This is a genomic window from Bradyrhizobium sp. 192, from assembly GCF_023100965.1.
Taxonomy (GTDB): Bacteria; Pseudomonadota; Alphaproteobacteria; order Rhizobiales; family Xanthobacteraceae; genus Bradyrhizobium; species Bradyrhizobium symbiodeficiens.
Map to the genome: position 1 here is coordinate 230686 of NZ_CP064691.1, position 57262 is coordinate 287947.

Here is a 57262-nt window from a genome sequence, read left to right on the forward strand (position 1 = left end):
TGACGTTGACCGCTAATCAGGCCGGGCTCATCGGTGCCGGCAAGAGGACCTCACCACCGATGTTCAAAACTTTTGGCTAAGCGAGCGATAGTAGCGGTACTGACCCGAGCCGGCTGGGTGCTCGAACTCAAAGCAGCTTGCGAAACTCTCAATCGCCTGCATCACCCCTTTCAAGGAAGGGGCAGTGAAGGCGTGGGTCTGACCAGTGGACCAGTGGGACAGGTAGTTGCTCACGATGGTCGCTACAGCGGTGCCGAGACCGGTGATCTGGGCAGGCTCCAACACCAGGCGGCGAGCAGCATCGTGGAGATCGACAGCTGCCTTGATGGCGTCGATCAGGTTCTTTGCCATATGTTTGTCGTCGTTAAAAGCAATGGCAATCGGTACGGGTACGCCGACCTTTGAGATGACTTCCTCGAGTTTGAACTCCAGATACTGCCTGATCCGCGGAGCAGCATCGTCCGTATTACCGGTGTCGAGAAAGGCGTGGGTTGCATCGCGGACTTTGTGGATCGCACCCGACTGCGGCAGGACGGCCGTCCGCGCGGTGCCCTGGATGCATTGATGCCACCACTCTCCCTCATTCGCGTTAGTGTTGAACAGCTTTTCGAGAACGGTGTCATGGCTCAGCAGAACCACCTGTGGACCGCTGGGGACGCCGGGGCGGGCAAATTGTCCTTTGATCACGTTCATCAAATGAAACTGGTGCCCGGAATCGAGGCTCGATGTTACATCATCGAGAATGAGAAACTTGGCCCCCGCCCCGTAGAGCGACGCCGCCGCCAAGTAGACGCTGATCGCAAAGGCGTTGCGATAGCTCTCGGAGAGAACGGCTTGAGCTGAAATGTCTGGCAGGGTCCAGAATTGTGCGAGGGAGATAGAGAGATCCTCGCTACCGACACGCTTCTTCAGTGCTGGCACGACATCGGTGAACATGATCGCCGCGAAGATGGTCCGCGTGACCGGTTCTATGGCGATGAGCCGACGCGCGCTTGTAGCGGATTCAGAGCTGGCGAACGATGAGCTCGCGGCGTCGAGAAAGGTCTTTACCCGGGCGATACGCGCAAGCTCCGCGCCGACGGCGGAATACACCTTCATGGCGGCGCGCAAGTCCGACAGATTCGTCTGAAGACGACGTGCGGCTTCAGCCTTTTCGACAACGGCCGTGAGTTTGTCGGGCAAGCTCTTCTCCAGAGCCATCTTGCTATCCGTGAGCTCTGCGACCTTCGCGTCGGCGCGATCGGTCAGCGTCTTCAGCCATTCAGTAACGGCACGTGCACGCGTGCCGTCGAGGGTTCCCTTGACGCCGATGTCCTTTTCCTCGGCAAGGTGGGCCACCTCTTCAGGTCGGCGACCCAACCGCTCCAGGTCTTCGAGTTGATTCCAGCCCCTTTCGGTCCACTCTTGAACCAGATTAGCCGAAGCCGCCTCAACCGCCTCGAAGTCGGCGAGTTTACGACGAACATGATTGAGAACCGAATTGGTGTCCAATCGGTCGCACGCCGGGCAGACGCACTTATCCGCCCAGGAGTCATCGGCAAGGATGGTTTCGCTGAGGCCGTAGAGCTGATGGAACAGATCCCCTTGGGTGACCTGCAGCGCAGTGTCGCGGGCGTCCGCTAGCTCGATCAAACGCCCGGCATCCTCTTCGCTTGGCGCGGTTTTCGCCGCGTCAATCCAACTCGTTTGATCGCGGAGGATTTTCGCGAGCTGTTCTCTTGCCTCACCACCCTCGGCGGTCTTTGCGGCATCGACGCAAGCCGACGGGTCGATCTCCTCGAACGTGCGACCCTCGCAAATCGGCCTAAGCAGCTCGACGCCATGAAGGGCGGAATGAGCCTTCGCGAGCATCGTCCTTTCGGCTTCCGCCGGATCATACTCGTCTGCGACGAGGGCCGTGTAGGCCTCCTTGATGTTGGCCCGGGCGCGCTGTGCGGTAACGGTCGCGCCGTTTTGAGTGGCCTCCTTGGCGGCCACGCCGAAGTGGTTGTTGAATGCCTTCGTGTTCGCAAGTGACGCAAGGCCCTGTCGCAAGGCGGAGTAACGCTTCAGACCGAGCAGTCCGGCAAACGATCGACCGCGCTTCTGCGGTGAAAAGTCGATGAAGTCCTGAAAGGTCTTTCCGTCAAGGAGGACGAACTCGCGATTGATATCGGCGAGAATGGCGTCTCCATCTGCGCCGTTGCTCGCCGAGACAGTCCGGGCGCCTGCGGCATCGCGCTGGACGGTTATGGTGACCTCCGCGCCACCGGCGGCCGGCTCCAAGGTCAGAGCGACGGTCCCGACGCCACCAGTATGGAAGCGGTTAAGATAGTAGGATGGTCCCTTTTCGGCTGCCGGTAGATCCTCCAACTTCGGAATTCGACCGGTAATCGCATAAACGATGGCATCGAAGATTGATGTCTTTCCGACCCCGTTGGGCGCGGAAATCGAGTTGACGCAATCCGGTTTGAGTTTGAGTACGAGCGGTGCGCCCTCGTTGTTGATGCCGCGAAACCCTTCGATGGAGACCCTTTGAAGATACCAACCGCTCATTGTGCGGCGCCTTCGCTGGAGAAAGGTTGTTCGGGCTCGACGGGCGCGGTCGCCGCATACAATGCGTCAAGCAGTTCGCCTTGATCGAATGGGATTTCTAGGCTGATCTTGGAGAGCGACGCAGACAAAACTCTTGCGAGAGCATCATCGACTGTCTTGAGTTCGCTCGTGAATGCAGAAATATTTTCATCGACTGTTTGAGTGTCATCGATCTCAAACGCAGTTAGCCTGTCCTTAGCCATTGTAGCCCCCCGGCGTCTATCCACTTTGGATATCTACTCGATTCCGGCATTCAGCCGCGTGATATAGGTCGGTTCTGAGGCGCGCTGCCGGCGCAGCGCCGCCACTCCACCCGATTATGATTGCTCGCGGTCAGTCCACCGGGCTCAGAATGCGCAGCATCTCACGGCGAAGGATGAGCGGCTGGCGCAAATTGCTCAATCGACATATCGTGCGTGACCACCTCCGCCTACCGGATCTGTGCAGTGCAAAGCGCTCGCTATAGTTCGCAGGCGTCAACCTCCTCGTCCGAGAACTTCTCGGACTCCAGCTCCAGCCTGTTCTTCGCCCCTTCCAGCTCCCCGATTATGAGGACGTAGTCTTCGAACGTGCTCGACGGGCCGATGTGCGTCTCGATCAACTGCCGCAGCTCGCCCGCGAACTGATACTTGCTGACGGTCATTCGCTCGACCATGCTGCAATCCCCGCCGCGCTTAAGCCCATCAGAGACGCAACAATAAGCACTAGACTAAGGTAAAGCAGAAGCTGAAAGATCAAGTCACCGTCGCGGTCCAACATCATATCTCCCAGCGGCGTTGCCCCATGTTCTGGCTGTGGCACGCTGACTTTGCCAGATCTTGCGCCTTTGTTCCCCAGACATTGTACGCAACGAACAGTCTCGATCAAATGAGAGTGTTGTCTCGGCATCACATTTGCGTCGTTTCAGCATTACATTGGAGCACTTCAGACAATCGATCAATCCAATAAGTCCCGTGATCGCGCCCAAATGCTGTTGGATCTCCGGCTTCTTCGGTGGATTTCAACGCCTCTGCTGTTGGCGACCTGCGGTCAGCACTGGTCCTGCTTCGTGATCGTGCCGGAAGCCCCGCGGCGGCAGCAAGATCAAAAATCTGATGCGGACTGACATCAGGAACTGCGAGCCATCAAGCCGGCTTGCGCTACCGACATGGTCCGTCACTCCCAAGCTTCATTGGTCAATTCCCGGGAAGTCACGGACTTCATTAACGCAAGCGTGCTTTGTACCGGAGACCGTCTTTCGGCCTTCTTTCTGAGATGATGAGAATCGCTACCGAGGAGGAGCGCGAGTCCGAACTCGAAAAGCGCGCCTTCAAACCAGCGCATCGGCTGCATCGCCGATTGCAGCGTAGATTTCGTCGAGATCTGCCGCGGTGACGCAATAGGGCGGCATCACGTAGATGGTATTGCCGAGCGGGCGCAGCAGCAGATTTCGGTCGTTAAAGAAAGCCTGAAGCGTCGGACCGATGTCCGCCAAATAGCCGCCATCGCCGGTTTTCAAATCAAGCGCTGTGATGGTCCCGGAACGACGAACGTTTTCAAAGCGCGCGTCGGCGCGGAATGGCTCAATTGCCCGTTCTTGCATGGCGGCGAGCGAAGCGGCGCGCTCGCGGGAGTCCCGATGCCACCAAAGATCCAGGTTCGCTTTTGCAGCGGCACAGGCTACCGGATTCGCCGTATATGAACTCGAATGATAGAACGTACGCATACGATCTTTCGAATAATGCGCGTCGAAAATGTGCGCACTGCAGAGCGTAACCGCGAGTGGGAGCGCCCCTCCCGTGAGACCTTTCGAATAGCAAGCGATATCGGGCGTGACATTGGCCTGCTCGCAAGCAAATAGCGAACCGGTGCGGCCCCAGCCCGTCATGACCTCGTCGGCAATGAACAGGACGTCCGACGCCTCGCAGATCCGCTTCATCGCTGTTAGCACCCAGGCTGGGTACATCAGCATCCCGCCCGCCCCCAATATCAGAGGCTCCACAAGAAAGGCGGCTGGCATTTCGTTTCGACACGCGGACTCGAGCGCAGCGAGTGTCGCCTGCTCACGACCGCTCGCTGGGAACGGGATCGAGGTAACATCGAACAGCAGCGGCCCGTACGCCGCGTTGAACACACCTCTGGCACCAACGGACATCGCCCCAACCGTATCGCCGTGGTAGGAGTGTTGCATTACGACAATGCGTCTTCGCTGCTGACCGATATTATGCCAATACCCGAGTGCCATCTTCAAGGCGACTTCGACACTGGTGGAGCCGCTGTCGGAGAAGAAGACATAGTCGAGACCACGGGGTGCGACTTTCAACAGTTGCGCAGCAAGCTCCTCAGCCGGATCGTGGGTATAGCCGGCAAAGATGATCTGATTGAGCTTACCGGCTTGTTCCTGAATGGCGCTTACAATATGGGGATGGCAATGACCATGCGTTACGACCCACCAGGATGAGATTGCATCGATAATACGGCGCCCATCTGCGGTGTGGAGATAAGCACCATCAGCACGCACGACCTTTGTCATTTCGCCTTGAAGCGCGTGTTGCGTGAACGGATGCCAGATTGGCGACTTTGTCGTCGGCATCACGGCTCGAAATCATCAGCACGGAATGAGGCTTGGAAGGCGGCCTGCAGCGTGTCTGCCGTGAGGGGAGAAAGCCATGGCAATCGCCCTAGCCAGCGCACCCGCCCCATCTCGCGAATTGCAACCTGAGTCTCAGCATTTCTTTCGCCAATGAAGGCCATCCCAAGAATGCGGATCTCACGCTTTCGGAGAGCCTCTATCGACAGCAGCGAGTGATTGATGGTGCCCAGCGCTGTGCTTGCGCAAAGCACCACTGGAAGCCGCCATCGCTCGAAGACATCAATGTAGAGTGTGTCGCCGCTCAGCGGCACCATCAGCCCGCCCGCGCCCTCGATCACCAATGGCCGCTCCCCGGTATCGGGCACATCGAGCAAATCCGCCTCGATGCGAACTCCGTCAAGTTCGGCAGAATGATGGGGAGAAGCGGGGGTCCGAAGGCGGTAGCGTTCCGGCAGGATGCGATCGGCCGAGAGGCCGCCAAGACAAGAGACGACCTCGGTATCGGTTTCTCCCTCGAGGCCAGCCTGAATCGGCTTCCAATAGTCCGCTCCGAGGAGATTGGCGAGCCCCGCGGAAAACACCGTCTTTCCAATTCCGGTACCTGTGCCCGTTACGATGATTTTGGCACTCATTGAAGCTCGCCTTTCGTCTCCTCGATCAAGGCATCGAGCATTGCACGCACGTCGTCCTCCTTCACGTTAAGCGTCACTGAAATTCGCAACCGGGCGGTGCCCGCCGGGACGGTTGGCGGCCGGATTCCGCGGATATCGAACCCGCGAGCCTGCAATGCAGAGGCGAGCCGCATCGTGCGCGCATTGTCGCCTACGATGCATGGTACGATCTGCGAATCCGAAGGACTTTTCCAGCCGCGCTCTCTCATCTCCCGATGCGAGAACGCGACCAGCTTGGTGAGACGCTGCTGTCGCTCGGGTTCCTGCTGCAGGATCAGAATCGCCTCCCTCACGGCGACAGCCATCAGCGGCGACGGCGCGGTCGCGAAGATGAATGGACGGCAACGATTGACCATAAAGTCTCGCAGCACGCCGGACGCAGTGACGAGCGCGCCGGCCGCGCCCAGCGCCTTGCCGCAGGTATGAACGACCAGCAGATTTTCGCGTCCCTCATAGGGCGCGGTGAGTCCTCGTCCCTGCTCACCGTAAACGCCTGTTGCGTGGGCCTCATCTACCATCAGGAACGCATCATGCCGGTCGGCGAGCGCGATCATATCCTTGAGAGGCGCAAAGTCGCCGTCCATGCTGTAGAGACTTTCGACGACGATCCAAATGCGGCCCATTCCGCCACCGGCCCGCCAGTCACGAATCGCGCTTTCGACCGACTCCGGATCGTTATGCGCGCTTGTCCGAAAGTCGGCCCGGCCAGCTCGCGCGCCTTCATGAATACTCGCGTGCACCAGAGCATCAAGAACGAGAAAATCGCCTCGCTGCGGCAGCGTTGTCAGGACGGCGAAATTTGCGACATAACCGCCGCCAAAAAAAAGCGCTGTCTCCGCCCCAAAGAAACTTGCAGCTTCTGCTTCGAGACGTTCGTGCTCCTCGCAATTGCCGCGCAAAAGCCGCGACCCGCCGGCACCGATCGGTGTACCGGCCTCGATCGCGTCCAAGACAGCCTTTTTCATGCGCGGCGCCCTCGCCAGCGCGAGATAGTCGTTCGACGCGAAATCGATGCCCGCGCGCGGCTTGAGGCCGCGCAGCCGGTCGTCTTCTTTCAGGGCATCCAAGGCTGCGACATAATCGGCAACTTTGGTCGCATGGATTGGATTCATTCTTCACTCGGACAGTATGATTGGTGTCTCAAGGGTTCTGATGGCAGGGAAGAACTTCGGGCCCGCGGCTTCAGCTTGGCAAGATGCGATTGTCTCGGTCGACCAGCACAACGTGCGGCTTGAACGTTTTTGCGTCGGCTTCGTCAAAGGAGGCATATGCAACGATAATAACTTTGTCTCCGGGCATGGCGAGACGGGCAGCCGCACCATTCAGACCTATGATACCTGACCCTGTAGGCGCTTCGATCACATAGGTGGCAAACCGCGCTCCAGTGTCGATGTTGTAGATTTCAACGCGTTCGTTGATCAAGAATCCCGCAGCATTCAGCAGCGCACGGTCAATCGAAATCGAACCTTCATAGTGCAGGTCGGCTTCGGTGACCGAGGCGCGATGGATTTTGCCTTTCATCAACGTAATCTGCATTTCTCGCCCAAGCTGGATTTGTGCGCGGCGCGCGCTGCTCTGATTGATTCAGGCCAGGCTGGACGCGATGCCGAGCCGGTCCAGCAAGTTCGTGTCGCGATCGCGCTGCGGGTTCTTCGTGGTCAAGAGCGTGTCGCCGATGAAGATCGAATTCGCGCCGGCAAAAAAGCACAGCGCCTGCAGTTCATCGGTCATATACTGCCGTCCAGCGGACAACCGCACGACGCTCTTCGGCATCATGATCCGAGTGGTCGCCACCAGGCGGACCAGCGCAAAGGGTTCGGGACGCTCCGCGGTGTCGTTGACCGGCACGCCCTCGACCTCGTTCCACATGTTGATTGGAACGCTCTCCGGATGGCTGGGGAGATTGGCGAGCAGCACGAGCATGCCAAGACGGTCCTCGACGCGCTCGCCCATGCCGATAATGCCGCCGCTGCACACCTTGATGCCGGCCTCTCGAACATGTGCGAGTGTGTCGATGCGATCCTGCAAAGTACGGGTGCTGATGATCTTGCCGTAGAACTCCGGCGAGGTGTCGACGTTGTGATTGTAGAAGTCGAGTCCAGCCTCAAAGAGCTGTACGGCCTGGTTCGGAGTCAACATGCCGAGCGTGACGCAGGTTTCCATTCCAAGACCTTTGACCGCGCTAACCATATCGCAGACCTGATCGAGATCGCGGTGTTTTGGACTGCGCCAGGCCGCGGCCATGCAGAAGCGGCTCGCGCCGGCATCTTTGGCGCCCTGTGCGCTAGCGACCACATCGGCGCAATCCATCAGGCGGGTCGCTTTCAGACCGGTCTGGTAATGCGCGCTCTGCGAGCAGTAGCCGCAATCTTCCGGACAGCCGCCCGTCTTGATGCTGAGCAGGCTTGCGGTTTCGACGTGGTTTGGATCGAAGTTGTCGCGATGAACGCTCTGCGCCCGAAACATCAGGTCGGCAAACGGCAGGCTGTAGAGCGCTTGGGCCTCGGCGCGCTCCCAGTTACTGCGCACGTGTGCGCCGTTTCTACTGTCGTTCCGCTCTACTCTCCCAGAGGCAATCATTAAGGCTTGCGTTCCCATCCATGATTGATCATAGATAATACTCGCGATTATCTATGATCGTTGATCTTCGTCTTGATGCTAACCCACGCCGCCTGCGAACGCACCCGCTTTTTTGATAGATAATCTATGATGACCGACGGCGAGAGTACGACCGTTGCCTGGCGCATTGCCGAGTCAATCGGAGAGCGCATAATCAGCGGCGCGATCCCGCCAGATGCCCCGCTGCGGCAGGATCATGTCGCGCGGGAGTTCAACTCGAGCCACGTCCCGGTACGCGAGGCTTTTCGGCAATTGGAGGCGCAACATCTTGTCGTTGCTGTGCCCCGTCGCGGCGTTCGGGTTGCCCCGCTTGATACCACTTCAGTGAAAGAGATCGCCGAGATGCGTGCCGCGCTCGAAGTGGTCGCATTGCGCAATGCGGCGCCAAAGTTCACATCGACCCATTTGGCACGAATTGAGCTCGCTCTGATTGAAGGAGACAATGCCCAGACGATTCAGGATTTTGAGATGGCCAACCGCGCCTTTCACCAGGCGCTGGTGGCGCCGTGCGCGATGCCGCGCCTGCTCGCCAGTCTCGACGGACTACAGCTTGCAAATTCGCGATTGGTGTTCGCGATGGCGCGCAATGCTGGGGGGCGACCGCGATCCAATCAGGATCACCGCCTGATTCTGCAGGCACTGCGAGCGCGCAACGTCGATCAAGCCTGCAACCTGCTCGCACGCCACATTCAAACGATTGAGCGCCTTGCCCTTCCCGCGTCGTGACCAGAATGAGATTGGCGGGCTCCGCTTCAGACCGCAGGCCATCGCAAGAGTGTCAAACCCCTCTGTGTTTGCCGCGCGAGGCGGCATGTGGCGCTAGCGTTGCAGCGGGCTCGATTCCAAGATAGCTATGCGACCTGCTCGCGATTTTAACCTATGGCCAATCATGATCCGTCACATTGTCTTGTTTACCGCCAAAGATAAGGCCCATATCGACCAAATGATCGAAGGCCTATCGCTTCTCACCAGGATCTCGCATGCCCGGCGGCTCGAGATTGCTCGCAATCGCAAGGCCGACCAGTTCGGCAACGATATCGACGTCGTGGTCTACGGTGAGTTCGACAACGAGACGGAGCTCGCAGCCTACAAAGCGCATGAGCTCTACCAGGAATCGATCAGGCGAGCACGACCACTGCGCGAGCTGCGCCTCGCGGCCGACTATGACGTATCAACAGATGCGCGTTTCGTCTCAGCGGCAGGCGTAGTCCAACTTAGTCCGCGCATCGTATCCCCCGACGGGGCTTAGTCTGACAGTCAATCTCGAGAGCTTGCGGCGCTCCGACCAGCGTCGCTCTCATTGTGGTCGAGATCATAATCGAAGCGTGTCTAACAGCACGCCAGTCAGCGGTGACTCATAGGCGATGCACGTCCGTGAACTACAGTGGATTGAGCCTATCAAAGCGGTGCAATGTCTCGCGCATCGACCGCACCTCTCGTTTCTCGATAGCGCAGCAACGCATGAGTTGCTCGGGCGTTACTCATATGTGACCTGCGATCCATTCAGCACCTACATAGTCGCGGGTGGACGGGCGAGTTGCAACGGCGAAGATATCGATGGCGATCCATGGGAAGTTCTTCGCACTCTTCTCGCCAACTATCCGCAAGAGCATCGTCCCGATCTCCCGCCATTTCAGGCAGGCGCGGCTGGCTTCTTCGCTTACGATTTGAACAGGACGCTGGAGCGATTGCCGGCGCCGGCAATTCCCGGTCAGCGTTTACCCCATTCCATTCTGCATCTTTACGACGTGGTCGTCAGCTACGACCACCGGAACAACAGATGCTGGATCGTCTCGACCGGATGGCCGGAGCAGGATCCCGCACGTCGCGGCGAGCGCGCACGTCGTCGAGCCGATGAGTTCGCAGCCCTGCTTGCCAACCCAAAGTCGCCGCGGATCGTGCTCCCCGGCACAGCGGGTGCATGGAATTCAAACTTCAGCCGAGAAGCATACATTACGGCGGTACAGCGCGTCATCGACTTGATTCTGGCCGGAGACCTCTTCCAAGCCAACATTGCGCAGCGCTTCACGGCCAGGCTGTCGACTATATTCGATCCGCTCACCTTCTATCGTCAACTGCGGTCATTGAACCCGGCACCCTTTGGGGCCCTCCTACGGTACGGAAAGCTGACCATCGCATCGAGCTCGCCTGAGCGATTCCTGAAGCTCGACGGAACAAAGGTCGAAACACGACCGATCAAAGGCACGATCGCGCGTTCGGCTGATTCCAACGAAGACCAGCGCCGGGCTAACGTGCTCGCTGCGTCCGAAAAGGATCGTGCCGAGAACATTATGATTGTCGACCTCCTGCGCAACGATCTATCACGTGTTTGCACTCCACATTCAGTCCACGTTCCAGCCCTGTGCGATCTCGAGTCCTATGCCTCAGTGCATCACCTCGTCTCAATCGTTACGGGTACACTTGCGGGAGACGAAGATGCGGTTACGCTACTGCGAGCTTGCTTTCCTGGTGGCTCCATTACGGGGGCGCCAAAGGTGCGAGCGATGCAGATAATTACTGAAATCGAGCGTGTGGCGCGCGAGGTCTATTGCGGGGCGATCGGTTTCATCGGCTTCAACGGGCAGATGGACACGAACATCGCGATCCGCACTGTGACGATCGACGATGATATGGCGGTGTTTCATGCAGGCAGCGGTATAACGGCGATGTCGGACCCGGCGGCAGAATACGAGGAGACGCTTGCCAAGGCGCAGCGAATCTTTGATTTCGTGCTGAAACATCCGGTGCACTTTGATTGTCATCATCGACAACTACGACTCCTTCGTCTTCAACATTGCCCGCTATTTCCAGGAGCTTGGTGAAGCAACGGAAGTCTTCCGGAACGACGTGGTCAGCGTCAGCGACCTCATTGACCTCAAGCCGTGCGCAGTGGTCATCTCCCCCGGTCCGTGCACTCCAATTGAGGCCGGAGTATCTACGGCCGTCGTCCGTGAACTTTCGGGTCGCGTTCCAATTATCGGCATCTGCCTCGGACACCAGTGTATTGGGAGCGTATTCGGCGGACGGGTGGCGCGTGCACGTTGCCCTATGCACGGTCGGTCCTCGTATGTAAGGCATGACGGCCGAGGGCTATTCAGGGAGCTACCGTCGCCACTTTCCGTTGGCCGCTACCATTCTCTTGTTGTTGAGCTCGATGAGTCATGCGCACCGAATCTTACGGTGAGAGCGCGTTCCGACGAGGGCGAGATCATGGCCCTCGCACATCGTTATCACCCAACTTTTGGTGTGCAGTTCCACCCGGAATCGATCCTTACCCAAGACGGGCACGTGGTGCTTAAAAACTTCTTGCGACTCGCAGAGACTTATCGCTCGCAGCAGGATAAGACGACAACGTGAGGTCGTGGGTTGGAAGTGGGGCTGCTATCTCGCGAAACCAACTATTATCCGGCGGCGGCGGCGGCGGCGGCGGCGGCGGCGGCCAGGGCGAGGGCGCTCCGCAGCCCGGAAGGTGGGTGCCGCGCTGCGGAGAACAGCGCGCTGCTACGTTCGTTTCCACCGGCCGGCGGGGGGCGCTCAGCGACTCATGGGGCTGGGCTTCGCCCAGATATCGACGAGAGTCTGCAGAGCGGCCGCGGCGCAATACAGATTGCACTTTTCATCGGCGGTCAGGGTCTCCTTCTCATGGGCCGTGAGCGCTTCCCGAATGTAGACGAGGTACAAATCGCCAATCAGAGAAGCATTCGTGGTGAAGCGGAACTGGAGCTCTTCGGCCGCGTCGTTCTTGTCGAATGTGGAAGGATCGAACTCCGAAATGTTCGCGCGTGCTCGCTCCTCCTGCTCCCAAAGCTGCCGCATCAAGCGCATGATGCGACGCGGGTACGAATGAAGGGGCACTTCGTCGTGAAGGGTATAGGCCGTCACGAATGCATCCCATTCGAGCTTTGGTGAGAGCCGGATTCCCTCGCGGCGAAGACGCTCGATCTTGTCCTGAAAGTTGGTGATATCTCGACCCCGAAGCTCGTGGAGCCGACTGTAGGGGATCCCCCTTGCCTGCCCGAAATAGCCTTCCGTGTCGGCGTACATCGTTCTACCTCCGTGTTCTGCCCGGCGCAGTTTGGCTGGGCTCGCGGACGCGCCAATCGGGGTTCTCGCGCGAAAATCCCAAAGGTGGGTCTTCCGGTGGCATCGACAGCCGGGTACCGACACGTGGGGGCTTCAGAGCCGGCTGACCATGGCGTTCGGCAAATGGAGCTACGTTGTCGCCCCTGATTGTCCACGCTGGTTTGATATATTGTAATTATCAGGGCGTGCTATTGAGTAGGATTATATATCATGTCGTATCCGAGCGAAGAGCTTGTCCGGACCGTTCAGGCGAAACGCACGCAAGAGCGCATAAGCCAGCGTGCGTTGGCGGTCCGATCGGGTTTAACCCAGGCGCACATCTCCCAGATAGAGACCGGCCGCGTCGAACCCGGCCTGTCCAGCTTCATCCAGATGGTCCGGGCACTCGACCTCGAGGTCGTACTCGTGCCCAAGAAGCTGCTTCCCGCGGTGGAGGGCGTCCTCCGCTCAAACTTCAACGAATTCTCCCTCGAGGAAGGCCCCTCAAACCTCTTCGTCAAGGCCGAACGCATCGTTTCCGGACAAAGGAAGCGCCACGGTAGCTCCGCTGCGCTCGACCGCATCGCCGAATACTTGCGCTTTCTGAAGCAGGTCCATCTTTCGAAAACTGACCTGAACCTTGTCCAAGACGTCGTCGATACACTGCGAGGCTATCGCGCCGAACCTATCCCCAACCCCGTGCTGGAAAGTTCCGCAGGCGTATTGCAAAGTCTACGCAACCGGATCGCGCATCCGGTAGAAGCCCCCCGCCCGGCCTACGCTCTCGACGAGGATGACGATGCCTAACGTATCGGTCCTGGACGTACGCCTGCACGACAACCCGATCGCAACCATCACGCTCGTGCAGGGCGACCGGTCGCTGCTCGCCTTCAACCAGAACTACATCGACGGCGCCGCACGCCCAACATTGAGCCTGTCCTTCAAGGACACGTTCGGAAATCTGCTCACCTCGTTCAAACCGTATCAGCAGGTCGTTCCGCCCTTCTTCTCCAATCTTCTGCCGGAGGGCGCGCTGCGTCGCTACCTCGCGGAACGCGCAGGCGTGAAGGAAAAGCGCGAATTCTTTCTTCTCTGGATGCTGGGCCGGGACCTCCCGGGCGCCCTGTCAGTCCATCCGGCCGAAGGAGAAGTGTTGCCTTCCCAAGTCGAGGAGGATCTCACACCGGACGAGCGGCAGAACCTGCTGCGCTTCTCGCTCGCGGGCGTGCAGCTGAAGTTCTCGGCGCTCAAGCACGATCCCAAAAACGCCGGTCTGACCATTCCCGTCCAGGGCGTCGGCGGTTCGTGGATAGTCAAGCTTCCGTCCCATCAGTACCCGGGCGTGCCCGAAAACGAATTCTCCATGATGACCCTGGCGAAGGAGATGGGCATGGAAGTGCCCGAGCTCCAACTGATCGACGTCGAGTCGATCAAGGGGCTTCCGGAAGGACTCGGTGAGCTGAAGGGGCGTGCACTCGCCGTCAAGCGGTTCGACCGCTCCGCCGACGGACCGGTCCACATGGAGGACTTCGCGCAGGTATTCGGCGTGTTTCCGGACGAGAAGTACGACAGGGCCAACTACCGGAGCATCGCGCGCGTTCTCGGCATCGAGACCGGCGAAGCCGGCGTCGCTGAGTTTGTCCGACGCCTCGTGTTCAGCACGCTGATCGGCAACGCCGACATGCATCTGAAGAATTGGTCGTTGATCTACCCCGACCGCCGCACGCCCGTCCTGTCCCCCGCCTACGATTTGCTATCTACGATACCCTACATCGCGGACGACAAGATGGCGCTGAACTACTCGCGCACGAAGAAGATGACCGAATTCTCCAAGGACGAGCTCACGCATCTGGCGGCGAAGGCGAAGATCTCGGAAAAGCTGGCCGTCGACACGGCCGCGGAAATCGTCCAGCGCTTCAAGAAATTATGGTCGGAACGCAAGGGCGATCTCCCGCTGGAAAAGAAAGTCGTCGAAGTCGTCGACGCACATGCCGCTTCGATCCCGATCTACAGCGAGCTCTGAGCCGTGGCTTACTTAGCCGGATCGAAGGGCGGCAGCGCTGACATACAACCCCACGCTGGTCATCACTGTCTCTCCCGTTCAATCGGACGGGCCCACGCCACGCCTTCAGGATCGTTTTCGGCAAGCCATGCGCTTGCGGCCTCCTAGGTGGCAAAGACCTTTATCCAATCCACATCGCCCGCGCGCTTATGACCATGCTCGTAAAGCCGTGATCAACTTTGCCCGCGTAGATCAGGTCCTCGCCCTTGCGGCGACCAAGGTAGAGGCCATCCCATTCTTGTGGTTAATCAGATAGCCCTCCCGCTTGAGCAGAGCATGCAGCCGCCGATAACCGAAGCGGCGATGCTCCTGGGCGATCGCCCGCATGCGCTGGCGAAGGCTGGTATCGTCAGCCCGGGTGGTTTGGTATCTCACGGTGATGCGGCAACAGCCGATGGCTTTACACGCCTGCCGTTGGCTCATCCCGAATGCCTCTCGCAAATGGACGACAGGTTCCGCTTCCCCGCGGGCGTTGCGCGCCGTTTACGGAGTCGAGATCAATCCACTAGCTGTCGCTACAATCCACCGGCTGCCCCAACGCACGATCGAATCGATTCGCCCGATGCCGGGAACTGTATCGCCGCGCATTGCCATCCGAACCCCATCGGGCCCTCCGAGAACCGCCGTTCCGCCGCGAACGTCAAGAACGGTCCAACCCTCAATGGTTGCTGGTCTTGTCTCCGGGGCAGGCATGAGAGGCCCGCTGGGCGCTATCGAGCCGGTCGCCGTCATATCTGCTTCGATGCCCTGAGGAACGGTGCTCGAAACGTCCACGGATTGATGAGCCCTGTCGGACCATGTGGCTGTCGGTTCGGCGGAAATGCTCGCTCCATCCGCGGAGAATTGACTTACGCCTGGCGGTGTTCGCAAAGCCAAAGTCGATACCGTCTTTCGCGGGCCTCCGGTCCTGCGGCCTGACTTCGTTTCGGCGCTTCGAGGCGAAGGCGTTTCTGTCTGAGTGGTTGAATTGAGCGACGCGAAAGTTATAGGACCGTACCGACCAAAACCGGCAGCCCATCCCAACGCAAAACCAGCGATCACCGCGCCTGCGACCAGCCAATTGGTGCGCTTTCGATCGCCGTCTGCTTTCAATAATGCAAGAACCTCTTCTCGGCTGGCACTCGAGAAATCCCGCGCGCTCAGCGTCACACGCGCCATTGGGTCTTCGCTGGCTTCAGCGACCCTCGCCTCGATCTCTTCCAAGGTATTCGCCTGGCGCAATCGCATGATCGCATCCCTTGTCACTCCCCAATGATCATGCTGCAAACTGAATCAATCATTAACGGCGAATGAGCCGCCAGATCAATATTGATTAGAACCATTGCGCAGCGGGCGACTAGAGGTGGGATCATGAATCGCACGGCGGCGATAAGTTCAGCTTTCTTAACAGGGGATCCAGCCCGTCCGAACGGCACCGCTTAGCCTCAGCCTGCTTTAGAGGCTGATCAGCCGCGCCCTTTCTTGGTCCTTTCGCGGTGTCGGCTCTTTTGTTTGCGGCCCTGGCGTTCAGGTCATGGGGATCGTGCCAATGACGAGGCGTAAAGTCGCGACGCGGTGGAAGAGCGACTTGCTTTGGTGCGGATGGCGGTAAATCAGCTTGCTCTTCTTCGCCAGGCTGGAGGTACGCAACATCCGCGCGCTCACCGGCAGCTGGCATATCCAGTTTGATTGTGAATGGCAGGCGATCAGCCTTGTTACCGGCTACTATCGGCATGACCACATCGGCCGCTGGCGGCGGCCCGGATTTCTTCGTGGCTGCAGCAATAGCGCCCAGTCCAACTAGGCAAGCCACTCCAAGCACGACGATTCTAATCACGTGGCGGCTCCCGGTGCAGAGCGGCCCAATGGTCATGATCAGTTGGTCCAGAATGAGGCTGCTCGCTTGGTGTGGTTAACCCACGCAGCGTTAAGCTGAAACATGGGCTCGTGGGTTGGAGCAGTAGCTGAGTAAGCTTCGACGAGAAAATGCAACGGGCCGAGTTCTTCGATGTTTCGTCCGAGCGTTGGCAAGCCAAGGTCAGCGGAGCTGTCACTCTTGGTGAGATCATAAATCTGCTAAGGCCTCCAATCGTTAGAATGCGGCAGCGGCAGGCTAACTTTCAGTTGACTTGCTTCACCGCTGGCACACGATGCTCGCTCACCAAATGGAGGAGATCATGCTCAGTCGCTTGCTCGCTTCGGCTTTCGTCCTGGCAGGTGTGAACACAGCCATTGCCGATGATATGAAAATGCCGATTAACTCTGGTGAGCTTAAATGGGAGGCAGCACCACCCACCTTGCCGAAGGGGGCCGACATCGCGGTACTCTCGGGCGACCCGTCCAAAGAAGGGCTGTTCGTTCTCCGCCTAAGAATGCCAAGCGGTTATAAAATTCCCGCCCATAATCATCCAACAGATGAAGGCGCTACCGTCATATCGGGCAACTTTCACATCGGAATGGGCGACAAACTCGATGAGAAGAAAGCGATCGAGCTAACAGCGGGCGGATACGCCGAAGCGCCTGCCAAAATGAACCACTATGGTTGGACAAGTAGTCCTCCCGTTGTTCAAATTCATGGCCAAGGGCCACTCGGGATAACTTACGTCAATCCCGCAGACGATCCGAGTAAGAAGTAGCGAAGCAAACGAACGTCTCTGTGTCGCAAGGCAAAAGAAAAGCCCGGACGGTGGTCCGGGCACATTTGTTAGTCGTTGTCGTGATGAATGACGGTTTTCTCTCGGCTGCCGTCCTCATTCTCTTTCTTAATGACCGTCGTCCTGTCACTTTCCGTGTGCTCAGGCTCCCTGACGACCGTTGTGCGGTCCCGATCAACGGGGCGGTGCTCGTGAGACTCTCCGACTGTGACGCCTCCGCCGACCGGACCGGCCTGAACGCCGACACCGACTTCATCCGCGATTGCGGGTGTCGCGATTGCACTCACGATCGCCGCAGCAAACAAGTACTTGCGCATCCTATTCTCCTTCACTTCGTGAGTTGGAGAATGTCTGCGTGCGACAGTTTGTTCCAGAACAAGGGGTGTCAAGCTGCTCATTGTTCACGCAAGTTCCCGTTGCGGGTGAGGCCTTGGATTGGGCGGAACGATTGAGGTTTATCAAACCGCAGGTCTCTTCCGAGCATTGGTTGCGCCGTCTCTCGGAGTGGCTGAGTGGCATCGGATCTGAAGTTCTGGATGGGCGGGGCAGCATCGCGATGATGGTCGCCGACGCCGACTTTCGCAACGCATGGACGGATGCCAAACGGAAGCAGGCTCACGGGGCACGCGTTTCGTCGCTAAGCGGATCGCCCAAAGGGCCTCCGGGTCGGGCCGAAGCTGCTGGCCGAGGTCGAGTACCGCGCGAAGTCGGCGGAGAGGAAGGTCCGGCCACCCGATCTTCAAGGCTTGCGGAAAGATTTGTGACGGGGGCCTATGATCGCGGCAGGAAGCAAGCCCGACGTTAGCGCTCGTTGCGCATGTAGGACTACGCTCGCAGATCTCCCGGTGGGCGGGATCATCATATAGATCGAGGCCTGCGGGTGCCCTTGCTTGGCAAACGTATCGAAGCCGGCGCGCTGCTCCCGAATGGCCAGCATGGAGAAGAACACAAACGCCGCCCCAGCGACGGCGATCAACATCCACCAGCTGCGCTTCATGTGCGCCTCCGTCGGAGCTCGCAACACCGATACCGCACTGGCGATCAGCTTGCGATGCTCGTTACGCTCAGGCCTTTCGTCGGATCAGGTTCCTCCCAGAACCGGTTGCGACACCGCAAACGCAGGCCCCTCGGCTGCCCGTGGGCGGCGGTCCTGCGGTTCATGTTTCAATTTTACCTTTTGAAACAAGCGACCAGCGCGGCCGTTTACGGTGCGTAAGAAGAAGGTGGAGGACGGCTTCTTATGCAGCCAGCACCGCTGCCGGTCTGCTGCCCCTCTCCGCGGCGCGTGCCTCGGCCGCCATCGCATGCCAGGGGGCTTTTGCTGGGCGCGTTCATTCCCGCTAATCCTACTCCCCGTCCCGGACCATCGTCATCAATCCTGATTATTGCAGGCCGCCGACAGCAACCATAGTCATTCACGAGCGCTGGCGTCCGGTCGAGCGCTTCACCCGGGAGTACGTCGTTCGAGACTATGGCGGCTTCGACGATCCAGAATGGTAGCCAAGTCGCACATGGAAATGCGATGGCCCCAGCACGCAAACACTGAGGCCGGTTTAATGATGGGCGACGGAACAGCTTCCGCATTCGCGGCCGATCCGAGTTCCCGACTTGTGCCGCTCCCTCGGGCGGGAGCAAAACCTCCCCAACGGTTGGCGAACTCGGCTGCAGCACTGGTTTTCAATTCGGACCCAGATCTCGTTTCAGACCCACAATGAATCCATGGCGCCGCCAGAGTTGAGCCGCATGGCAGCCTAAGTGGCCGCGAAGGGTGGTCCCGGTGAGGGGCGCAACACCGGGAGTTTTCGATGTCCGGTTATTTGCGAGTTTGCTTCGCCGGTTTGGTTCTTGTTGGAGGTCTTGCGGCGACACCTGCGGTCTCCGACCCTTTTGCCGACTTGTTCAATGGCGCTCCGCGCGAGCCCGCGGCAACCTCTTTGGCGCAAGCGCAATGCTTGCCGCGACCCGGCAACACGACCGCGGACGGGGCGCATTGGGTCTATCGGTTCGACGGTCACCGTAAATGCTGGTTCCTGACCGAGGGTATGGCGAAGGTGAAGAAGACAGTTCGTCATCGCGGTGCCGAAGATCGCACCGCCAGTTTGGACGAGAACGGGAGTGCGCGGCCCAGGAAGAGCGCGGTGGTTGATGCGCGCGCGGAGTTGCTACGCTCCGCACCGGCCGAGCCCTCCCAGCCGCCTGCAGCCGAAATCAAGGTGGCTGATGCCGCTTCCGTGCTCGATATGGGCACCACCATGACCTCAGCGGTACCCACCGATCTTCACAGCCGGCCGCCTACGCCTGAGCACTCCGTGCCCGGCCAAGTTAACGTTGAGCAGCTCCTCGCGCCCGCCGGCTCACCTCCAGCTATGCCAATGGGCGCGCGCGTTGCAGAGGCGCACGACGAGGCACGCAGCTGGACGGCAACTTGGTCAGGTGTGCTGCTGATGATGCTTGGTGGCTTCTCAATCCTAAGCTCGAACCGCACGCTTCGGCACGCAGTGAGATTACGCCAGTGAGCTAGCGCAATAGCCTAGGCACGTACGCGCGCCGCTGCGCGATCGATGAATTTCAAGTATAGCCGAATTGCCACACGTACAAAGGTTCCGCCCGCCCACACTTAGTTTGCCCGCCGCCCTAGACGGACATTCGATTACGATGACGGTCCCGTTGGGATCGGATTGCGGAATGCGGTACAAAGCATTCGTGGTGGACAGCAGCCGGCAAGTGATCTGCGTGGCGAAGCTCGACTGCATTGACGAGCAGGCGGCGCGGCGTCGAGCCGAGCAAATGCATGCCGAGCACGACGTTGAGCTTTGGCAAGGCGATCGATTTGTTGCTGTGTTCCGAGGTGCAACGACGAACGACAATGAGCGCGCGATCCTGAATAGACGGCCGGTCTCGCCGCCGAGTTGACATTCGAATATTGTGAGTTGCCGGCCTGGCAGGCTGCCGACATGTCGCAGGGCCAAAGTCGCCGAGCATGCCCATAAACACCCCGCGTCTTCGGAACCGGGGTGCAGCTCAGGAATGGGTTTCGCGCTGAAAAACATTGAAGCGGTTGAACTTCGCGCAGCTGGGTTGGTCGAGAAGTGGCTCCAGACTCAGATATTGAACGATACCAGCATACTTGGTCTGGGCGAGCTTGAAGTCTCGCGCGAGAGCGCCGTCAGCCGCATGGCGGCAAGAGCGACTTCCTGATGTACTCGGAGGAAGCGGACACCTTCTACGAAGAAGAGGTAATGCTGGGAGCGTTGGACGAGAGTCACATTATCCGCACCATCGAATATTGGGGTGTTGAGCGGCAGCGTCGTCCCGGGTCAGAACACAGAGCCGTAATTGTCGCAGAGTGAATCACGAGCCGTTTTTCAACGTGCTACGGGTCCTCAATCGTTCAGTGCCGATGATCGCAGTGCAGCTCGGAGCTTTTAAGCTGGACGAAAGCAACGTGGTTCTTCATGGCGTCACTGTGTTGGATGTTACCGAATAGACGCCTGAAGTACATACTTCGGAGGAGGCTGAACGAACGGATACGGAAGTATTGGGAGAAGAAGCGCGACTTTGCTTCATTGGCCGTCCTGGACAAGATTGCAACCGCCCTGAAGGCGGCTGGGCTCGAGGAACGCCTGTCATACAACAAGCATCACGTAGCACTTGGATCAACGGGTAATAACTTCTGTTGGTTTCACCCTCGCAGACGCGCGTGCCGTCCGCCATGAATATGCGACTACGCGTGTTTTCGAGGAGTAGCAGCCCCATGAAGCAACATACCTTCGAAGCATTTTCCACCACCGCGATCTACTGGACACCGCTTGTGCTTATGGGCACCGCAATGCCGCCAAGAGATCCCGATGAAGACGAGGTGGACGAAGACGACGAAGAGGAAGACGACGAAGAGGAAGATGACGCTGACGAACCGCCGGTCGTGCGCGAGCCGGACGACGACTAGACTAGCGTGTTCGGCAGCCAGGGGTATAATATTTGTCATGGGCTGGCATGCGAATGACATAGCGCTCCTCAATAGGCTCTGGTCCGCAGGACAGAGCGCGGCGCAGATAGCGCGTCGTCTCGGGTGCAGTCGTAACGCGGTCTGCGGCATGCTGACCCGTCTGGGCCTGAAGCGCGGCCACAAGCCGCCCACAGCAACGCCCAAGATAAGGCCGTCCCCGAAGCTGAGGCCGACGTCGTCGGCAGCCTGCGCTCGTCCAGTGGCACGGAAGGTGTCGCGGAACACAGCGGAGAGGCAACAGCCCAAGGAATTCAGCAAGCAGCAGCTCTACTCCATGCTGGCTGAGGCCGTCAGAAACACTGACTAGGAGCTCACCACCAACGTCGTTGCGCTCCTCGCTTCAGCTATCGTACACGAACCGACGCACGCAAGTCCGTCCGACGAACTGCGTCCATAAAGACCATAGCCTTGTTGCAGCTGCACAGATCGGCAGCTAGTTGGCTTCTTGTTTCGCCATTCCGCTCAACGCCAGGTTTCTATTGTTCTGGAAGCTCAGGGTGCCAGTTATTCGGACCTTGTGCTGAAGCAGTGCCTTCGCCGCCGCGATCTGCTCCCGAGAACGGCGGAGCATCTCTCGTGTCATTTGGCTTGCCTCGTTAACATGGCCTGTGCACTTCTACTGCGACTGTACCGAAAGACTGCCTCGATTTAGGAGCCGAGTTTAGTGGGTTGGATCGCGAATTTGCTCCGTCGGCCGGATGTCGGCCTGCGGCCTGGGAACGGCGCACAAGTAGACCTAGAACCGCTATCCGAGCGCGGCGGCCGATGGCTGAAGTACAACCTGTTTCGCTTCCCGGGCGCGGTGTGGTCTGGCAAGCGCGGTTGCGTGGAGCTGGCCGAGGGCGACGTGATCGCACTGCATCTCGTGGTCGAGCGGTTGAAAGAGGCCGGGGTTCGAGTGAGGTTCTACGGGCGGCTTCGGCGCTGGGACGGCACGTCACCGGTCTGGACGTTGCTGGCACGCGGGAAGCAATGATCCGGCGACTGTCGCAGCGACACCGGCACCGCGCACGCTGCGGCCGGCCCCGCTCTTGGGCATTTTCTGCGTAATAAACAAGGCAGGTTTTAACTCGTCCTGCACTGCCCAATGCTGCTTGCGGCGCGGCAATCAGGATGGAAGTGCAGCGTCAATCAGGATGAGAGAGCTTCGCCGGGCTCGTGACGCAGGGAGGGCGTAGCCCGACCGGAGTTACGAGCCCGGCGACGGCGCGATCCGACCGGACCGCGCCGTCTGGTGATCGCGGCTGGCCGGTGATGGATGGTTCTTCTCGCCAAAGAGGAATCACCCGTTGCCAGGCTGCCATGTCACCGATCACCAGATGAGGCTCTACATGAAGTTCCGTCAAACCAATTCGCCGCCAGAGGCGGCCGCGAAGGCGTCGTTCAGTTCGTCGACCGCTTATCGGCTCGAGAAGGATCTGCGCCTTCCGTCGCAAAAGAAGTCACCGCGGCAAAGGCGCCGGCCGGATCCCTTGGCCAACGTCTTCGGCCTGGAGGTCGTGCCGATGCTGAAGGCGGCTCCCGGCGTGCGGCCCGTGGCCATCTTCGAGGAGATGCTCCGACGCCATCCTGAGCTGGGGGCTGGAATCCGCCGCACGCTCGAGCGCCGGATCCGCGCCTGGCGGGCGATCCACGGCGAGGAGCAGGAGGTCATCTTCCGCCAGACCCACGAAGTGGGCCAGGTCGGCCTGTCCGACTTCACCGATATGGGCGAGCTTGGGGTCGCCATCGCTGGCGTGCCGCTCGATCATCGCCTGTATCACTTCCGGTTGGCCTATTGCGGGTTTGAACACGCCCATGTCGTGCTCGGTGGCGAGAGCTTCGTCGCATTGGCCGAAGGGCTGCAGAATGCCCTATGGTCGCTCGGTGGGGCACCGCGGGAGCATCGGACCGACAGCCTGTCGGCCGCCTTCTGCAATCTCGATCGCAATGCGAGGGACGATCTGACCAGGCGGTACGAGGACCTCTGCGCCCACTACGGCATGCGGCCTTCCCGCAACAATCGCGGCATCGCCCACGAGAACGGGGCGATCGAAAGCTCGCATGGCCATCTCAAGCGGACGATCGCCGATGCGCTGCTGTTGCGCGGCACTGCCGACTTCGATGATCTCGCCGCCTATCGCGGCTTCATCGACGAGATCGTCAGCCGCCGCAATGCCCGCAACGCCAAGCGGATCGACCACGAGCGCGCCACCCTGCAGGCGTTGCCAGATCGCCGCACCTCGGACTACGAGGAGGTGATTGTCCGCGTGACGTCAAGCGGCGGCTTCACCTTGCGCAAGGTGTTTTACACCGTGCCGTCGCGTTTGATCGGGCACCAACTGCGGGTGCGCCTTTACGACGATCGTCTCGACGTGTTCGTCGGCGGCACCCATCTCGTCACCCTGCCGCGTGGGCGGCCGCATCCCAACGGCAAGCACGACCAGGTCGTCGATTATCGGCACGTGATCCATTCCTTGCGGCGCAAGCCAATGGCGCTGCTCAATCTCGTCTACCGTGATCGGCTGTTCCCGCGCGATGCCTATCGCCGAACCTTCGATTGCTTGCGCGAACGGCTGCCGGACAGGAAAGCCTGCCGGATCATGGTCGATCTGCTCGTACTGGCCCATGAGCGCGGCTGCGAGGCCGAACTCGCCGATCAGCTCGCGACCGAGCTTGATGCCGGCCGACTGCCCGACCTCAACCGGCTGCGCGCTTACTTCTCTCCCGATCCGGCCTGCGTGCCGCACGTCGTGGTGCAGCTCGCACCGCTCGCCACCTATGAGTGCCTCATCGGTGCCGGCGAGATCGGAGGTGCCGCATGAGCACGGCCAACACCATTGACACCGCGCGCCTCAATCTATTGCTCAACGAGTTGCGGCTGCCAGCCATCAAGGTGCTGTGGCCGCAATTTGCCGAGCAGTCCGACAAGGAAGGCTGGCCGGCGGCCCGCTTCCTCGCCACCATTGCCGAGCACGAGATCGCCGAACGCGGCCGCCGCCGCGTCGAGCGCCATCTCGTCGAGGCGCGGCTGCCCGCTGGAAAGACCTTCGACAACTTCGACTTCGAGGCTGTGCCGATGATCTCCAAGGCACAGGTGACCGCGCTCGCCGCCGGCGATGGTTGGCTCGGCAAGGGCGCCAATCTGCTGCTGTTCGGCCCGCCCGGCGGCGGCAAGAGTCACTTGGCGGCAGCCATCGGCCTGGCCCTTATCGAGAACGGATGGCGCGTCCTCTTCACCCGCACCACCGATCTCGTCCAGAAGCTCCAGGTGGCGCGGCGCGAGCTCAATCTCGAGGCCGCCATTAACCGCCTCGATCGCTTCGACCTCCTGATCTGCGATGATCTTGCCTACGTCACCAAGGACCAGGCCGAGACCAGCGTGCTGTTCGAGCTCATCAGCGCTCGCTACGAGCGGCGTTCCATGCTGATCACCGCCAATCAGCCCTTTGGAGAGTGGAACAGGGTCTTCCCGGATCCTGCTATGACGCTCGCCGCCATCGATCGCCTCGTTCACCACGCCACCATCGTCGAGATGAACGTCGAAAGCTATCGCAGGCGCACCGCGCTCGAGCGGAAGCGTGGTCCAGGGCGACCATCCTCGCACGCGACACCAAAAACACTCGCTGATTGACGCTCCGCGACAATCAGAGCGAACAAAACTCTTGCGCGCGACAATCATCGCGGCAATCATCACCTCGCCGCGACACCCACTCGCCATCCTGATTGTCGCGCGCTTCCCATCCAGATTGTCGCGCTATAGCTGCTACCCTCAAACGTTTCCCAGTGTCACTTCATCTAGCTTGTTGTCGTCTACATGGGGCGCGAGGGCCCAGTCGCCTGCGGCCGCGCGCTACACCATCGGTTTCGGCGGCGAGCTTCATCGCCGGCACTGCCTCGCGCTCACGTCGTACTCGATGTCCATCGCACGCAATTATGGTCTCGGGTCGTAAACGATCACGCGTCGATGCAGAAATATAGAGCCCGGCCACGCACAGGTTTGACGCTGGTCTAAGGGTCGGGAAATCGCTCCTCTCTCATCGAGATAAGGTTACGCACTGAAGTCTTTTGGATATGTCTTGGGCAACTTGAAAACAAAGGTCTTGGCCTTGGGAAGAATATTGGTCGGTGTTGTCGAGGTCCGCAAAAGGGACAATCTCGACCAGGAATTGACAACGATCTCGTGGCGATCGCAGATCAGCGTGATTGTCCTGCCTGTCGCTGGAACGCGTAGATGGGATTCAGACCGCAATATGCGAGGGTGCCGGATGCGGTGGCCATGCATTGATCGTAGGTTGAGAACTGGCAATTGCCAGGATATCCCCAGGTACGTCCCTGCAGGCAATAAACGTCCTGCCGAGCTGGGGGGATGTACGAACGAGCCCGCGGAGCGGCGGTCGAAGGTGATCCAAAGCAGACGAGCATGGGAAGTGCAAGCACAGCAATATAAAGAAGGTTGCGCATGATCTAGCCTCCGTGAAGTCTTGAGAGGATAGAGAGTGTAGAATTGACGCTTTGATCTTAATCAATGGCAAAACGCTTAGTAGACGGTTTGACCGATCGGTTTCAAAGTAAGTCTAAGCGGCAGGCACTCGGGTTTTGGAGCAGCTTTCCTGCAAGTTTTGCGGATGGAAGGCATTTTTCAAGCGCGGTGGGGGTTCGTGCGTTTGGAGAATAGGCAATCCGAGCTTGAGAACTCCGCGCACGGCAATATGCCGATTTGGGACAGCCGCAAACCCGCGCGCTTATCAAGCACAAATCGCCGCACTACTGGACTGCACCCCTGGAATGAGACACGGTAATTGCGGTGACAGGCTCATTTCGAGGATGACCTGTGGCAGCAAGAGGAAAGAACCGTCGGTTTCCGACGGCGTACAAATTGAAGGCGATCAAGCGTGCCGAGGGAGGCGAAGGCGTTCTGCCTGTGGCCCGCAAGCTCGGGATACCTCGCAAGATCCTGCATGACTGGATCAAGGCGTGGAAGGCCCACGGGCCTGAAGGGTTGAACCGCAAGCCCGGGTCGAAGCCTGGCCCCCGCAAGCTCAAGCCGCTGCAGGCGGAGGAGACGAAGCGCTCTGCACTTGCCCAGGCGAACGTGCGCATCGCCGAGCTTGAACGGCTGGTGGGTCGCCAGCAGATGGACATCGATTTTTTTCGAAAAGCCTTGCGCGCCTTGGAGCGGCCGGCAGCGCAAGGCAAAACCGTATCCGCATCATCGAAGTCATCGAAGCCATGACGCTGGAAGCAGCCGGTTCGCATGCCGATGTGCAGCGCCTGTGCAGGCTCGCGGGGCTGCCGCGCGCGACCTATTACCGACACTTGGCCGGACGCGCCGATGAGGCAGGTGAGTGCGAGTTGCGGGACTTGATCCAGCGCATTTGCCTCAAGCACCGCTTCTATGGCTACAGGCGGGTGACCGCGACCCTCCGGCGGCAGGGCATGGTGGTGAATGCCAAGAAGGTTCAGCGGCTTATGCGCGAGGACAATCTGCTGGCCCAGCGCAAGGCGCCGTTCCTGAAGCCACCTGCCGATCGGCCCTCGGCCTTTCTCATCGTGCCCAATCTGGTGCGTGGCCTGGTGCCGTCAGCGCCGGATCAAATCTGGGTCGCCGATATCACCTATGTGCATCTCGCCAGAGCCTTCGTCTATCTTGCCGTCATTCTCGACGCCTTCTCGCGCAAGGCCGTCGGCTGGGCTTTGGAGAACACGCTCGACGCCTCGCTCGACATCGCCGCGCTGGATACAGCCCTTGGTGCTCGAAAGCCGCAACCCGGCAGCTTGATTCATCACTCCGATCGCGGCGTGCAAGGCGGATTCAAACGGTCGTCGCAACACCCTGAAGTTGGAGGTTGCGATGAAAGTTGTAAGTCGACGTTCGGGGCGGTCAGGACGAGCGCCATTGCCATCGCCAGGCCGGCCTTCTGCTGCAGGACGCGATGAACAGAATAGATTTTGGAAGGCGATTGCCACAGGGCAGAGCAGCGAAGATGCTGCGTTTGAGGCCGGATTATCGCAACCTGTCGGAAGCAGATTGTTCCGAAAGGCAGGCGGCATGCCACCATCGATGTTCAGATCTTCGGCCAAGCCTCTCTCCGGGCGCTACCTTTCATTGGCTGAACGCGAGGAAATCGCCCTTCTAAAGGTGCAGGGCCATTCCATACGGGAGATTGGGCGCCGCTTGGGGCGGGCTGCTTCGACGGTCTCCCGTGAACTGCGGCGGAACGCGGCCACCCGCGGCGGCGGGTTGGATTATCGGGCAACAACTGCCCAATGGCATGCAGACCGATCTGCCCGCCGGCCCAAGCCGACCAAGCTTGCGCCCAACGCAGCCTTGCGGACTTATGTGGAGGAGAGACTCGCCGGCAGGGTCGTAGCCCCGAGCGGAGCTTGTATTGCTGGACCCACCGTTCGGTGGAACGGCCGCCGGCACGGCCGGCGAAAGGATCGACGATGGGCCAAAGCATGGAGCCCTGAGCAGATTGCCCGACGCTTGCCGATCGACTTCCCGGACGACAAGACGATGCGCATCAGCCACGAAGCCATCTATCAGGCTCTCTTCGTTCAGGGCCGCGGTATACTACGCAGCGAACTGACCGCCTGCTTGCGAACCGGCCGCGTGTTGCGCGTGCCCAGGGGGCGCGTACGCAGGCGGGGCAAGGGCTTTGTCTCGCCGGAGATCATGATCAGTGAGCGCCCCGCTGAAGCGGCCGATCGAGCCGTGCCGGGACATTGGGAGGGAGACCTCATCCTCGGTCTTGGCAGCTCGGCGATCGGCACGTTGGTCGAACGCACGACGCGTTTCACAATGCTATTGCACCTTCCCCGGTTGGCGGGTCATGGCGAAGCTCCGCGCAAGAAGAACGGACCTGCGCTTGCGGGACACGGGGCGGAAGCCGTGCGTGACGCGATCTCGCGCACCATCATCACTTTGCCCGAAGAACTACGTCGCACGCTGACTTGGGATCAAGGAGCCGAAATGGCTCAGCACGACCGCCTCAAGATCGATGCGGGTATCCAGGTCTACTTCTGCGACCCGCAAAGCCCTTGGCAGCGCGGCACTAACGAGAACACCAACGGGTTGCTGCGGCAGTACTTTCCGAAAGGCACAGACCTGAGCATCCACAGCGCCGACGAGATATCCGCTGTAGCAGCGGCCCTCAATGCCCGACCGAGAAAGACACTGGGCTGGAAAACGCCGGCAGAAGCGCTTGACGAATTACTGTCATGAGTGAAAACAATTGGTGTTGCGACGACCGTTTGAATCCGCCCAATACGCCTCCATCGCCTATCGCCAACGACTGGCCGATCGCGACATCACCATCAGCATGAGCAGGCCGGGCAATCCCTTCGACAACGCCAAGGCCGAGAGCTTCATGAAGACGCTGAAGACCGAAGAGATCAACGGCAAGGCCTTCGCCGACATCAGCGACGCCCGCCGCCGCATCGATGGCTTTATTGCAGAGGTCTACAACAAGGACCGGCTGCACTCGGCGCTCGGATACCAATCGCCGCTTGAGTTCGAAACCGCCTTCGCGCAAAACAAGGCACGATAACGCATCATGGCAACCGCGCTGTCACCGCAATTACCGTGTCTCATTCCAGGGGTGCAGTCCACTACTGTCACCTCAATTTGTGCCGCTGAGCGTGCAGGGAAGCTTCGGCGGGCTCAAGCTCGTCTAGGCTCTCGTGATCGGCCTGATCCGGCGCAGCTGGGAATTGGCATATTCCTCGCGCTCACGCGTGAAGTGCTCTTGGTGCGCTTTGAAGCTCTCGACCCGCTTCTTGATCTCTTCGCGTTCGCTGCTGTCATACTCTGACGCGCTGAGGTCACCCCGCTCGACGGCTTCCTTCGGCAGAGACCGGGGCAGCTGGATCTCTAGCTTCAGCGATTTGGTGAATGCCATCGTTTCAGCGACCAGTGCGTCAAGTTCGTTCTTCCAATCGTGCATTAACGCCCCCATGCGGCACTGCTGTGCTGGCCAGCTAATTCATAATAATCTGAGCTGCGGCGATAAGCACCGAAGCCGTCGCATGTAGGCCAGTCCCAAATCGTGTTATTGCTGAAAAAGGCCGCCGACAATATTGCCGGCGGCCTTCCCGGGTTCAAAATGCCTATCGTGAAAAAATGCGGTCCAGCCCCGGTGCGAGCGATCCTACACACAAAACGTCTCTCTTCATAGTTTTGCCGTTCAGAAACCTTAACGCGGGGCGATCCGGGTTTGCTCGAAAGGGGGGAGGCGTCCGGAAGAGATCACTGCCGCCTTGTTTCCAATTATGTGCAATCGGTCCGGACCTGTTTCGGCGTGGCTTGCATCAAAGCGCGTAATGGTGTTGCCTCGACGAGGTCAGCTATATCACGAGGACTGCAAGAGCCATGGTCTGGATGAATGGCGCTGTGAGCCCGGCCGTACATCGTGAACTGGACATTCGGGTTAGCGAGGGTTCTAAATGCCAGATTGTGTGATCGTTCGGGCCCATGGGAGGCAATTGGATGTCTTGCGCGAAGAGGCATCGCGCATTGCACGGGCTGCCAAAATCGACTGGTCGATTGAGCGCGCCGATGAGGGGGCACATTTTTGCTTTGAGAATGCCGAGGCGAAAAAGGCGTTCGTCACCAGCTGCAAGCGCTTTGATATGCCGCACCGAGACGCTTAGAAACCAAGTTCGCGTGCGATGAGTCAAGCCAGTCCAGAACTCTGCGCCCCACGCGTAGAGCTCGGGCCGCATACCGAATCTATCTTGATCGGGACTTCCAGAAAAGCGGCATGAGCCCAGGATCGACCATCGTATGGGCCGGGATGGCAAATCTGCTCATTGACTTTGACATGAGCCAGTTAGGTTCGCCCTTACTTGCTGCTGCAACGTCTCACGAAGCGGATGTGACCGTGTTGTCGCAAAAAACTGTTGGACCCGAGCACCTGATAGATCGGCGCTCGTCGAACGCTGAGGCGGAATTGCAATGCGATGAGCCGATGGGCGCTTGATGATGACGGTGCCTGGACGTGCGTGATACCCTCGCATTCCAGGCAACCATCAGCGATCCAACGAGCTTCCCTTCGTCGACTGAAGTCGTCCCCTGCCTCGGGTTGTCACCGCGCCAATATCCATGGCGGCTTTTAAACGAGCACCGTCCAGCCGTCGCCTGAGCGCTGCAAATCGGCTGGACAGTTTGGTCAATTCCTCAACGCCAAGCTCACCGAACACAAATTGATCGAGTTCCTTCTGTTGTGCAGCGACGTTCGCGAGGCGCTTACAAGCCTTGTCGGTCAGTGACATGTGGACGACCCGACCATCCCTGATACAGGGCTTGCGCCGCAGAAATCCGGCCTTCTCCAGCGCCTTGGAATTTATTGTAATGAAGGACGGGTCAACTTTCAGCAATTTTGCCATCGTGCTGACTGCAACATCCCCCTCGCTCGTTAGGTCTGTCACTGCCATCAAGATTGTCAATTGTGGTCCAGTGATGCCGAGTGCTTTGGCCCGGACTTGAAGAAAATCCTCCAGACAGATGTTGAGGGATCGGACCTCCAACGTTAATCGCCGCACCAGCAGCTGAGTGTCAGCAGAGTCGTTCCCGACTTGCGTTGCTGGCTTGGTCAAATGCGGCGCCACCGGATGTTAGGCCCGATCCTCAGAGCTCGTTCGCACTGACAAGGTTTCAACAGAGGATCTCTGCTCGTTGCCCCGATCCTGTGCAAGCATCACGCGCTCAACTGCGCCCACGATTTAAGAACGATTACGAGTGATTCGGATTATTGGCTTTTCGACGAGAATCTCGGCCAGCGGTTGGCGGCCGCGCCTAGCTGAGTTGCCAATGCTAGTAATCTCACCGAAATGCACGTTCAAAGGAAGATCTCGATCCGTAATCTCGCGCAGCGGCGCGGCGTTTCGCCCGCTTCGATAGCGCCAATTCGAAGGTCTGTTGCCGGATCCCGGGCAACGGCTTCGAAACGGCTTCCATACTGAGCAGCTTTGGGGCGCAACCTCGCACAGGCGCTGCGGTGAAATTCATCGAAATTGATGGCCTGAACGCGGGATTCAAGCGCATTGCGCTGTCGCGTCTCGGTCGCAGTTGCCGTCCACGAGCGCGTGTTACTCGACGGGTTATGCGACTTCACACTTTGCAGCCTGGTCGCCCCTTACATGTTCAGTCGAGATCCAAAAATTCAAACGTGGAGCTCTTGGAGTAGTGTTAGTTGTCCTGGTCTAATTTACTCATTGAGCATATTTGAGCGCTGCTGAAATCGAACCCGGCCTCTGGCCGGGTTTCTCAGGCTCCATATGTACTCAAATTGAGCTTATTTAATATGTGCTGGAGGCTTCATGCCGATCTCTGGACTTTACGGCCCCGACGACTTTGCCAACCGGCCGCAGGGCCAAACCACCGCTGCGCCGCGTTCCGTCCCAGCGGGCTCGAGGCCCGCATTGCCGATGCCGTCGCTGCAATGGACGCCGGAGGTCGAGCGCGCCACCGCGCCGCTTTACGAGCGCGTGAAACATGTGATCCCGCCGATCGAATGGCCGCTGCTGGCGCCGACGATCAAGGCGATCAACGAGCTGAAACGGGCGCGGGGCGCAGTGATCCTCGCCCACAATTACCAGGCGCCGGAGATCTTCCACTGCGTCGCCGACATCGGCGGCGATTCGCTTCAGCTCGCGGTCGAAGCCACCAGGGTGAAGGCCGGCATCATCGTCCAGTGCGGCGTGCACTTCATGGCGGAGACGTCAAAACTGCTCAATCCGGACAAGACGGTGCTGATCCCCGATACCCGCGCCGGCTGCTCGCTCGCGGCCAGCATCACCGGCGCCGACGTTCGCCTGCTTCGCGAAAAATTTCCCGGCGTGCCTGTCGTTGCCTATGTCAACACCTCCGCGGAGGTGAAGGCCGAGGTCGATATCTGCTGCACCTCGTCGAACGCGGTGCAGGTGGTCGAGAGCCTCGGCGTGCCGAGCGTGATCTTCCTGCCCGACCGCTATCTCGCCACTTACGTGGCCTCGAAGACCGACGTGAAGATCATCGCCTGGAAGGGCGCCTGCGAGGTGCACGAGCGCTTCACCGGGGCCGAGCTGCGCAGCTACCGCGAGGCCGACCCCTCCGTGCAGATCATCGCTCATCCCGAATGCCCACCTGACGTGCTGGCCGAGGCCGACTTTACGGGTTCGACCGCGCACATGATCAACTGGGTGCGCGAGCGGCGGCCACGGCGGCTGGTGATGATCACGGAATGCTCGATGGCCGACAATGTGCGGGCCGAGCTGCCTGACGTCGAAATGCTGCGCCCCTGCAACATCTGCCCGCACATGAAGCGCATCACGCTAGCCAACATTCTGGAGAGCCTGTTGACGCTCGGCGAGGAAGTGACGATCGATCCCGCCCTTGCAAACCGCGCGCGGCGATCTGTCGAGCGGATGATCAATCTGGGGAATTGAGAGCAGACCATGCAAGACAACATCCACGATCTCACCGGCGCCGCCGACGATGTGGTCATCGTCGGCGGCGGCCTTGCCGGATTGTTCTGCGCGCTCAAGCTCGCGCCGCGGCCCGTGACATTGATCTCGGCTGCGCCGCTCGGCCAGGGCGCATCGTCCGCATGGGCGCAAGGCGGCATCGCGGCGGCAATGGCCGAAGGCGATACGCCGGAAGCGCACGCCGCGGACACGATCTCCGTTGGCGCCGGCATCGTCGATGAAGCGGTAGCGCTCGGAATCGCGCGCGAGGCCGCGCCACGAATCCACGATCTGCTTGCCTATGGCGTGCCATTCGACCGCGATCTCGAAGGCAGGCTCGCCGTCGGGCGCGAAGCCGCACATTCGGCCCGGCGCATCGTGCATGTGCGCGGCGATGGCGCAGGCGCCGCGATCATCGCGGCCTTGAGCGAGGCGGTGCGTCGCACGCCGTCGATCCGCTTGATCGAAGGGTTTATCGCCGAAGCGCTGTTGACCGAGGACGGCGCCGTCACCGGCCTTCAATTGCGCGCAGCCGGCAATTTTGCCGCAGAGCCGATCCTGCTCCCCGTGCGTACGGTGGTGCTCGCCACTGGCGGTATCGGCCATCTCTATGCCGTCACCACCAATCCGTGCGAGGCGAGCGGATCTGGCCTTGCGATCGCGGCGCGCGCCGGCGCTGACATCGCCGATCCTGAATTCGTGCAGTTCCATCCCACCGCAATCATGGCCGGCCGTGATCCGGCGCCGCTCGCCACGGAAGCGCTGCGCGGCGAAGGCGCGACGCTGATCAACGGCCGTGGCGAGCGTTTCATGACGGCGCGCCATCCGCTCGCCGAGCTCGCGCCGCGCGACATCGTGGCCCGCGGCGTATTCGCCGAGATCGCCGCCGGGCGCGGCGCCTACCTGGATGCGCGGAAGGCGCTGGGTGCACGCTTTGCAGAAACGTTTCCGACCGTGCATGCCAGCTGCATTGCCGCCGGCATCGATCCCGCCACGCAGGCCGTCCCGATCGCGCCGGCCGCGCATTACCACATGGGCGGCATCGCGGTGGATGCGCGCGGCCGCAGCTCGATCGACGGGCTCTGGGCCTGCGGCGAGGTGTCGTGCACCGGTGCACATGGCGCCAACCGCCTCGCCTCGAATTCGCTGTTGGAGGCCGTGGTCTATGCCGCGCGCGTTGCCGAGGACATCGCCGGCCGCGCGATTCCCTCGCCCGCCCGTCTTTCGGACGTGGTGACGCCGGGCGGCGGTCCACCGGATGCGGCGGCCGTGACGCGGCTGCGGACGCTGATGAGCGCGCATGTCGGCGTGATCCGCGATGGTGACGGGCTCGCGGAAGCGGTCCGCAGCTTCGCCGCGCTCGAACGCGAGGCCGCGAGCATCGCGGTCCGCAACATGGCAACGGCCGCCCTGCTCGTGGCGGCGTCGGCCTGGAACCGGCGCGAGAGCCGCGGCGCGCATTTCCGCTCCGACCATTCCGCGGACGTGCCCGCACTCGCGCAACGCACGATGACGACGCTCGCAGCGGTGCGCGAGGTCGCGAACAGCCTGAGCGAATGCCCGACACCGCGCACCGCGGAACCCATGATCGCCTGACGGAGTCTGCCATGATCACGCCGACCTCTCTGCTCTATCCCGACGCCTTCCTCTCCCCGCTCGCGCTCGACGAGGCCGTGCACCGCGCGCTCGATGAGGATCTCGGCCGCGCCGGCGACATCACCTCACATGCGACGATCCCCGAAGCAACAAAGGCGCAAGCAATCCTGGTCGCGCGGCAGTCCGGCGTGATCGCCGGCTTGCCACTGGCGCTCGCCACCTTGCAAAAGCTTTCGCCCGACATCGAGATACGCGCACATGTTCGCGACGCCGCGCGCGTCGCCCGCGGGCAGCAGGTGCTGACGATCTCAGGCCCGGCGCGTGCCATTCTCACGGCGGAGCGGACCGCGCTCAACTTCGTCGGCCCCTGTCGGGCGTCGCGACGCTCACGGCGGACTATGTCGCGCGCACCGAGGGCACCCGGATGAGAATCTGCTGCACGCGAAAGACCACGCCGGGGCTGCGCGCCTTGGAGAAATACGCGGCACGCTGCGGCGGCGGCTTCAATCACCGTTTCGGGCTCGACGACGCGATCCTGATCAAGGACAACCACATCGCGGTCGCCGGCGGCATCCGCCCCGTGCTGGCGCGCGCCCGCGCCCATGCCGGCCATCTCGTCAAGATCGAGATCGAGGTCGACACGCTCACGCAATTGCGCGAGGTGCTCGACACCGGCCTTGCCGACGCCGTGCTGCTCGACAACATGGACATTGCGACGCTGCGCGAAGCCGTGAGGCTCAACGAGGGACGCCTCAAACTGGAGGCATCCGGCGGTGTCACCCTGGACTCGATCGCAGCCATCGCGGCGACCGGCGTGGACTACGCCTCAGCCGGCGCACTGACGCATTCGGCGCCGAATTTCGACTGCGCGCTGGATATCGAGGCGTGAGGAGGTCTTCTCCCTCTCCCCGTTCCTACGGGGCCGCAACGAGATTTGCTCGCGCCGAGAGGACTGGGGTGAGGGGCATCTCTCCACGTATTCGACTGTCGAAAGACCTGCACCCCCTCGCCCGCATCGCAAGAGCGATCTTACGTCTCCCCGCAAGCGGGGAGACGTAAGAAAGGTTACCCGGTTCGCTCACGCCATCTCGGCCGAGCTCTTCGCTTCCTCGGCGAGTTCGGGGGGAGTGCGGCGGTCTGCGCGGGATGCCCCAGTTTGGTTCCTCGCTGCCGTCGCCCCAGGCGCAAGGCCGGTAGAAGGTGTGGACGGCGCTCGTGTCATCTTCTTCATCTCGGCCACCCAGGACGGACGCACCCACTACGCGTGGTAGTGCGTCGACTTGCCGATCTCGGGCGCCGGATCTGGCCACCAGCATCGCCTTCCAGAGTTTCTGGCGCGCTTCCGCCTGCTTCCTGCTTCAGCGGTTCGAGCGGCTGAATCGTCAGCGAGCGCGCAGCGTCGCGGGCCTGGAACCGATTGGGATTGCGAGCGGCGGCGCGCGAACGGCTGAGGCGCCAGCGAAGAGGCGGTGTGCTACTGCCGGTCTCGACCAGTGCCGAAGGACGCGAACCGCGCGCCCTTCGGACGGGTACGCAAACACACAAGTCGCTACGCGCACGCTACGCTTACGCCAGAAAAATCGAACCGCAGTACATCCGTGCGATTCGAGTCTTCTCGTGAGTATCTAATTTAGGTTGCTGGGGCGTTAATCGACGTTGCGCGTGCAGCGCACGCAAGCGAACACAGGTGGTTCCACGCAGCGACCGCGTGCACTGGTAAACGCCGCTCATGGTAACGATAAACATCCGGTCAACGTGAGTGGTGAGAAGCCCTGCACGCCCGTATCATAAGGGACTCGCTGTGTTTCCCACTGTCTCACCATTGTCGTGCGGCCACTCCCTCGACCTCGCATCGGTGTTCGCCAGGAATTTATGAAGGGTACCCGGAAGCCCGATCGTGACCGGCAGGCCCTTCATGATCTCGAAGAAGCACCACGAAGTCGGCATGTGCCGCCGCGGGTCCGAAGCATCTATAGCTTGCCTGCTCAACCGTAAACTCGGTGTCCTGCATGTCGCGCTAGTGCTTCTCGAGCAGCGTGTGGATCCGCGTCAACTCTTTCAATACCTGCGGCAGCGGCGATCCATCGACGCGTTGTGGGATCCCGTTCTCCGTGCTGCCTCACTGATGTTCTGCGGCGCACGAATGCTCGCCCATTACGCTCTTTGCACGGAATTCACGTTGCTTGCGGCTCGCGCTCTACAGGATGCCCCACGCGCGATAGCGTCCCCGGCCCGTGGTCTCGCGAAGGTCGAGTTCGGCGACAAGGTTTTGGGCCGCACGGGGCGTGATCCCAAGCTCCGCCGCGATCATGCCGGCCGAGACGATCGGCCGGGTCAGCACGTAGTCGAGGAGCGCCGGCAGTTTTGAAGTGGCGCGCCGGCCGGCGAGTTTTCGGGCGAGGAGGTTTCTGGTCATCAGCCAGCGGTCGTGGTCCTTTAGGCCGGCCTCGGCGGCGGCCGTCATCGCCTCGAGCTGCACAACCAGCCGCGCTGCGACGTCGCGTGCCCGCCGACGCTCACGCGAGATGCTTTTCAGCCCGCCATGCAGGCATAACAGATAGCAGCGTGTCTTGCCGCGGTCGCGCAACACGCTAGCTGCGAGCAGGCACCCTAGCCAAGGCGTGTGCTCGAGTGGTTCAATCGCGTCCCAAGCATCCGCGGCGATTGCAGCCGCCAGAGTCGGCGGCAAATTGCGGGTCGCATCGACGACGGCGCGCCAGTCATCGATGCGGCCGTCCTCGTCCCAGTCCGGATCGTAGACAAGCGAGTCCCGCTCTGGCCACGACCGAAGCTCGTCGGCAAGTCTGCGCTCCGCCTTGGCGTTGGCGGCGTCGACCGCGGCGAAGGCGGCGGCTAGATGGAGATCGGTGTTCATGACGCCAAGCGGTCCGTCGACACCCACCGCGTCCCGCTCTGCGTCCTCGTTGAGCCCGAGGCGTTCCTCAACCTCTTCTCGCTCACCCCGGCCCCGAAGGTCAGCCAGTCCGGAAACCGACAGCGCCCAATTGGGCTTTGCGTCGGCAATGCGCCGACGGGCGCGCAGCACGGCGTGAGCCCGGGTCAGCTCGTGTGTAGGGGCGCGGATGTCCATGCCGGCGTCGTGAAGCACGAGGTCATCGAGGTGGACAAGTTCGCCATCAAGCCACAGAGTGGCGCAAGCGTCGGCGAAGTGCATTCGGCTGATCGCGCCGTCACGGATTGCGCTTTTGGCCAGTCGCTCGTCGAGGCGGGCGACAGCATCCTCGGCCGCGGCAAGCGGCCCCGCGAGCTGAGCCCAAGGCAGTGGATCGGCGATTTTGTAGCCGGAAGACAAGGCCTTGATAACCTTAAGAGGAAACGGCGAAACGGAACCTAATACACCTTTATGTTCCGTCACAGCGAGGCCTGTTCCCGCTCTCCTCTCGCTATCGATAAGCACGCCTTATCGGTAGGGTGGCGCCGCAGTGCGATCAGCACGCGCAGCGCTGTAAATCACCAGCGCCAAGCGTCAGATCAACCACAAATCGCCCCTCGTGCCAACCCCCTGCCCTATTCCGGACCAGCCGCACCTTCCTGGTGACTGTGCCCTGCCCGGCAAAGCATTTGTTGCGCCGCCCTCCAAAATCGGGCTACGCGGAACGCAAGGTGAAGCGTAGGTAAAAACACGCCCCGGAAATTGGCGCTCGCCGGACCGCCCTTGCCCAAGGCACAAGGGCATCGAGCGAGCCGTGCCGTCTCAGGCTGCACCGGGACTGCGGCAAGAGCATCAGCTAGCTGATCTTCGAGCACCTCCGCGGTGGCGCTGCCCGAAGATTAGTACCGGCGCCACGGCAACCGCTCCCCACGGCCTGCGGCGACGTCAGACGCGTTCCGATTTCCTGCAGGCGAGCCCAAAGCTCGCGTGCCTCGTCTCAGTCGCTGATGAGCGCGATGAAGGGCGATGCGCCGATGAATAGCTCCTCATACAGACCGTCGCGAAATCGTTTGGTGGGCTGTCCGCCGAGGAGTTGCCCCCTTTGGCGCAGATCCGGGCAGAACTGGTCGCCGCGGTCGAGGAAAAACGACGTCGGCTCGATCTCGAGCACATGAGCGCGTGCCGGTGCACTGTTCGGGTGAGCGGACCTTTTTCCACCACCGTCAATTCCCGCGCCATCGCCTCGGTCTGTGAATTCTCGATATGCAGTAACTGCCCAGGTCCGTTTGCTCGGTTAGGCGACGCTGAGTTTGTGGATGAGTTGTGTGGGGCATCGGGACAATGTTTCGAGCATGTTCCATCCGCGCTTTCGAGCGGTACCGATCAGGGTGCGAAGCGTGGCGAAATTGTCTGCGCCTTGTGAGGTGCGGAAGCCGGCAGAGATCTTCTGCCGCAATTTCATCATCCGAGCATCGCGCTCGGCCTCGTTGTTGGTAAACGGCACCGCCGAGTTGTGCAGAAACAGCAGCACCGCCTCTTTATGTAACTTGAGGCGCAACAGGAGATTATGGCCCGTGCGCCGTCTGATCCGCCCGCGCTTGATGTCGCGAGGCAGCGCGGGTAGCGCCTCGTGCCAGGCGATACCGGCGCGGATAATGCGGTCATAAAGTCGCTCGGCGGCGCGGATTCTGCTGGGACGCAGCGCGCCTGTCTGATCGGTTGGATGCTCTGACGCCAGATTGACCTCGTGGCACAGGCAGCGGAGCAACCCGCGCATGCGCCGGGCCCAGGCCTCGCCATCGATGTCCACCAGCGCCGTCAACTCGCGCAGGTGATGCGCATTGCACAGCGCATGCGTGACACCGGACATCTGAAAATAGGATGTCCAATGGTCGTGCACAACGATATGCGCCGCTTGCGTCAGCACCTCGCCGCGCCTGGGTGAGACGCGATAATGCACCAGCCCATTGATCCCGGCGGTGCCCGCGACATGCAGCCATTGCGGCGTGGCGCCCACCCAAAACCCGGTCTCATCCAAATGCTTGACCGGTGCCCGGCGGATTTGCTCGCAGACTGCCGCAGCGAAATCCTGCGTCCGGCTGGCAGCCCGGGCGATCATTTGTCCGATCGTGCCGGCCGAGATGGTCACGCCAAACAGATCGGAGAGGATTTGCCCGAGCCGATCTTCAGGCAGAAACTGTCCCGCCGACAGATAGGTCACCACAGCGGCCAACCGGACGCCATATTGCGCCGGCGCCCTTACCTCGGGTGGAAACGATCCTGTCGTGACCGCGCCACAGCCGCTGCATTTGCAACGATAGAGCTGATGCTCCGTGACGAGCAGCGGCGCCGGCGCCGGCAGATCGAACACCTGACGGCTGCCGACAAGTTCCAGCAGTTCACCCTCCAGCGCCATTCGGCAGCGCCCGCATCTGACAGGGCGATGCATGATCGTATGATCGACCCGTTCGGACCGCTTCAAGTGTTTGCCTGCATGGCCGGGCTGGCCGCCGGGCTTCTTCAACCCTCGCTCACGCAGGCTCTGTGTCCGGCGAGAAGCCTGGCCCGGTCCATCGCTCGAAGGCGGCTTGCTGCTATTGGAGCTATCCAGACCAAGCCGACGCTCCAGATCGGCCACACGCACCGTCAGCAATGCGTTCTGCTGCTCCAACATCAGGTTGCGCTCCTGCAACTCCCCAATCAGGGCCAGCAGGGCATCCACAGACAATGAGGAATTTGGCGGCGTCACCCATACCTTGACTCACAAACACATGTGGTCAGTCAAGAGAATACAAACGGCCACCTGGGCAGTTACGATATGCAAGGCTATGGCATGCTCCTCTAGACGCAACCATCCCTAGGTCCGAAGCGGGTCCGATACAGGGAATACGGGAGCGGGCCCCCGTTAGTAGGACCGCCAAGGCCGCTGGCATTCCAGCGAAGGGGGCGCTCAGGTCGACGTGCGGCTCTTTGTGGTGCTGACTGGAACTTTATGGTTAACGGCTGATAAACGCCTCCCCTATTCCTCCATCCTTTCCGCTCCCCTACCCTGCCCTTTCTGTCTCCGGACACGCGGCGCGCCGGCGCTTTGCTTCTATCGATGTCGTCCTAGCTGACTTCGATCCGTCCCGGGCGACAACAGCCTCGTTGGCCCGCGCCCGCGCCTGCGTGGTTTCAAGACAACCGGTGCGAGACCCGCGCGGGCAAACCCTCGGCGCGGTGCGACCTCGGTGGTGGCGGAAGGCGCCAAGGAACAGCGTAAACTGGAAGCCTCCGCCGACACATCCGCATTCGCCCTCGGCTGCGAGCGGGAATGGGCTGCACCGTCGTTGATCCGCGGTGTGGCCCGTTCCGCGAAAGAGAAGAGATGCCGTTCCTTCCGAACTGGATTGGCCGAGACCGGCTTCGGCGACACTGATCGCCCGACCGGCTCCGGTCTACCTCTTGCCCGTCGCGCCGCGGTGCCCTCCTCCATCCCTGCTGCTGTCTTAGTCCCGCCAGTCGCGTGGGACCAAGCAACCCGGGATGGCACGGCGGATGATCCGCATAGGACACCCGCGAGGGATAACAGGTCCTCAACCCCGTGCCCAAGCTCGAACGCCTGCCGCGCGAGGTGCACTGCTTCCGGGGTGTTGAGCCGCTTGGGAGCCGACTGTCCGCCAAAGCCCTTGATCGTCACGGTATGCGGGCTGACGTCGCGGTCGTGCTGTGCGAGCGCGACATGTTCGCAGCCGATGATCATGCTTCGAGGGTGGAACGGCGGCTGGGAGCGCGCCGGCGGTGAAAGAGGGCACTTTCCCTCGCTGCAGCGCTCGCCGGGTCGGCTCGCCATTCCAAGGCAGCACGCCACGAGTCGGTGCAAACGCAAGCGCCCGCATCTGGTGATGCGCTGGACGACTTGCTCGTAACGGGTCGCGGGACTCTCGACCTGCCATCCTTCCGACCTGCCATCCTTCGCGTCTGCACGGTCTAGCGCCCCGCAGCGGATGTTCGGTTGCGGCTGAGCGGAGCGCGCCAGGGCCCAACGCTGAATTTTGATCCGAATGGGGCGGTGCTAGAGTTCGAGCGCGAGTCGATTGTGGGAACTGCGTCGGGACGACTGGAGTAAGTTGACCGCGGTCAACTTCTGTTTAAGAGGCGGCGCCTTCGGAACGCAGCAGCCGCGCAGGCTACGTGCTGAGAGTTGACCGCGGTCAACTTTAGACCACCCGTGGGCCGAGTCGGACCGTTAAGGATTGGTTTACCCTTTAACTGTTGCGAGACCGGCCAGAATCGGGCGTAATAGCCACGCTTTGCGCATGCCGTGTACCCGAAATTCGTAACTACGCGAGAAAGCCGTGGCCCTGAACGACCAACAAGCGATGGCGTCAATCACGCCTGGCGCGCCGCAGGCGATCCACGACACGATCGCGGCAGACGCGCGGGAACTGTCGGCGAAGCTGCACGCCCACCGAACGAAGCTGTTCCCGCCAAAAGCACGCAAGCATCTGCGCCGCTTTACATCTGGCGAAGTCGCTAAGCTCGTCGGCATTAATGACGGCTACCTCCGCCAATTGTCGCTGGAGGGCAGGGGTCCTCAGCCGGACACCAGCCCATCGGGTCGAAGGTCGTACACATTCGACGATATTCAAAGTCTTCGTGCTTATCTCGATGAATCCGGCAAGGGTGCGCGCCGATACCGACCGTATCGCGTCGCGGGCGAACAGTTGCAAGTCATTGGCGTCGTTAATTTCAAGGGAGGGTCCGGTAAGACCACCACCGCCGCGCATCTCGCCCAACATCTCACGCTACAGGGCTATCGAGTGCTCGCGATCGATCTGGATCCGCAGGCCTCGCTCTCCGCGCTGCACGGCTATCAGCCCGAGTTTGATGTCGAGGAAAACGGAACTCTGTACGGCGCCATCCGCTACGACGATGCGCGTCGCGAACTGAATGAGATCATTCGGCAGACTTACTTTTCGGGGCTCGACATCGTTCCCGGCAACATCGAACTGATGGAATTCGAACATGAAACCCCGAAAGCGCTAGCTGCGCGCCAGTCGGGTGACCCGCTGTTCTTCGCCCGCGTTGCCCGTGCCCTCGCCACGGTTCAGGAGCGCTACGATATTGTCGTGATCGATTGTCCGCCTCAACTCGGATTTCTCACGCTTTCTGCGCTCTGCGCAGCAACGGCAATTCTGATCCCTGTGCATCCGCAAATGCTCGATGTCATGTCGATGTGCCAATTTCTAATCATGACATCCGACCTCCTTGCCGTCGTGGCCAAAGCAGGCGGCAACATGAATTACGATTGGATGCGCTATCTCGTCACGCGTTATGAGCCCGGCGATGGACCGCAGGCCCAAATGGTCGGCTTTATGCGCTCGCTGTTTGGCGACCGCATGGTCACGAACATGATGCTGAAAAGTACGGCGATCTCGGACGCGGGCATCACGAAGCAGACGCTCTATGAGGTCAGCCGCGATCAGTTCACACGGGCTACCTACGACCGCGCGATGGAATCGCTGGACAGCGTCAATGGTGAAATCCAAAGCCTCATCCAGGCTGCGTGGGGGAGGGCCTAATGGGTCGAAAAAACCTGCTTGCGGACCTCATTGATGACAAGTTGACCGCGGTCAACGAACCCTCGTCAGGTGAGCCCAGCGACAATCGCAGACCAACCCAGCCAACACTTGGGTCGCGCGGAGCGGTCGGCGCCATGAGCCGTTCACTCGAGATGCTGTCCGCGGAGCGCGATGCCGCCAAGGCCTTGACCGAGCAACTCACCACCGGTCAAACCGTCGTCGAGATCGCCCCAGATTTGATCGACGCCTCGATCGTTCCCGATCGTATGACGAGCGTGGACGAGAAGCACTCTGCCCTCGTTGAATCGATCCGCGCCAATGGGCAGTTGGTTCCCATCCTCCTTCGCCCGCATCCGTCCAGCCCGGGCCGGTTTCAGATTGCCTATGGCCATCGTCGCGTTCGTGCGCTCGCCGAACTTGGCCGCCCTGCGCGGGCCGTGGTCCGCGACCTTAGCGACGAAGACCTGGTGGTGGCACAAGGCAAGGAGAATGGTGAGCGGGAGGATCTGTCCTTTATTGAGCGGGCAACTTACGCCGCCGCGCTCGAGGATCGTGGATTCAAGCGCGAGATCATCATGGCGGCGCTCAGCGTCGACAAGACGGAGCTCTCCCGCCTCATCACGGTCGCGCGGGCCCTTCCCCGGAGCCTACTCGATGCAATCGGACCAGCGCCAAAAACCGGCCGCCGGCGCTGGATGGAGTTGGCGGAGCGGCTTGTAGGCCGCCACGACCAAAAGGTATTGGCCGACAGCGTTGCCAGCGATCGGTTTGTGCGCGCTACTTCCGATGAACGGTTCGCGATAACTATCGCCGCGCTGGCGCCCCGCAAGCCCAAAGTTGCACGGCCGACAACCTGGGCGGACGACGGAGGCAAAAAGATCGTGAAGATTGAACGTCGCGCAGATCGCATCACGCTAGCTGTAGATGAAAAGGCCGCGCCTGCGTTTGGAGACTTTGTTATTTCGCGGCTGCCGGAACTCTACCGGGCATTTCTCGATGGAGGCACCGATGAGTGACATCGGGCGTCTTGCCGCTTTGAATATGGCGCTGCCTGGACCCCACACGGTCGGGCGGCGCGATGCGTACCCGCGTTTCCGTCCTCTCACCGTAGGAGCATAGCGGAAAAGAAAAAAGGCCCCCGGAACGTCTCCGTCCGAAAGCCTTCTCTCGTCACGTTTGGCGACTGACAGAGAATCACTTTCACGAATCGCAGTCAAGCGTCTTTAGCGACGGCACCGTTTTGGTGAGCGGATTTTCTTTGCCCGCATGAGGCAAAGACATGCAGTCACACTCCCCAACGACGCCCTTTGGGCGGCGATCGCTGACGCTTGCCCATGTGGCAAGCCAGATGGTCGCAACCGAACGTCCGCCCGAAAAGATCGTCCATAAGTGGAAGATCTTCCACGCCATCTGCACGGCACGGCCGCGCCTTGGCGTGTCGGAACGCTCGCTCTCGGTCTTGAACGCGCTCTTAACGTTCCATCCCGAGACCGCACTGACGGGGGCAGGCGATCTGATTGTTTTCCCGTCCAATCATCAACTCAGTCGGCGGGCGCACGGCATGCCAGCGTCAACGCTGCGACGTCACCTCTCCGTGCTGGTCGACGCGGGCCTGATCGTTCGGCGCGACAGTCCCAATGGCAAGCGGTATGCGCGGAAGGACAATGCCGGCGACATCGAGCTCGCCTTCGGCTTCGATCTGTCGCCGCTGGTCGTGCGCTCGGAGGAGTTCGAGAGCCTGGCAGCCGATATCGAAGCCGAGGCCCGCGCACTCAAGCTCGTACGAGAGCGCATCACGCTGTGCCGGCGCGACATTGCGAAGATGATTGCAACTGGCATCGAGGAAGCCGTTCCGACGCGAAGGGGAGGGCAGGGGCCTGCCGATTGGCAGGTTGTGCACGCCGCCTTCCGCGCGATCGTCGACCAGATTCCGCGCACGGCAACGCGCCAGCAGCTCGAGCCGATCGCCGACGAGTTGTCTCAGCTTGCCGACGACGTGCTCAATCTTCTGGAAGAACACATCAAATCCAAGAATCCGAGCGCCAATGAGTCCCACCCTGAGCGCCACATACAGACTTCAAATCCAGATACCCCAATTGATCTTGAACCTGTCTTCCGAGAAGGCAGGGCGGCGGGAGCTGAGCCTAAACCTCAACCGTCGCGAGTCGGGGAGGGGGCCTATCCGTTGGGAATGGTCCTGAGTGCGTGTCCCGACATCGTCGATTATGCGAAGGGTGGGGTTTCGAACTGGCGCGATTTCCTCGCTAACGCGGCCGTTGTGCGATCGATGCTGGGCATCAGCCCGAGCGCCTGGGAGGAGGCGCAAAAAGTCATGGGCGAGGTGCCCGCAGCCATTGTCGTCGCGTGCATCCTGCAGCGCGGGACGGCGATCAATTCCGCCGGCGGTTATTTGCGCGGTCTGACGCGAAAAGCCGAGGTCGGCGAATTTTCGCTTGGTCCGATCCTGATGGCGCAGATCAATTCTCGCCGGCGAGACAAGCAGCGGGCGTGAGGCGATGAGGCGATGAGGCGCCGCCCAAACCTTACGTTTCTCGTGGATCGAAGAGGCCAGTCCAACCGGCTGCTGCGGTGTCGACGCAAAGCTGTTCGCAGAGATCGTCATGGCAGAAACTCCCCCCAAATCCTCACTCTGTTTTTCCAGCCTCGTCATGGAGGCGCCGCTGAGCGGCTGATGGAGGTGGCGCGGTTCGCGGACGGGGGCCGAGCCCTGGGACACTACTCCCGTTGGATGGGAGATGGTCGAGCACGCCGTTCTGGGACAACAGACATTTCCGTCTGGTGCAGCTCAGACGGTCGCATCCAGCCGCAGCCGAGCAGCGACAGTCTTTTTGAGGAGCTTCTGGAGAGAGGCCAATGACGAGATGAGATCGGTGCCGCGATCGACGGACCGTTCCGCTCGATGCGAGTGGGTGCGGTTTTCCTTCGACGGCCGGCAGCCAGGCCGGCAACGTTCTCAACAGCACCAGTAGTATCGATCTACGTACAGCCTCGCAGAAGATCAAGATCTCCAAGGCGAGGCGAGTACCTGTCTATCTTAAGCGGGACGATGCGACGCCTCAAGGAACGCACTTCCTCTCCATCGGATAGGGCGGGATTGACCAGCAGCATCGTGCTTGGAATGACAGCCCTTTTTCAAATGGACATGTTCGAGGGAGGAGTGATCGATGCTGCGCCGCTGCACCAGGGCGCTGACCTCTTCCTGCCGCTGCTCGAGAAGTGGACAGCCATGGAAGACTATGAACCGGTCGACGGGCTAAACTTGGCCGAGGGATTGGCGCGATTTGGATCCCAGGACGCGTTGTCGGCGATCGAGCGGAGATTGAAGCAAGTGCTTGGTTTGAACGATATCGATCTCTAGATTCTGACACGGCAGCACACGTTGGGCATGCACTGACGACGTTGCGTGAAAGACAGCATCTTCTGCCGCTTTCATTTCTCGAGAGAGTGGTCGCCCGATGGTCCTACAACGAGGCATCCGGAGCCGTCTCTATGATCGCCGCGCACGGCACGCAAACCGCGCTAGATGTATTGCTGGAAATCCACACGGGCGCCACCATCTCGCTCAAGGGAGCGGTTATGGATTCGCTAGAAACGCTGGCGGGCCGGTTGGGCGTACGAATTCGGCTGACAAGCAAGGGCAGACTTGAATCAGCAACAATTGAAGTAGCGAGAATCGAAGATACTACTAGGAAGTGGGACGAACCTCCGCGTTAGTAGGCGCCACAAAGCAATACGTTCTAATCTTGATCCGAAGGCCCCTTGTGGTCTACGGTCCTTAGTCCTAGGACAACGGACGAGAGCGAATCCGTATGAAAAGTCAAGACGTTGTTATATTGCTGAAGCTCGTGAGCCTTGAGCAGGCCAAAAATGAGGGCGACCCGCATCTTGGGGAGGCTGCGCATAACGATGACCCGTACTCAGTACGCAGTCTGGAATCAGCCCTTGGTATCAGCAAGACAGAGGTCAATGCGTCGATTAACCGGAGCGTTTCGTCGGGCCTTGCGGTCAAAGATCGGGAAACCGGCCAGGCAAAGCCCAACCGCCGCGATCTCTATAATTTCGTGGTGCACGGATTGAAGTTCGTTTTCCCGGCTAAACCGGGTGCGATGACCCGGGGCATCCCCACCGCCTTTGCGGCCGCCCCGCTTAAAAATCTTCTGATCAGCGCAGGAGAGTACATTTACGTCTGGCCGTACGCCAAAGGCAAGGACATGGGGCAGGCGGTAGACCCGCTGTTTAAAAGCGTACCCCAGGCCATTCAAAAAGACGATCGCCTGTACGAGTATCTGGCCCTTATCGATGGTGTCAGGCTTGGACATCAAAGGGAGGCTGGGCTCGCGGCCGAGCGTTTATCGGAAAGGCTTCTCAGAAAATGACCACCGTTAAAGGCCAGTTGCTTCATATGTTGCAAACGGTCGCGCAGTCTTTGGGAGATAAACTGCGCGAGCGGCTGGTGTTTGTTGGGGGTTGCACAACAGCCCTTTTCATTACGGACGAGATCGTGCTCGAAGGCGTTCGGGCAACCGATGACGTGGATCTGATCGTTGATCTCGTCGGACATGCGCAATGGGCTCAACTGCAAGACGAGTTGCGTCAGAAGGGGTTCGTGGAATCTCCGGAAGACGAGGTCATTTGCCGCATGCGGCTCGGCGACCTCAAAGTCGATTTCATGCCGGATGATGAAAGCATTCTCGGCTTTAGCAATCGCTGGTACGCCAAAGGCATCGAGACGCCGGTCACGTGTCACCTGAACGAGACATTGAACATCAAGCGCCTCACGCCGGAACTGTTCGTGGCGACAAAGTTGGAAGCATATCTCGCCGCGGCAACGACGATCTCCTAGGCAGCCGTGACATCGAGGACATCCTTCTCGTCGTTGATGGGCGAGAGGAACTCGTGGCTGAAATCCAAAACGCAGACGATGATGTTCGCTGCTACATTGCAGAGAAGTTCAAAGCGCTCTTAGGTCATGAGGATTTTGATCATTTTCTCGACGGCAATATCAAGGGACCTGAAGGCCGGGTCGATATTGTACGAGAGCGCTTTGTCGCCACAAGCCGGAGCGATGCTGGCGAGCGAGAGGAGAATGGAGATCAATTGGCGCAGTGAGCAAGGAAAGAGGACGTGCGATATCCAGGATTGCGGGGGAGTCGGAGCGCGCGCCGATGCCGTGTTATGTCTCCTTCTCGACGGTTCAACCTCTGCCCAACAAGCGGTGACCTTGCCCGCCAGATTTTCCGCGATGTCGTAGACTGGTACGTCGCCACAGACGAAGCCGCAGTGGCAGAAAGCCTCAGCCGGCAATTGCGCCGCACTCATCGCAGTTTATCTCGGCGATTTCCGCGGGACAGCGTGAGCTACGTGCTCGCCCAACGTGGTGAACCAACGCCTGCGACTCGCCTCGGTTTCGCCCGCGCTGCTCGAGGTCTATGCCGACGAGGGCATGTCGCTCGAGCAGTTGATGGCCTTCGCCGTCACCACGGATCACGGCCGCCAGGAGCAGGTCTGGCAGACCATCTCCGGCTCTTGGCAGAAAGAGCCTTATCAGATCCGCCGCATGCTGACGGAGAAGTCGGCGCGCGCCTCCGACCGTCGCGCCATGTTTGTTGGCCTAGATGCCTACGAGGCGGCCCGTGGCGTGGTGCTGCGCAACCCGTTCCAGTCCGACGACGCGACGACGGCGGCTGGCTCGAGGACGTCGCTCTGCTCGACGGTCTGGTCGCTGAGAAGCGAAAGGCAGAGGCGGAAACGATCGCCGCCGAAGGCTGGAAGTGGATCGAGCTCCCAGGGTGCGAAGCTCATAGGCCAGTACGACAGCTCAGCGCTTTGTCGCTGGGTGGCATCCGACCGCTCGCCTGGGCCTGCGCAGCAACACGCGCTTAGCACTACGTATCTTGCGGCCGAGAAGTCGATGGGATGACTCCAGTTCTCATGTGATCCATCGTGAAATCCGAACCTGCCATCGGATTACTTGATCTCCGTCACCAAACGATTGCGTCCCAACGATACTGCGTCGGCCGCACAAATGCTGACCTCCAGTGGATAGGGACAATGACACTCTCAGAAACGAACTTTCGCTTACTTCGAACAATCAAGAATGTTGTTTTGACTCTTGCGGCGGCGTCTCTCGCGTCGAGTGGGGCACAAGCTGCTGACCTGCCAGTCAAAGTCAGAGCAGTGGAGTACGTGAAGGTTTGCTCACTGTACGGCGCTGGCTTCTACTACATCCCTGGCTCGGACACTTGCATCAAGCTTGGCGGATATCTGCGCACTGACTTTGTCGCGAATAGCAACAGCGATTTTGACCCGGCCGCCAATGGCGTAGCGGGAGCACGCAACCGTCTAGGCAACAGCTACACTTGGCGCGCTCGTGAAGGACTGAGCATCGACACGCGCACCGCGACTGAGTACGGCCTCGTTCGCACCTATTTCTCGGGCGTGTTCACCTGGACGTCAGGCGGCTATACTGGCGCCGGCACGAGTGCCGTCAATGGGGCGACCGCTTACACAACGTCGACAGCTTCACAGGTCGCTGGTGGTTCGCTCGGCGTCTACTCCGCCTTTATCCAGTTCGCAGGCTTTACGATGGGTAAGGCCGTCTCACAGTTCTCGGCGCCCTGGACCAACTATCCAGGCAACGAGTTCGATGATCTTCCGGGCGGCGGCGGATGGGTCACCGGCGTGAACCAGTTCACCTATACCGCTGACTTCGGACAAGGCATCACGGCCGCTTTCTCAGCCCAGGATCAGGTCGCCTACGGCACGACCAATATCTGGAATGTAAGCGGAGCAACGGCGGCCGCTCTCGCCACCGGTGCGTACGGTACTAACAACATCGGCGGTTCATCGTCTCCAGACCTCATCGCGATGGTTCGTATTGACCAGGCGTGGGGTCTCTTCCAGGCGTCGTTCGCGGCGCATGACAACCATGCTGGGTACTACGGTGGCGACGAAGCGACCTGGCATCCGGACGACAAGTGGGGCTGGGCTGCTGCTTTGGCCTTGTCAATCAAGAACATCCCGACCGGAGCCGGTGACACGATCAACGTGTCAGGCGCTTATACCAACGGCGCGACCCGCTACAACTTCAACGATTTGATGCCAACCACCTACGCGATGTACGGCGGCACGGGGCTGGCAGGTGCTTATCAGAGCGTCGGCTTGGCGGGCTTGTCTGACTCCGTGTTCGTTGCCGGTGCGGGCCAGGAGCTAACCAAGACGTACGGCTTCCATGCTGGTTACACCCACAACTGGGATCCTCATTGGAATAGTGCCATCTACGGCGGCTGGGGCGCCGTTCGGTATAACAGCGCAGCGAAGGGCTACATCTGCGGTGCATTCGTAGCCAACCTTGCGCTGTCGAGCGGCAATGCTGGCTGTAATCCTGATTTCAACTATGGGGTTGTCGGCGTCGTCACGCGCTGGACACCGGTCAAGAACCTGACCTTCACGGCAGATCTCGCCTACACCATGCTCGACCAAAAGTACGCGAGCGGAAGTACAGTGACACTGCCTGTGCAGTCTGCGGTCGCCAAGCCGGCGGCTCTTTACGAATTGAAAGATCAGAGCACGCTGACCCTGCTCTTGCGGGCTCAGCGGAACTGGTGAGGCTCTGTCTAAACCAGCGAAAGGAGAAAAGAGGGCTCAAAGAACGAAGTTAACCTCCAAGGAGGCCTCCGGCATGCCCGCCGGGGGCCTTCTGCAATTCGTATCTAAATCAGACATACGGCGGCTTTCAAACGGCGTTGAAGGACCGTTTTGGGCCGAGCTTCCTCGTTGTGGGCTTTGCTCTCACGTTCAAGAAAAGCGGGTGCTAGGTGAGATCTTCAGCAAGCTGGAATGCTGCTACGACAATCTTATGCCGTCTCCGCAAGGGCGGTCTTCTTACAAAGACGAACGAGCCACCGGCAAAAAGCGCGAGACATTTCGGGATTATCGCCTCGGTCTACAGCATAGGCGCGATACTGCATGCCGCTGGGAGTGCGCGATCGTGGAATCACATTGAGAGCTCCACCACGTACCAGGTCACTTACAATGATTTCGGGCGCGACGAGAAGACATTTGCCCGTCATCACCGCCGGCAAGGCCAGGTAATTGTGATCATATCGCGCTCCCGATTTTATATCCTTTGGGGTCAGGTTCATGGCCCGCAGCCATGTCGGCATTATGTCAGGCCGGGATGTGATGTTCAGGATGGGTACCGTGCGAACAACCGGGAGGCTCTTGCCATCGACGTGATTTGGTGAGCCCACACATACGAGTTGCTCGTTGTAGATTTCCCAATCATCCGCTGGCTCGATGACGGAAAGATCCCGTGTGATCAAAATGTCGTAATCGTCGGACGACGTCGGTTGCGAAAGTGAGCTAATCACATCCACAACTACGCCGCCCATTTCATTAGAAAAAGCTTGGAGATTTGGAATCAGAAAGGCGTAAGCGAAAGTCGAGAGTGACGTGCGGACTACAATCCGATTGGTGTCTCGACGATTCCGTCGGCGCATTCTCTTAGCGGTGAAGCAAACGGTATCTAGCGGTTCTGCAACCGTGTTCGCAAAAAGCCGTCCGAATTCCGTCAATTCGCTACGCCGGCCGCGACGCTGCATGAGGTCACTGCCCAGATACTCCTGCAGCACGGCGAGGTAGCGGCTGACCGAACTCTGGGTCATTCTCAAGGCGCTAGCCGCGCGGGTTACGCTTCCCTCGCGCGCAATTGTGACGAATACCCGGATCGCATTGAGTGGCACTTCATCCGTTTCGGTAGCCATTTTGTGCTCCGGAATTTCGGGCATGCCCGTCAGTTCTCGCAGGAGGGCATTGCCAGAAACCAATAGTCCATCACATTATTCGATGATCGTAGCCGGGTTACTAGATACCAACTGCAGGTCGCGCGCGAAAGCGATTTCGCTCAGACGCCGTGCAATCCGTGCGAACGAGCTCACTTCTAGGTGCGCACATTGGTTTCCAAAGGCGCGACGAAATCGTGCCGTTAAATCGGCTGGCGTGATCGCTCTTTGCGCGGTAGGAGAGGGGCGTTTACAGCAATTGTCGAACAGCAAAAACTGCGCCCGAGCAGAGTTCAGACGCAATGACGCCGTCTTGGACAAGAGATCTAGCGAAGGAAGCGAGCTTCGGCCGCCTTGACGCTATCCACGTTCTGGAGGTCGAAAATCTCTTCGACCGGCAGAATATCCTTGTGGACGTTCTGGACGCCGCCATCGGCAATGATTCGGCGGAAGGTCTCTCTCATCGCAGTTGCAGCAGCGCGGATACCGTAATTGCCGTAGATCATTACGCGGATATTCCCGAGTGCTTTGACCCGCTCGGCGTCGAGATCCGGGTACGCGTTCGGAACGATCGCTAGCGGCACCGATCCGCCCCAGGCGCGCGAAAAGCTTTCGATCTCTGATGCATCCTTCTTTTTCGAATGGATCAGCACCATTTCGGCGCCGGCCTCTTCGTAAGCTTTTGCTCGGTGCAGAGCTTCCGTTTCGCCGAGACCCGCAATCAGGGCTTCGGTGCGGGCGATCACCAGAAAATTGGGGTCTCGTCTTGTCGCAACAGCGGCCTCGATCTTGCCCTGGAACTCCTCGATGCGGAGCAGTTCCTGGCGTCCGCCAGCCATAAGGCTTGTCACTTTCGGAAAGGTTTTGTCTTCGATTACCACAGCGCTGGCGCCAGCTCGCTCGTATTCGTGAACGGCGTGGATCACGTTGATTGCATTGCCATAACCGGTGTCAATGTCAGCGATGATCGGCAGCGTCGTGCGTCCAGCGATCGAGCGCAGCATGTCGAGATGCTGGGTCATCGAGATCAGGCTCATATCGGGCAGACCGTAAAGCGCGGAGAGTTCGAAGCCCGATGCCCATAAAGCATCGAACCCGGCCTCTTCGGCCAGCAGAGCCGAAAGAGGGCTATGGGCGGCCATGACATGGATGAGACCGGTTTCGTCCAGGCGAGTACGAAGGCGTTTGACGGAGGACATCGGAAAATCCTTCTTTCGCGGACTCGGCTCGCCGTCACTGAGCGGGGTCACCTCGGCACCCCGATCGCGCAATTGGGCCGCGCCCGCGGTCATGATCTTGGCTTTTTGAGGGACGGACGACATCTGAGTCGGTCTAAAACGAGAGACAAGAGTCGGCACCTGAGTGAAAAGCGGAAATCTTGCCGGTTTCTAATTGCTCTTAAGCGGGCCGACCAATGGTGTGATCGCATTCTTGCGATCTAATGATCAACCATCTCGATGATGGCGTCGTGTCTCGTTGCACCTCAGAGCTGGTCAAGAAGCTAGGGGGGACATCGTTTCCGCGCGACACTTGATCACTCGAGACCATGTTGGTTGCGCTAACAGTCAGAGCGCTGATGACGTTTTAGTTGGGCAGCGTCCTCAGCCCAACCGGGAGCGACCCAGTTCCGAGGAGGCACCGTTCTCTGCCCGGAAGCCTCATGTCATCTCATCTGCGCACGTGAACATCGACTTAGTCGATGAATGTCATCGCAGCGTAGCATTTCGCGGCTCTAACGTCGGACACGTTTGGCAAGCACGAGATCAGCGATCTTAGTTTTCGGCCTCTGCGAGGATCTGCTGATCGCCGCAAGGTCAAGGCTATGCGTTCCGTACTGATTGAAGCGAATTCCGGGAGACGGTGATGACCCGCAGCCATCTGACACGGCGAGAGGCTTTGACTGGTGCGGTCGCAGCAGGTTTGTTGCCGACCGCGAGCGCCGTCTGGGCTGAGAGCGACGGCAAGAAACCAGCCCGGCGGCGATTAAGAGTTGGCATGTCCGGCTTTCCCCGCACGTTTGACCCAGTCATCGCAACCGACACCGCCATTCGGCGGATCATGCCACAGCTGTTTGATAGCCTCATTGGCTTTGACCACGCCAATGGGATGGCGCTGCGGCCGGCATTGGCCGAACGTTGGGAGCGAGTTGATGCGCAGTCGCTGCGGCTGTTCCTGCGCAAAGGCGTGGCGTTCCACGACGGAAGCCCGCTGACTGCCGAAGATGTCGCCTTTAGCCTCGGGCCCGACCACCTCTTAGGACCGGGCCGCAGCGGAATGTCCGATGCGCTGCAGTCGCTGGACCGGATCGACAAAGTGGATGTCGTCGATCCCTATACGGTCATTGTCCACGCCAAAGGGAACGACGCACTGCTTGAGCAGCGTCTGGCTTCCTGGGGAGCGGAGATCGTCTGTAAGCGCGCGTTCACCGCCGCGGGCTCGTGGGAGCGCTGGACGGCAGCTCCTGTAGGGAGCGGCCCGTACAAGCTCGTCAATCACAAGCTCGACATCCATGTCACGTTGACTGCGCACGATGCATATTGGGGCGGGCGGCCACCATTTGAGGGCGTCGAATACCGCATTATTCCCGAGCTTTCCGCGCGCGTGAACGGCCTTCTTGCCAACGAGCTCGATCTCATCACTGACATCCCACCCGATCAATTCGAGCGTATCGAGAAGCGGGCCGATCTCCAGGTCTCGGGCGGGCCAGTACAGAATATCCGCTCGCTCGTGCTCGACCAGAACGATCCAGTGCTGAAAGACGTGCGGATCCGCCGTGCGATGAGCCTTGCGCTCGATCGCAAGCTCTTGATCGAGAGCCTGTGGGCGAACCGTCTGCCGATTCCGAATGGCTATCAACTCGCGAGTTATGGCCAGGGCTACATCGAGGATTTCCCCGCGCTGCTTTATGATCCTGATAAGGCGAAGGAGCTGGTCGCTGCGGCGGGCTACAAAGGAGAGCCGATCATTTATCGGCTCCTCAACAACTACTACCCCAATCAGATCTCTGGCGCGCAAACCATGATCGAGATGTGGCGTGCAGTCGGCCTGAACGTCAAAATCGAGATGATGGAAAACTTTGCCCAAGTTCAGCGCCAGCCGGTGCGGGCGATCTTCGACACCTCCAACACGGCGTTGTTTCTGGATCATCTCGGCCATCCCTGGCGTGAATACGGCCCCAGCGGCGCCCTGCCGAAGTCGGTTGGGGTCTGGAAGAACGAGGAGTATTTCGCCTTGGGCGCGCAGCTCCAGGAGACCGCTGAGCCCGAGCAGCGCCGTCCAATCGTCCGCCGCATGCTCGAGATTATCAATGACGTCGATCCACCCTGTGTGATTTTGCATGTGTCCGGCCAGTTCTATGGCAAGCGGCGCGACGTACCCTGGTTGCCGGGGCTGACGCTCGATCTCAATTTCGGCCCATTCAACAGCGCCTTGATCCGGACCTGAATCAGGATGAATGACGCGTTCCTCCGCTTGCGCGCAGCTCCACCACGTGGGCTGCCCGGCTCCCGCAATCCCTACGACGCCGCCCGCGAGGAGCAGCCGCGTCGACGCTGGCAGGACAGGGAGCTCAGATGACACCACTTCTTGAGATCACAGGGCTGCAGGTCGCTTTCGACCAGGTGCCGGTGCTGCGTGGAATAAATCTTGGTCTCCGCCGTGGCGAAGCGCTGGGCATGGTCGGCGAAAGTGGTTGCGGAAAGTCGGTGACTTGGCTTGCGGCGCTTGGCCTCTTGGGGGCACGCGCCCGGACGGCAGGCAGCGTACGCTTTGCTGGCGAAGAGCTTCTCCATGCTCCCGCCCGTCATCTGGAACAGGTGCGTGGTGGCCGAATTGCAATGATCTTTCAGGATCCGACCAGCGCGCTCAATCCCGTGCGTACCGTGGGCGATCAGATCGGCGAAGCTCTGCAGCTCCATCGTGGGATGGACAGGCGCAGCGCGCTCAACGAAGCGCGTCGTTTGCTGGATCAGGTCGGCATTCCCGATGCGGCGCGACGGCTTGGCGGCTATCCGCACGAGTTTTCCGGTGGGCAGAATCAGCGGGTCATGATTGCCATGGCGCTTGCGGGACAGCCCGACATCCTCATCGCCGATGAACCCACCACGGCTTTGGACGTCACTATTCAGGCGCAGATCCTTGAGCTTCTGCAAGAGATTCAACGCGAAAGAGGCATGGCGCTGGTCCTGATCTCACATGATCTGGGCGTTGTCGCCGAGATCTGCGAGCGCGTGCTGGTGCTTTACGCCGGGCACATCATTGAAGAAGCACCCGCCGTGCGTCTGTTCGACCATCCCACTCATCCATATACACGCGGGCTTGTTGGGGCCCTCCCGAATCTGGACGGGCCTCGGCAGCGCCTCGCCGCCATTCCCGGTGTCGTTCCGAGCCCGGCGGACCTTCCGCCAGGATGTCCCTTCGCGCCACGCTGCGACCTGCGCACGGACCGGTGTGGCGAATGCACTGTCGAATTGACGTCTGTGGAGGATAATGCCGACCACAGAATTGCCTGCTTGCATGTCACCGGCCAGCGGTGCCAGGACGAGACCGTCGCCGCATGACGATGACGGTCGCACCGCTTCTCCAAGCCGATGGGCTTGTCCGACGATATTCCTTGCGCCAGGGCCTGTTTCGGGGCCACTCGACGGTCCACGCCGTCAATGGACTGTCGCTGTCTCTGGCCAGCGGCGAGACGCTCGGACTTGTTGGCGAATCGGGCTGCGGAAAATCCACCGCGGGCCGGCTTCTCATTGGCCTGGAACGACCGGATGCGGGCACCGTCAGCTTCGGCGGACAAGAGTTCTCGCCGATGGGCGATATCCGTTGGCGGCATCTCAGGATGCGAATCCAAATGGTATTTCAGGACCCGCTGGGGGCGCTCGATCGCCGGTTGACGATCGGGGCGCAAATCGCAGAACCGCTCGAAATTCATCGGATCGGCAGCAAGTCCGAAAGAGCGGACCTGATCAATAGGCTCCTCGCCGACGTTGGCCTCAGAACCGATCACGGGGCGCGCTATCCTCATGAACTCTCAGGTGGCCAACGCCAGCGTGCGGTGTTGGCACGAGCACTCGCGACCGATCCGGACCTCATCGTGTGCGACGAGCCGGTGTCCGCGCTCGACGTCTCGATCCAGGCTCAAGTCGTCAATCTTCTGCGTGACCTGCAGGAGCGGCGGCACATGGCGATGATCTTCATCAGCCATGACCTGCGCGTCGTTCGGCAGATCAGTGATCGCATCGCCGTGATGTATCTCGGCTCGATCGTCGAAGAAGGCTCGCCCGATGCAGTTCTGCGCGCCCCCTTGCATCCGTATTCAAAAGCGCTGGTTTCTGCCGTACCCAGGCCTGGACGGCGTAGCGAGCGGACGATCCTGCAAGGTGATCCGCCCAATCCATCGGCGCGGCCCGCCGGCTGCGCCTTCCATCCACGTTGTCCGGCGGCTCTTCCGGCCTGCGCATGGATTGTGCCCGAGCTCACATCCGTAGGCGCAGGACGCAGGGTCGCTTGCCATTTGATCAACAGGGATGGTCTCCAAGTTGGGAGCGTCGCTTGATGACCCGCTTCATCATGACTCGGGTGGCTCGCGCCGTGCTCACCATAGCGATGGTAGTCACATTCGCCTTCGTGGTTCTGCGAGCCTCTGGCGATCCCGCTCGCGCGATGCTGTCGCCTGAAACGTCGGCCGATGCGGTCGAGGCCTTTCGCAAGGCTTGGGGGCTCGATGCACCACTCTGGGTCCAATACGTAAAATATCTTCTTGCGGTCATCCACGGAGATC

The 57262-nt window shown here is 60.3% G+C and carries 54 protein-coding genes and 7 pseudogenes (1 of these 61 cut by a window edge); 39 read left to right on the plus strand and 22 right to left on the minus strand.

Annotated features, from left to right (window positions below):
• Positions 1-63 precede the first annotated feature (63 nt).
• From IVB24_RS39620 to bioB, 8 genes are all read right to left on the minus strand, one after another.
• Complete coding sequence (locus tag IVB24_RS39620) at positions 64-2535, minus strand: ATP-binding protein (RefSeq protein WP_247774320.1); 2472 nt, start codon at positions 2533-2535, stop codon at positions 64-66.
• Positions 2532-2777: a hypothetical protein gene (locus IVB24_RS39625; RefSeq protein ID WP_247403490.1), complete on the minus strand. Its 246-nt coding sequence runs from the start codon at positions 2775-2777 to the stop codon at positions 2532-2534. The genes IVB24_RS39620 and IVB24_RS39625 overlap by 4 nt, the downstream gene beginning before the upstream one ends.
• Positions 2778-3034: 257 nt before the next feature.
• Entirely contained in the window at positions 3035-3229 is a 195-nt protein-coding gene (locus tag IVB24_RS39630) for a hypothetical protein (RefSeq protein WP_247282183.1), read from the minus strand.
• 654 nt (positions 3230-3883) lie between these two features.
• Positions 3884-5146, minus strand: a complete 1263-nt coding sequence (locus IVB24_RS39635) for an adenosylmethionine--8-amino-7-oxononanoate transaminase (RefSeq protein WP_247403486.1) — start codon at positions 5144-5146, stop codon at positions 3884-3886.
• A complete protein-coding gene (gene bioD, locus IVB24_RS39640; RefSeq protein WP_247403482.1) occupies positions 5146-5778 on the minus strand; it encodes a dethiobiotin synthase in 633 nt (210 codons plus the stop codon). The genes IVB24_RS39635 and bioD overlap by 1 nt, the downstream gene beginning before the upstream one ends.
• The gene (locus IVB24_RS39645) at positions 5775-6929 is read right to left on the minus strand and encodes an 8-amino-7-oxononanoate synthase (protein WP_247774321.1); all 1155 of its coding nucleotides are present in this window, start codon (positions 6927-6929) and stop codon (positions 5775-5777) included. Before IVB24_RS39645 ends, bioD begins: the two co-directional genes overlap by 4 nt.
• Before the next feature lie 70 nt (positions 6930-6999).
• Positions 7000-7353, minus strand: a complete 354-nt coding sequence (panD, locus tag IVB24_RS39650; RefSeq protein ID WP_247403476.1) for an aspartate 1-decarboxylase — start codon at positions 7351-7353, stop codon at positions 7000-7002.
• A gap of 48 nt (positions 7354-7401) precedes the next feature.
• Positions 7402-8397 (minus strand): biotin synthase BioB, encoded by a 996-nt coding sequence (gene bioB, locus IVB24_RS39655; RefSeq protein WP_247403510.1) that lies wholly within the window; start codon positions 8395-8397, stop codon positions 7402-7404.
• 126 nt (positions 8398-8523) lie between these two features.
• Here bioB and IVB24_RS39660 point away from each other — a divergent pair, with 126 nt between their 5' ends.
• The 4 genes from IVB24_RS39660 to IVB24_RS39675 all read left to right on the plus strand — a co-directional run bounded on the left by IVB24_RS39660 (position 8524) and on the right by IVB24_RS39675 (position 11793).
• Entirely contained in the window at positions 8524-9162 is a 639-nt protein-coding gene (locus tag IVB24_RS39660) for a GntR family transcriptional regulator (RefSeq protein ID WP_247399141.1), read from the plus strand.
• A 163-nt stretch (positions 9163-9325) separates the two neighbouring features.
• Positions 9326-9685, plus strand: coding sequence for a Dabb family protein (locus tag IVB24_RS39665; protein ID WP_247403473.1), 360 nt, complete (start codon positions 9326-9328; stop codon positions 9683-9685).
• A gap of 115 nt (positions 9686-9800) precedes the next feature.
• Positions 9801-11258 carry an aminodeoxychorismate synthase component I gene (pabB, locus tag IVB24_RS39670; RefSeq protein ID WP_247774322.1) on the plus strand — a complete coding sequence of 486 codons (1458 nt, stop codon included), beginning with the start codon at positions 9801-9803 and terminating at the stop codon, positions 11256-11258.
• Positions 11188-11793 carry an aminodeoxychorismate/anthranilate synthase component II gene (locus tag IVB24_RS39675; protein WP_247774323.1) on the plus strand — a complete coding sequence of 202 codons (606 nt, stop codon included), beginning with the start codon at positions 11188-11190 and terminating at the stop codon, positions 11791-11793. Before pabB ends, IVB24_RS39675 begins: the two co-directional genes overlap by 71 nt.
• 177 nt (positions 11794-11970) lie before the next feature.
• Here IVB24_RS39675 and IVB24_RS39680 read toward each other — a convergent pair whose 3' ends face one another.
• Positions 11971-12480 carry a hypothetical protein gene (locus IVB24_RS39680; protein WP_247403335.1) on the minus strand — a complete coding sequence of 170 codons (510 nt, stop codon included), beginning with the start codon at positions 12478-12480 and terminating at the stop codon, positions 11971-11973.
• Positions 12481-12729: 249 nt separating this feature from the next.
• On the opposite strand from IVB24_RS39680, the gene IVB24_RS39685 reads away from it, so the two are divergent.
• Both IVB24_RS39685 and IVB24_RS39690 read left to right on the plus strand, forming a co-directional pair.
• On the plus strand, positions 12730-13305 hold the full coding sequence (locus tag IVB24_RS39685; RefSeq protein ID WP_247403336.1) for a helix-turn-helix transcriptional regulator: 576 nt from the start codon (positions 12730-12732) through the stop codon (positions 13303-13305).
• A complete protein-coding gene (locus IVB24_RS39690) occupies positions 13298-14521 on the plus strand; it encodes a type II toxin-antitoxin system HipA family toxin (protein ID WP_247774324.1) in 1224 nt (407 codons plus the stop codon). The genes IVB24_RS39685 and IVB24_RS39690 overlap by 8 nt, the downstream gene beginning before the upstream one ends.
• 202 nt (positions 14522-14723) lie before the next feature.
• On the opposite strand, the pseudogene IVB24_RS39695 reads toward IVB24_RS39690, so the two are convergent.
• Positions 14724-14798, minus strand: a pseudogene (locus tag IVB24_RS39695) (DNA ligase); the annotation flags it as partial.
• Positions 14798-15010, minus strand: a pseudogene (locus tag IVB24_RS39700) (IS3 family transposase); the annotation flags it as partial. The pseudogenes IVB24_RS39695 and IVB24_RS39700, both read right to left, overlap by 1 nt.
• Before the next feature lie 1147 nt (positions 15011-16157).
• Here IVB24_RS39700 and IVB24_RS39705 point away from each other — a divergent pair.
• A complete protein-coding gene (locus IVB24_RS39705) occupies positions 16158-16343 on the plus strand; it encodes a hypothetical protein (protein WP_247487760.1) in 186 nt (61 codons plus the stop codon).
• A 373-nt stretch (positions 16344-16716) separates the two neighbouring features.
• A complete protein-coding gene (locus tag IVB24_RS39710) occupies positions 16717-17175 on the plus strand; it encodes a cupin domain-containing protein (protein WP_247403339.1) in 459 nt (152 codons plus the stop codon).
• Positions 17176-17243: 68 nt separating this feature from the next.
• Here IVB24_RS39710 and IVB24_RS39715 read toward each other — a convergent pair whose 3' ends face one another.
• On the minus strand, positions 17244-17510 hold the full coding sequence (locus tag IVB24_RS39715; protein WP_018457443.1) for a hypothetical protein: 267 nt from the start codon (positions 17508-17510) through the stop codon (positions 17244-17246).
• 322 nt (positions 17511-17832) lie between these two features.
• Between IVB24_RS39715 and IVB24_RS39720 the strand changes: the two are divergent.
• Positions 17833-17957 (plus strand): annotated as a pseudogene (locus IVB24_RS39720) (DNA ligase); the annotation flags it as partial.
• Here IVB24_RS39720 and IVB24_RS39725 read toward each other — a convergent pair.
• A complete protein-coding gene (locus tag IVB24_RS39725) occupies positions 17933-18190 on the minus strand; it encodes a hypothetical protein (protein WP_247403341.1) in 258 nt (85 codons plus the stop codon). The pseudogene IVB24_RS39720 and the gene IVB24_RS39725 overlap by 25 nt on opposite strands.
• An 808-nt stretch (positions 18191-18998) precedes the next feature.
• Between IVB24_RS39725 and IVB24_RS39730 the strand changes: the two genes are divergently transcribed.
• The 8 genes from IVB24_RS39730 (at position 18999) to istB (ending at position 24812) form a co-directional block, all read left to right on the plus strand.
• Positions 18999-19709 (plus strand): hypothetical protein, encoded by a 711-nt coding sequence (locus IVB24_RS39730; protein ID WP_247403346.1) that lies wholly within the window; start codon positions 18999-19001, stop codon positions 19707-19709.
• A 169-nt stretch (positions 19710-19878) separates the two neighbouring features.
• Complete coding sequence (locus IVB24_RS39735) at positions 19879-20106, plus strand: hypothetical protein (protein ID WP_247282199.1); 228 nt, start codon at positions 19879-19881, stop codon at positions 20104-20106.
• A 114-nt stretch (positions 20107-20220) separates the two neighbouring features.
• Positions 20221-20391: a hypothetical protein gene (locus IVB24_RS39740; RefSeq protein WP_018457447.1), complete on the plus strand. Its 171-nt coding sequence runs from the start codon at positions 20221-20223 to the stop codon at positions 20389-20391.
• Positions 20392-20947: 556 nt separating this feature from the next.
• Positions 20948-21139 carry a hypothetical protein gene (locus IVB24_RS39745; RefSeq protein WP_247403350.1) on the plus strand — a complete coding sequence of 64 codons (192 nt, stop codon included), beginning with the start codon at positions 20948-20950 and terminating at the stop codon, positions 21137-21139.
• Positions 21140-21176: 37 nt separating this feature from the next.
• Positions 21177-21506 carry a GcrA family cell cycle regulator gene (locus IVB24_RS39750; RefSeq protein ID WP_247282304.1) on the plus strand — a complete coding sequence of 110 codons (330 nt, stop codon included), beginning with the start codon at positions 21177-21179 and terminating at the stop codon, positions 21504-21506.
• Between the two features lie 357 nt (positions 21507-21863).
• Positions 21864-22175: a hypothetical protein gene (locus IVB24_RS39755; protein ID WP_247394319.1), complete on the plus strand. Its 312-nt coding sequence runs from the start codon at positions 21864-21866 to the stop codon at positions 22173-22175.
• Between the two features lie 343 nt (positions 22176-22518).
• Positions 22519-24003 (plus strand): IS21 family transposase, encoded by a 1485-nt coding sequence (gene istA / locus IVB24_RS39760; RefSeq protein ID WP_247768157.1) that lies wholly within the window; start codon positions 22519-22521, stop codon positions 24001-24003.
• Complete coding sequence (gene istB / locus IVB24_RS39765) at positions 24000-24812, plus strand: IS21-like element ISBj11 family helper ATPase IstB (RefSeq protein ID WP_247300139.1); 813 nt, start codon at positions 24000-24002, stop codon at positions 24810-24812. The genes istA and istB overlap by 4 nt, the downstream gene beginning before the upstream one ends.
• A 563-nt stretch (positions 24813-25375) precedes the next feature.
• Here istB and IVB24_RS39770 read toward each other — a convergent pair.
• Entirely contained in the window at positions 25376-25642 is a 267-nt protein-coding gene (locus IVB24_RS39770) for a DUF3551 domain-containing protein (protein ID WP_083926480.1), read from the minus strand.
• 415 nt (positions 25643-26057) lie between these two features.
• Between IVB24_RS39770 and IVB24_RS39775 the strand changes: the two genes are divergently transcribed.
• The 4 genes and pseudogenes from IVB24_RS39775 to IVB24_RS39790 form a co-directional block, all read left to right on the plus strand.
• Entirely contained in the window at positions 26058-26414 is a 357-nt protein-coding gene (locus tag IVB24_RS39775) for a helix-turn-helix domain-containing protein (RefSeq protein ID WP_247774325.1), read from the plus strand.
• Positions 26411-27118, plus strand: coding sequence for an IS3 family transposase (locus IVB24_RS39780; RefSeq protein WP_247774326.1), 708 nt, complete (start codon positions 26411-26413; stop codon positions 27116-27118). Before IVB24_RS39775 ends, IVB24_RS39780 begins: the two co-directional genes overlap by 4 nt.
• Complete coding sequence (locus IVB24_RS39785) at positions 27033-28406, plus strand: IS30 family transposase (RefSeq protein WP_247774327.1); 1374 nt, start codon at positions 27033-27035, stop codon at positions 28404-28406. The genes IVB24_RS39780 and IVB24_RS39785 overlap by 86 nt, the downstream gene beginning before the upstream one ends.
• 82 nt (positions 28407-28488) lie before the next feature.
• A pseudogene (locus IVB24_RS39790) lies at positions 28489-28731 on the plus strand (integrase core domain-containing protein); the annotation flags it as partial.
• A 123-nt stretch (positions 28732-28854) separates the two neighbouring features.
• Here the strand turns inward: IVB24_RS39790 and IVB24_RS39795 are convergent.
• Entirely contained in the window at positions 28855-29127 is a 273-nt protein-coding gene (locus tag IVB24_RS39795) for a hypothetical protein (RefSeq protein ID WP_247403360.1), read from the minus strand.
• A gap of 538 nt (positions 29128-29665) precedes the next feature.
• On the opposite strand from IVB24_RS39795, the gene IVB24_RS39800 reads away from it, so the two are divergent.
• Both IVB24_RS39800 and IVB24_RS39805 read left to right on the plus strand, forming a co-directional pair.
• Positions 29666-29833, plus strand: a complete 168-nt coding sequence (locus tag IVB24_RS39800) for a hypothetical protein (protein WP_018460477.1) — start codon at positions 29666-29668, stop codon at positions 29831-29833.
• A 110-nt stretch (positions 29834-29943) separates the two neighbouring features.
• Positions 29944-30162: a hypothetical protein gene (locus IVB24_RS39805; RefSeq protein WP_247367252.1), complete on the plus strand. Its 219-nt coding sequence runs from the start codon at positions 29944-29946 to the stop codon at positions 30160-30162.
• A 49-nt stretch (positions 30163-30211) separates the two neighbouring features.
• Here IVB24_RS39805 and IVB24_RS39810 read toward each other — a convergent pair whose 3' ends face one another.
• Positions 30212-30778 carry a MarR family transcriptional regulator gene (locus IVB24_RS39810; RefSeq protein WP_247403363.1) on the minus strand — a complete coding sequence of 189 codons (567 nt, stop codon included), beginning with the start codon at positions 30776-30778 and terminating at the stop codon, positions 30212-30214.
• A 723-nt stretch (positions 30779-31501) separates the two neighbouring features.
• Between IVB24_RS39810 and nadA the strand changes: the two genes are divergently transcribed.
• The 3 genes and pseudogenes from nadA to nadC all read left to right on the plus strand — a co-directional run bounded on the left by nadA (position 31502) and on the right by nadC (position 35111).
• A complete protein-coding gene (gene nadA / locus IVB24_RS39815) occupies positions 31502-32608 on the plus strand; it encodes a quinolinate synthase NadA (RefSeq protein WP_247403367.1) in 1107 nt (368 codons plus the stop codon).
• A 9-nt stretch (positions 32609-32617) separates the two neighbouring features.
• Positions 32618-34222 carry an L-aspartate oxidase gene (locus IVB24_RS39820; RefSeq protein WP_247403371.1) on the plus strand — a complete coding sequence of 535 codons (1605 nt, stop codon included), beginning with the start codon at positions 32618-32620 and terminating at the stop codon, positions 34220-34222.
• Between the two features lie 11 nt (positions 34223-34233).
• Positions 34234-35111: pseudogene (nadC, locus tag IVB24_RS39825) on the plus strand (carboxylating nicotinate-nucleotide diphosphorylase).
• Positions 35112-35300: 189 nt separating this feature from the next.
• On the opposite strand, the pseudogene IVB24_RS39830 reads toward nadC, so the two are convergent.
• From IVB24_RS39830 to IVB24_RS39845, 4 genes and pseudogenes are all read right to left on the minus strand, one after another.
• Positions 35301-35516: pseudogene (locus tag IVB24_RS39830) on the minus strand (cell wall hydrolase); the annotation flags it as partial.
• Positions 35517-36419: 903 nt separating this feature from the next.
• A complete protein-coding gene (locus IVB24_RS39835; protein WP_247403451.1) occupies positions 36420-37598 on the minus strand; it encodes an RHE_PE00001 family protein in 1179 nt (392 codons plus the stop codon).
• Between the two features lie 514 nt (positions 37599-38112).
• The gene (locus IVB24_RS39840; protein ID WP_247403374.1) at positions 38113-38286 is read right to left on the minus strand and encodes a hypothetical protein; all 174 of its coding nucleotides are present in this window, start codon (positions 38284-38286) and stop codon (positions 38113-38115) included.
• A 123-nt stretch (positions 38287-38409) separates the two neighbouring features.
• Positions 38410-39864, minus strand: coding sequence for an IS66 family transposase (locus tag IVB24_RS39845; RefSeq protein WP_247774328.1), 1455 nt, complete (start codon positions 39862-39864; stop codon positions 38410-38412).
• 1612 nt (positions 39865-41476) lie between these two features.
• On the opposite strand from IVB24_RS39845, the gene repA reads away from it, so the two are divergent.
• The 9 genes and pseudogenes from repA to IVB24_RS39885 all read left to right on the plus strand — a co-directional run bounded on the left by repA (position 41477) and on the right by IVB24_RS39885 (position 50308).
• Positions 41477-42679 carry a plasmid partitioning protein RepA gene (repA, locus tag IVB24_RS39850; protein ID WP_247384282.1) on the plus strand — a complete coding sequence of 401 codons (1203 nt, stop codon included), beginning with the start codon at positions 41477-41479 and terminating at the stop codon, positions 42677-42679.
• Positions 42679-43695 carry a plasmid partitioning protein RepB gene (gene repB / locus IVB24_RS39855; RefSeq protein ID WP_039800569.1) on the plus strand — a complete coding sequence of 339 codons (1017 nt, stop codon included), beginning with the start codon at positions 42679-42681 and terminating at the stop codon, positions 43693-43695. Before repA ends, repB begins: the two co-directional genes overlap by 1 nt.
• Before the next feature lie 263 nt (positions 43696-43958).
• On the plus strand, positions 43959-45191 hold the full coding sequence (gene repC / locus IVB24_RS39860; protein WP_247774329.1) for a plasmid replication protein RepC: 1233 nt from the start codon (positions 43959-43961) through the stop codon (positions 45189-45191).
• A gap of 603 nt (positions 45192-45794) precedes the next feature.
• Positions 45795-46058: a hypothetical protein gene (locus IVB24_RS39865; RefSeq protein ID WP_247403380.1), complete on the plus strand. Its 264-nt coding sequence runs from the start codon at positions 45795-45797 to the stop codon at positions 46056-46058.
• Positions 46059-46509: 451 nt separating this feature from the next.
• A complete protein-coding gene (locus tag IVB24_RS39870; RefSeq protein WP_247403383.1) occupies positions 46510-47076 on the plus strand; it encodes a hypothetical protein in 567 nt (188 codons plus the stop codon).
• Positions 47073-47543, plus strand: coding sequence for a hypothetical protein (locus IVB24_RS40285; RefSeq protein WP_346771388.1), 471 nt, complete (start codon positions 47073-47075; stop codon positions 47541-47543). Before IVB24_RS39870 ends, IVB24_RS40285 begins: the two co-directional genes overlap by 4 nt.
• A 53-nt stretch (positions 47544-47596) precedes the next feature.
• Entirely contained in the window at positions 47597-47809 is a 213-nt protein-coding gene (locus tag IVB24_RS40290) for a hypothetical protein (protein WP_346771389.1), read from the plus strand.
• Between the two features lie 265 nt (positions 47810-48074).
• Positions 48075-48484, plus strand: a pseudogene (locus tag IVB24_RS39880) (DNA-binding protein); the annotation flags it as partial.
• 267 nt (positions 48485-48751) lie between these two features.
• Positions 48752-50308 (plus strand): porin, encoded by a 1557-nt coding sequence (locus tag IVB24_RS39885; protein WP_247403390.1) that lies wholly within the window; start codon positions 48752-48754, stop codon positions 50306-50308.
• 248 nt (positions 50309-50556) lie between these two features.
• On the opposite strand, the gene IVB24_RS39890 is transcribed toward IVB24_RS39885, so the two are convergent.
• The gene (locus IVB24_RS39890; protein ID WP_247282215.1) at positions 50557-51465 is read right to left on the minus strand and encodes a LysR family transcriptional regulator; all 909 of its coding nucleotides are present in this window, start codon (positions 51463-51465) and stop codon (positions 50557-50559) included.
• A gap of 344 nt (positions 51466-51809) precedes the next feature.
• On the minus strand, positions 51810-52682 hold the full coding sequence (locus IVB24_RS39895; protein WP_247774419.1) for an isocitrate lyase/phosphoenolpyruvate mutase family protein: 873 nt from the start codon (positions 52680-52682) through the stop codon (positions 51810-51812).
• A gap of 664 nt (positions 52683-53346) precedes the next feature.
• Here IVB24_RS39895 and IVB24_RS39900 point away from each other — a divergent pair.
• The 4 genes from IVB24_RS39900 to IVB24_RS39915 all read left to right on the plus strand — a co-directional run.
• A complete protein-coding gene (locus IVB24_RS39900) occupies positions 53347-54927 on the plus strand; it encodes an ABC transporter substrate-binding protein (protein WP_247484761.1) in 1581 nt (526 codons plus the stop codon).
• 128 nt (positions 54928-55055) lie between these two features.
• Positions 55056-56042 (plus strand): ABC transporter ATP-binding protein, encoded by a 987-nt coding sequence (locus IVB24_RS39905; protein ID WP_247403400.1) that lies wholly within the window; start codon positions 55056-55058, stop codon positions 56040-56042.
• A complete protein-coding gene (locus tag IVB24_RS39910; RefSeq protein ID WP_276576834.1) occupies positions 56039-57037 on the plus strand; it encodes an oligopeptide/dipeptide ABC transporter ATP-binding protein in 999 nt (332 codons plus the stop codon). The genes IVB24_RS39905 and IVB24_RS39910 overlap by 4 nt, the downstream gene beginning before the upstream one ends.
• Positions 57037-57262 carry the 5' portion of an ABC transporter permease gene (locus tag IVB24_RS39915; RefSeq protein ID WP_247403403.1) on the plus strand. Its footprint extends 710 nt past the window's final position, so only the first 226 of its 936 coding nucleotides appear in the window; the start codon lies at positions 57037-57039; its stop codon lies off the right edge, out of view. Before IVB24_RS39910 ends, IVB24_RS39915 begins: the two co-directional genes overlap by 1 nt.

Bases quoted from the DNA above. Each gene is read 5' to 3' on its own strand.
- IVB24_RS39620 (WP_247774320.1), bottom strand. From the start codon at position 2,535: ATGAGCGGTTGGTATCTTCAAAGGGTCTCCATCGAAGGGTTTCGCGGC.
- IVB24_RS39625 (WP_247403490.1), bottom strand. From the start codon at position 2,777: ATGGCTAAGGACAGGCTAACTGCGTTTGAGATCGATGACACTCAAACA.
- IVB24_RS39630 (WP_247282183.1), bottom strand. From the start codon at position 3,229: ATGGTCGAGCGAATGACCGTCAGCAAGTATCAGTTCGCGGGCGAGCTG.
- IVB24_RS39635 (WP_247403486.1), bottom strand. From the start codon at position 5,146: ATGCCGACGACAAAGTCGCCAATCTGGCATCCGTTCACGCAACACGCG.
- bioD (WP_247403482.1), bottom strand. From the start codon at position 5,778: ATGAGTGCCAAAATCATCGTAACGGGCACAGGTACCGGAATTGGAAAG.
- IVB24_RS39645 (WP_247774321.1), bottom strand. From the start codon at position 6,929: ATGAATCCAATCCATGCGACCAAAGTTGCCGATTATGTCGCAGCCTTG.
- panD (WP_247403476.1), bottom strand. From the start codon at position 7,353: ATGCAGATTACGTTGATGAAAGGCAAAATCCATCGCGCCTCGGTCACC.
- bioB (WP_247403510.1), bottom strand. From the start codon at position 8,397: ATGATTGCCTCTGGGAGAGTAGAGCGGAACGACAGTAGAAACGGCGCA.
- IVB24_RS39660 (WP_247399141.1), top strand. From the start codon at position 8,524: ATGATGACCGACGGCGAGAGTACGACCGTTGCCTGGCGCATTGCCGAG.
- IVB24_RS39665 (WP_247403473.1), top strand. From the start codon at position 9,326: ATGATCCGTCACATTGTCTTGTTTACCGCCAAAGATAAGGCCCATATC.
- pabB (WP_247774322.1), top strand. From the start codon at position 9,801: ATGCACGTCCGTGAACTACAGTGGATTGAGCCTATCAAAGCGGTGCAA.
- IVB24_RS39680 (WP_247403335.1), bottom strand. From the start codon at position 12,480: ATGTACGCCGACACGGAAGGCTATTTCGGGCAGGCAAGGGGGATCCCC.
- IVB24_RS39685 (WP_247403336.1), top strand. From the start codon at position 12,730: ATGTCGTATCCGAGCGAAGAGCTTGTCCGGACCGTTCAGGCGAAACGC.
- IVB24_RS39690 (WP_247774324.1), top strand. From the start codon at position 13,298: ATGCCTAACGTATCGGTCCTGGACGTACGCCTGCACGACAACCCGATC.
- IVB24_RS39710 (WP_247403339.1), top strand. From the start codon at position 16,717: ATGCTCAGTCGCTTGCTCGCTTCGGCTTTCGTCCTGGCAGGTGTGAAC.
- IVB24_RS39715 (WP_018457443.1), bottom strand. From the start codon at position 17,510: ATGCGCAAGTACTTGTTTGCTGCGGCGATCGTGAGTGCAATCGCGACA.
- IVB24_RS39725 (WP_247403341.1), bottom strand. From the start codon at position 18,190: ATGAAGCGCAGCTGGTGGATGTTGATCGCCGTCGCTGGGGCGGCGTTT.
- IVB24_RS39730 (WP_247403346.1), top strand. From the start codon at position 18,999: ATGTCCGGTTATTTGCGAGTTTGCTTCGCCGGTTTGGTTCTTGTTGGA.
- IVB24_RS39735 (WP_247282199.1), top strand. From the start codon at position 19,879: ATGCGGTACAAAGCATTCGTGGTGGACAGCAGCCGGCAAGTGATCTGC.
- IVB24_RS39740 (WP_018457447.1), top strand. From the start codon at position 20,221: ATGGGTTTCGCGCTGAAAAACATTGAAGCGGTTGAACTTCGCGCAGCT.
- IVB24_RS39745 (WP_247403350.1), top strand. From the start codon at position 20,948: ATGAAGCAACATACCTTCGAAGCATTTTCCACCACCGCGATCTACTGG.
- IVB24_RS39750 (WP_247282304.1), top strand. From the start codon at position 21,177: ATGGGCTGGCATGCGAATGACATAGCGCTCCTCAATAGGCTCTGGTCC.
- istA (WP_247768157.1), top strand. From the start codon at position 22,519: ATGAGGCTCTACATGAAGTTCCGTCAAACCAATTCGCCGCCAGAGGCG.
- istB (WP_247300139.1), top strand. From the start codon at position 24,000: ATGAGCACGGCCAACACCATTGACACCGCGCGCCTCAATCTATTGCTC.
- IVB24_RS39770 (WP_083926480.1), bottom strand. From the start codon at position 25,642: ATGCGCAACCTTCTTTATATTGCTGTGCTTGCACTTCCCATGCTCGTC.
- IVB24_RS39780 (WP_247774326.1), top strand. From the start codon at position 26,411: ATGACGCTGGAAGCAGCCGGTTCGCATGCCGATGTGCAGCGCCTGTGC.
- IVB24_RS39785 (WP_247774327.1), top strand. From the start codon at position 27,033: ATGAAAGTTGTAAGTCGACGTTCGGGGCGGTCAGGACGAGCGCCATTG.
- IVB24_RS39795 (WP_247403360.1), bottom strand. From the start codon at position 29,127: ATGCACGATTGGAAGAACGAACTTGACGCACTGGTCGCTGAAACGATG.
- IVB24_RS39805 (WP_247367252.1), top strand. From the start codon at position 29,944: ATGAGCCCAGGATCGACCATCGTATGGGCCGGGATGGCAAATCTGCTC.
- nadA (WP_247403367.1), top strand. From the start codon at position 31,502: ATGCCGATCTCTGGACTTTACGGCCCCGACGACTTTGCCAACCGGCCG.
- IVB24_RS39820 (WP_247403371.1), top strand. From the start codon at position 32,618: ATGCAAGACAACATCCACGATCTCACCGGCGCCGCCGACGATGTGGTC.
- repA (WP_247384282.1), top strand. From the start codon at position 41,477: ATGGCGTCAATCACGCCTGGCGCGCCGCAGGCGATCCACGACACGATC.
- repB (WP_039800569.1), top strand. From the start codon at position 42,679: ATGGGTCGAAAAAACCTGCTTGCGGACCTCATTGATGACAAGTTGACC.
- repC (WP_247774329.1), top strand. From the start codon at position 43,959: ATGCAGTCACACTCCCCAACGACGCCCTTTGGGCGGCGATCGCTGACG.
- IVB24_RS39870 (WP_247403383.1), top strand. From the start codon at position 46,510: ATGAAAAGTCAAGACGTTGTTATATTGCTGAAGCTCGTGAGCCTTGAG.
- IVB24_RS40285 (WP_346771388.1), top strand. From the start codon at position 47,073: ATGACCACCGTTAAAGGCCAGTTGCTTCATATGTTGCAAACGGTCGCG.
- IVB24_RS39885 (WP_247403390.1), top strand. From the start codon at position 48,752: ATGACACTCTCAGAAACGAACTTTCGCTTACTTCGAACAATCAAGAAT.
- IVB24_RS39890 (WP_247282215.1), bottom strand. From the start codon at position 51,465: ATGGCTACCGAAACGGATGAAGTGCCACTCAATGCGATCCGGGTATTC.
- IVB24_RS39895 (WP_247774419.1), bottom strand. From the start codon at position 52,682: ATGTCCTCCGTCAAACGCCTTCGTACTCGCCTGGACGAAACCGGTCTC.
- IVB24_RS39900 (WP_247484761.1), top strand. From the start codon at position 53,347: ATGACCCGCAGCCATCTGACACGGCGAGAGGCTTTGACTGGTGCGGTC.
- IVB24_RS39905 (WP_247403400.1), top strand. From the start codon at position 55,056: ATGACACCACTTCTTGAGATCACAGGGCTGCAGGTCGCTTTCGACCAG.
- IVB24_RS39910 (WP_276576834.1), top strand. From the start codon at position 56,039: ATGACGATGACGGTCGCACCGCTTCTCCAAGCCGATGGGCTTGTCCGA.